Source organism: Leptodesmis sp., assembly GCF_052746595.1.
The window spans coordinates 35886-83344 of the sequence record NZ_JBRAGO010000004.1; the positions used below are offsets into that span (position 1 = coordinate 35886).

Consider the following 47459-nt stretch of genomic DNA (forward strand, 5'->3'; position numbering starts at 1 on the left):
CTCTCAAAATTGCTCAAACACCTCCAATCCAAAAACCTGATGTACGTCCGCCGTTGTTCGATCCGGGGGTAGGGCAACCTCCTTCCAGAGAGCCGCTGCCACAGCCAGAAATTGAGCCATTACCACCTCCAGAACAACTACTTCCTCCGTCTCCGACCACGCCCACGCCTCCAGGTGACGTTCCTCCGATCGAGGCTCCCCAAACCATCCGGGTAAACCGCTTTGTGATCACGGGCAGCACCGTATTTTCAGAGCAGGAATTGATGGCCGCGATCGCAAAGGTGATTGGCCCACTGGGGCCGGAGGGGCGGAATGTATCTCTGGCAGAACTGTTTCAGGCCCGATCCGCCATCACCGACTACTACACCAGTCGGGGATACATCACATCAGGAGCTTTTATTCCACCCCAGAAGCTGCAGAACGGGGTGGTGGAAATTCGCGTGTTAGAAGGCAGCCTGGAAGATATTCGGGTCACAGGACTGAAGCGGTTAAATCCGGGTTATATTGCCAGCCGGATTGCGATCGCCACCAGAGCACCCCTCAACCGCGACCTGTTGCAAGCTCTCCAACTGTTGCAACTAAATCCATTAGTAGCCAGCATTTCCGCAGAATTATCCGCCGGATCCCGTCCTGGCAACAGTTTGCTAGAGGTGAGAGTCACCGAAGCTCGATCTGCCTTTGCCACCTTTACCATAGATAATCAGCGAGTGCCCGGTGTCGGGTCAGTGCGGGGGCAACTTTGGGGAACCGAGGCAAATTTGCTGGGATTTGGCGACGCGATTAGTCTCTCTTTTACCAAAACTCAAGGAAGCAATGCGCTCGACTTTAGTTACACCGTTCCCCTCAGCCCCTATGACACAACCCTGGCTTTCAGTGCCGGATTTTCTAACAGTCAGGTAATTGAAGTACCTTTTGATATCTTAAACATTCAATCCGAATCCTATTATCTGGAATTGACAGGTCGTCAGCCGATTATTTGCACTCCGACTCAGGAATTCGCATTGGGATTGACGCTGAGCACTCGCCGCACCCGCACCACCTTATTTCTTGATAAACGCTTACCATTTCCCAGCCTCGGAACGGATGCCGAGGGACAGACTAAAGCCTCTGTCATCCGCTTTTTCCAGGAATACACCACCCGCAAAAGCCTATCTGTGTTTGCGGTGCGATCGCAATTTAACCTGGGGGTAGAAGCCCTCGGGGCGACCGTCAATGAATCGCCGCCGGATACCCAGTTCTTTCCCTGGAGAGGTCAGGCGCAATGGGTACGGTTATTAGCACCCGATACGATTCTACTGGTGCGGGGTGACCTACAACTGGCCGATCGGCCACTGCTGCCCATTGAACAGTTTGGCATTGGCGGTTTTTTAAGCGTCCGGGGCTACCGGTAAGATCTATTGCTTACCGATAACGGTCTATTTGCCTCTGTTGAAACCCGGATTCCAGTTCTGCCCTTTCCTCAACAGCAAGCCCTGGTGTTTTTCACTCCTTTTGTAGATTTTGGTAAAGGTTGGAATTATTCATCTAGCCCTGATCCGGATCCCGGTACTCTGGTTTCTACCGGATTTGGCTTGCGCCTCCAGATCAGCAATAACTTTAATGCTCAGCTTGTGTTTGGGTTTCCACTGGTCAAGGTAAACTCCCAAAAAGAAACTCTGCAGGAAAAGGGAATTTATTTTTCAGTTATTTACACCCCTTGAGCTGAGCAAAGGTCAAGTTTTCAGGGCATCTGCTCCTTTTGCCCATTGCCTTTTATTCTTTGGGCAACACATTTGAGAATATCGCGACCCCTGATAGGGGAGCAGGCTGGGTTTGCGGAATTACGGAGTCAGATGTGGCGATCGCCGCAGTAACCTGAAACTTCTGTGCTAGCACATCTCGTTGATTAATCAAGTAAATGCTGAGCAGAGTTAGCCCCACACCGCCCCACTGGATAGGACTCAGCATTTCATTCAGGAACAGGTTGCCGAAGATCAGAGCAAAGACAGGAGTTAGAAACGTCAGCGAACTGAGGCTGGTGAGACTGCCACGGGAGGCAAAGTAGAAGAATAGACCATAGGAAACAGCGCTGCCAAATATCGTGGAATAGGCCATCGAGAGCCAGTTAGAGGCATCCAGATGGACGAACTGCGCCGTTTCAAATTGGGCAGACAGGGCAAATAGGGGCAAACCGCCCAGAATCATGTGCCAGCCTGTAGCCGCAACCGGATCAGCATGACGACTAACGTAACGCATCAACACCGTACCTACGGCCATCGACAGGGAAGCCAGTAGCATTAACCATTGCCCATTCTGGAACAGGTCAGCCAGTAAATGGATGCCTAATTGTCCCCCATCCAGGGAAACCTTGCCTTGCAGCAGGTTGAGAATCCACTCGTCAGGTAACCCCAGCAAACTAATTCCTACAATTCCTAACACTAAACCTAGCCAGCCCCACAACCGAATCTGTTCACCAAATAGCCACCGCGCCATCAGAGCCACAGCCAGTGGTTGGGAATCAATCATCACAGATCCCAGGCCTGCTCCGGTCCGCACCAGCCCTTCTGCCAGAAATCCCTGAAACATTGCCCCATCTACCAGGCCAAATAAGGCAATCCAAAACCAGGCTTTCCATCCTTGAGGTTGCGGCTTCCTGGCAATCACTGCCGTGGCTAACACCAACAGTCCTGCAGGCACCAGGCGGACTCCAGCCATAAACAACGGTGTGGTGTTGGGAATTACTGCCTTCATCGCCACCATTGCCGTTCCCCAAAAGAAGAAGGGGGCAATCAGTAGTAGGGGATAGAAGGGCAGTTTCGGTGCGGTGGATGAATGCATGAATGTAGTCAGGGCAGTTAGAGAGGTAGGTGACGATCGCTCAGACTCATCAGTTGTGAGCATCATCAGTAGAATTGTAGCTAATTCTATACTTATGTTAAGTAGTAGATTGTAATTTCTCTATGACAAACCCTGAATAAATCAGGCACGCTAGAAATTAGTTAAGTAACTAAATCTCTATGGTTTGGCCATTTAAGTCTCGTGCTCGGAAACAAATTGCTCGAATTGAAATTAATGGCGCGATCGCGGCAGGCACTCGTAAACGGGTTCTGGAAGCGCTGAAAATTGTTGAGGAGCGGAAATTCCCCGCTCTGCTGCTGCGCATCGATAGTCCAGGTGGAACGGTGGGAGATTCCCAGGAAATTTATGAAGCGTTGAAACGGCTTCAGGAGAAAGTCAAGATTGTCGCCAGCTTTGGCAATATTTCGGCTTCTGGTGGGGTATATATCGGCATGGGAGCGCCTCATATTATGGCCAATCCTGGCACAATCACCGGCAGCATCGGGGTGATTCTGCGGGGCAATAATCTGGAGCGCCTGCTGGAACGGGTGGGCGTGTCCTTCAAAGTCGTGAAATCTGGCCCCTATAAAGATATCCTGGCCTTCGATCGAGAAATGAGCGACTCGGAACGCCACATTTTGCAGGAGTTGATTGATATCAGCTATCAGCAATTTGTCAAGACAGTGGCAGAAAGCCGGAAATTGGCCGAAGATGCCGTTAGAAGCTTTGCCGATGGTCGCATTTTCACCGGACAGCAAGCCCTGGAACTGGGGATTGTCGATCGCTTAGGAACCGAAGAAGATGCCCGTCGCTGGGCTGCGGAACTGGCTGGGCTCGATCCAGACAAGACCCGCTGTTTTACCTTGGAAGAACGCAAACCCTTTTTGAACCGCCTCATTTCCAGGGAAGAAAGCCAGCCGCGATCGGCTTTACTTTCCCTGGCAGGTCTTCCCCCTCAGGCAACCGAGTGGCTGGCATTTGAACTGGAGACCAATGGATTACCGCTCTGGCTGTATAGACCTTAGAGGAGTGCAGGGGTGGGAAATTCTGAACTTAAAACTCAAAACTTAAGACTACTCCCGATTCCCTGCTCCCTATTCCTCTTCGGAGAAACTTTAATAACCTTATAAAAGGATCACTGACGTTTAATGGCATTTCAGCCATGATCGGGTTAAGGTGAGATAGCATTAATTCTTTTGGATTGAAAAATTGTTTGACATACCATTAGCATTAAATTTGGATTGTTTGGAGGATAAAAGCGTGGGTTGGCGAGTTCGAGCAATTCGTGGTGCAACAACGGTATCGGAAAATTCGGTTGCAGCGATTCGGGAAGCGGTACACGAACTCCTGGACGAGCTAGAAGCCCACAATCGCCTGGATATGGATGAAGTGGTGAGTGTCACCTTTTCCGTCACCCGCGACCTGGATGCCATTTTCCCCGCTGCGATCGCCCGCGAACGCCCCAACTGGAGCAATGTTCCTTTACTGGATGTGCAACAGATGCATGTCGAAGGTAGCCTACCCCGTTGCATCCGCCTGCTGATTCACTTCAACACTCCCAATCCAGCGATCGAAATCTACCACCCCTACCTGCGACAAGCCAAAAATCTCCGCCCCGATTGGACATTAGCCCAAGCAGCACTGTCGAAGTAGTTTAACTCCTAAAATAGAGCCATTGTTGTACAAGAAATTCCTCCATGACAGCATCGGCTCCTGCAAAGACGCAATATGAAGCCGTGATTGGGCTGGAAACGCACTGCCAGTTAAACACGGCTACGAAAATCTTTTCTTCTAGCTCGACTCAGTTTGGTGAACCGCCGAATACGTTGATTGATCCGGTTTGTATGGGCTTGCCAGGTACCTTGCCTGTGCTGAATCAAAAAGTCCTGGAATCAGCGGTGAAGACTGGACTGGCCTTGAATTGCCAGATTGCTCCCTATAGTAAGTTCGATCGCAAGCAGTACTTTTATCCCGACCTGCCCAAGAATTATCAGATTTCCCAGTATGACCTGCCGATCGCGGAACATGGTTGGCTGGAAATTGAACTGGTAGATAAGGAAACGAATACGGCTACCCGGAAGCGGATTGGCATTACCCGTCTGCACATGGAAGAAGACGCCGGAAAGCTCGTGCATGGTGGCAGCGATCGCCTCGCGGGTTCTACCTATTCCCTGGTGGACTATAATCGGGCCGGCGTTCCCCTGCTAGAAATCGTCTCGGAACCGGATATTCGCAGCGGTCAGGAAGCCGCAGAGTATGCCCAGGAGTTACGCCGAATTTTGCGCTATCTGGGAGTCAGCGATGGCAACATGCAGGAAGGCTCGCTCCGCTGTGATGTGAATATTTCCGTGCGTCCCGTGGGCCAGAAGGAGTTTGGCACCAAGGTCGAAATTAAAAACATGAACTCCTTCAATGCCATTCAACGGGCGATCGAATACGAAATTGAGCGGCAAATTGCGGCGATTGAAGCTGGAGAACGGTTAGTCCAGGAAACCCGACTTTGGGAAGAAGGTTCACAACGCACTATCAGTATGCGCACCAAAGAAGGTTCCAGTGACTACCGCTACTTCCCGGAGCCTGACCTGGGGCCAATTGAAGTCTCTCCAGAGCAGTTGGAAGAGTGGCGATCGCAATTACCGGAACTGCCTGCCCAGAAGCGCCACCGCTATGAGGAAGAGTTGGGGCTGTCTGCTTATGATGCACGGGTGCTAACCAACGATCGGGCGATCGCCGAATACTTTGAAGCCACTCTGGCAGCAGGTGCTCCAGCTAAACAGGCGGCCAACTGGATCATGGGCGACATCAGCGCCTACCTGAACAGCAACACGGGCCTGAACATCACCGACCTAGCTCTCCAACCTGACAATCTGGCAGAACTGATTGGCCTGATCGAAGACCGCACGATCAGCAATGCTGCCGCTAAAACCATCCTGCCGGAATTGCTAACCAAGGGTGGCTCTCCCAGGGCGATCGTCGAGCGGGAAGGACTGGGCCAGATTTCTGATACGGGCGCACTGGAAACCGCGATCGCTGAGGTGCTGGCTGAAAATCCCAACGAATTGGAGCAATACCGCAACGGAAAGACTAAACTTTTGGGCTTCTTCGTCGGTCAGGTGATGAAAAAAACCGGAGGCCGCGCCGATCCCAAGCTAACCAACCAACTATTGGCCAAGAAGTTGAATGGTTGATTGTCCTGGCAGCAGGCTTGATAAAAGCTTCATACCTCTGCGGTATTAGCCGCCACTTCTTTGTCAAAAATATTGACGAGGGGTAACACCCCTCACCCCCTTAATGGCATACTGTGATAAGTAGATGCACCCTGACGATAAGGGGGAGAACTTAGTGCCTCCCCCTTTTTTGTTGATTCGACACGCTTGTTAAGCGTTACGTATCGTTAAGTCTGACAAATGTAAATTATTCTAATGACCCATAACACTTCATGTGCGAATCACAGCAAATTCCCCTGGAGAAGGGCAAGATAGAAATAGTTGAGAAAGAGGACTGAATCATGTCTGTTTGCCTTCGTAGAGTGTATTCAGAACTTAAGAAAATTGACGAAGTAGATTCTGCAACCAGCGCCCTCTATCGTCAGCATGCTCAGGAAGTTTTGGCAGAGCCTGAAATTAGCCTTGCCCGACGGTTGGTCATTGCCAAACGACTGATGCAGGCCAATCAATTTCTGGGAATGAAAACAGTTGATCAGGGGGATAGTTACTAGCAGACAGAGGGCAACGGGCAGAAGGTCAACCAAGTCGAGCTAGAGAACGGTTATTTTCCGATCAAAGAAACAGTGGTTCTGGAGTTGAAAACAGTTTAGAAGTAGAAGCCTTTTTACATTGGAACTCCTGCCCATTAGGCTTAATCATCAGTTAAGATGGGCAGAGCTTGGCGTGCCCATTCAAATCAGCCAGAATTACAGGATGGATCGTTTCCCTTTACCCATCCGACGTTTTTTCAATTTGCCAGAAGTCTATTGACTGGCTGCGATGCTTGAGAAAGATAATCCGGTTTTCTAATAGGAGTTGTTAAGATATGTAAAAGAAAATTCCTTATTAATTATTGATTGGGACTCCGGGAATGCAGACTCAAGAGCGTACTCAAACTGGCCTGCCGAGGCTGTTACCTGCTGGTGGGGATGATCCCACTCGCTTTGACTGTAAAGAAGCCTGGTATCCCGTGTCCTACTTGGAAGACCTTGATCGCTCAAAACCCAGTCGGTTTACGCTACTAGGTCAAGATCTGGTGCTATGGTGGGATCGGCAGGCTACCTGTTGGCGAGCTTTTGTCGATCAGTGTCCCCATCGGTTGGTGCCGCTTTCGGAAGGACGAATCGCCGAGGATGGACTGTTGGAGTGTCCCTATCACGGATGGGCTTTCAAGGGAGACGGCACCTGCGATCGTATTCCGCAACAGGTGGCAGGAGGAACCGCCCATGAATCTCCCAGAGCCTGTGCCACTGCACTCCCAACCGCAGAACGGCAGGGGCTGTTATTTGTGTATCCTGGCGCTCCTGATCGGGCACCCCAGGTGAAAATCCCCGTGGTTGAACCTTTGGAAGAGTCGCCTGAGGGGTGGATCTGTCTGAATACGTTTCGCGATCTTCCCTACGATGCTCTGACGCTGCTGGAGAATGTCCTGGATTCCAGTCACCTGCCCTTTACCCATCACCGTTCTGTGGGCAATCGCAGTAATGCCAGTCCGGTAGAACTGGAGGTGGTAGAAACTGGGAAGCAGGGTTTTAAAGGAGTCTGGCCAGAAGGGCCACGTAAGGGCACGTTGGGGCGGCAGGATACAACGTTTGTAGCTCCTTCCCTCATGTGGCACGACCTGACCTCCAAGCAGTTTGGTCGTACCCTGACGGTGGTGTATGCCACTCCCATTCGCAAAGGAGAATGCCGGGTGTTTGCCCGATTCCCGTTCAAATTCGCCTCTAAACTCCCAGAATTTTTCATCAAGCTTTTGCCGCGATGGTATTCCCATATTGGGCAAAATGCAATTCTGGAAGATGATCAGATTTTTCTACATTTTCAAGAGCGGTATCTGGAAGCGCAGGGGGGAGGCTCCAAGTTTGCCAGGGCATTTTATCTGCCCACTCGTGCTGATGCCTTTGTAACTGCCCTGCGAAAGTGGGTGACTGACTTTGAGGCTGATCCGTTTCCCGGGGAACCGTTGCCGCCTCGTCTATCTACAGAAGCCTTGCTGGATCGGTATCATTCCCATACAGGGCATTGTGCCAGTTGTCGTCAAGCCCTGACCAGCATACAACAGTTGCGCTGGCTGACGGCTGGCATTGGGGCGATCGCCTGGTTATTTCTGCCTCCGCTCCTGCTATTAACCGGAACCACCGCCCTTCCGACAATCTTGTTCACCGCTCTCATGCCGCTCAGTATGGGGGCCGTGTGGTTGGGATTAGGACAACTGGAACGGCGGTTTTATGAAGGCCGGAAAACGCCTCCCCGCAATCTGCCCGAAAAAGGTAAATAAAGGGCAAAATCCGGCGATCGTTACTGCAGTCGATTGCATGGAAATGGATGAAGTCGCTCCCCAGTTTTTAGTTCAGGAAGAAGAAAGCCAGGGCACGATACCTAATCCTCCGGGCACAGGGGGCAGCGGTTCCAAGTGTGATCGCAGCGATCCTGTTCTATGTTCGCGATCGCACTGGAAAGCTACCCCACGCTTACTTTGGTTGGATTGAAGGCAACCCAATTCAATACCTGTTGCGGTTTATTCTATTTGGGGAAGGCGAGATTGCAGTGGTCACTCGAGAAGTGCTGCGTAAGGCGGAAAAAAAATCCAGACCGCCGTCCCGTGATCCATGTGGGAGGCTAGGTATACTGCCTGGATAATTTATCGGAGAATTCGAGTGACGCGGGCATCAAATTCCGTACCGTGGGGATGCTCATTTCTAGCCTGAGCACGGGCCATGACATCTGCTGAATGTTTGGATTCAGCATCAATTTCGTAGCGACTGGTGGCGTTGTGACAGGCATTGGTGTTGTCTCCGGCATATTCCTTGATATCAACCAATACCTCGTATGTGTGAACCATTGTAGGAACCTCCTCGTTTAATAAGGAAACGATGGGAATGGGATCAGTATAGAAATCCTGGAAGGTTCGTGAGGCGAATGACATACAATTCTTTAGCTGTTGTTATGTAAGTTTAAGAAGAGGTTAGGGATCAGACACCGGGAGGTGATTACCGATCCCTACTCCTGATCCCCAATCTCCTTCAAGTCATTCGACAATACTATTCCCCTTACACCCGTTTTGCGATCGCTTTCTGGTAGGCAGGACGCTCACTTAATCGCTGTACATAAGCTTGCACTGCTGGGTAATCCTGGAAATCCAGCTTGAGCATCAAGGGAATGTAAGCCAGTAAGGCCCCTACTGCAACATCAGCAGCACTAAATTGATCCCCTAACAGAAAGGGATGTTGTTCCAGATGTTGATTCAGTACGGCCATGTGGCGACTGAAAGCACTTTCCCGTGTCGCTTCTGAAAAGATCTCTGGCCCCAGCGTGGCATTCCCATAGAGAATCCACTGGTTGATGTGCGAGCGTGCTTCTAAAGATAAATTGGGATCACCATACTTCTCTGCCAGGTAAAGCAAAATGGCACCCGATTCCCAGAGAATGAAGTCTCCATCAACGATCGCAGGTACCTTGCCCACTGGGTTGATCGCCAGAAACTCAGGTTTCTTATGTTCACCTGCTTTCATATCCAACAGGACGTACTCATAGGGAATGCCCAGTTCTTCTAAATACCACTGGACAATCGAAGCTCGGCTAAACTGGCCACCGTAAAGTTTTAGCATGGTTTTTGGGACAGACTTACAACACTTTGTGAGTGTACTCGTGTTGCTTCACATTGTCTTCTGCTTTGACAATCCGTTGAGAGTTGAGGATTCGCTTTCGCTCCGTAGAAAAATTAAAGTCATGTCTGACGGTTCCTACCGGAATATAGCTCTGAGCCACCGGACGAGCTTTATAGGTACGAGTAGCGGCCAGCAGACGATCGCCAAACTCATCGCATAACTGGGCATCTGAAGGAAATTCAGGCGGAATATGAGCCGTATCGTTGATCCAAACGGCTCCTAATGAGGTCGCGATCGCCATTTCATAAGAGGTGGCAATCCCTTTCACGATCGCTTCCAGGGCCGCCGAGGGGATCGGCTCCACAATCTTAACGGCATGAACTTCTCCATCTTTCTTGATGAAGCAAGTTGCCAAACCTAAAACGACGTAGTCATCAGCCGACACATCCGTAGCGTTGAGAGAACTGTTGGTTATCATAGGAATTTTTAAGAACCTTTTCCAGGGGCTATTCTGCACTTAGATGCCACCCGTTGAATTTTACCAACAAGCAGGGAACCATCCCAGAACGTTGGAAAACGTAACCCTAGAGGTCTGACTCACTTGCTGGAGACATTGAGCAATTTGCTCATTCGTGGCTGCCAGGTCGAAACGTTTAACAGCCTCAGCCTGAGCATTACAGGCTATTTCCTGGCTGTGGTGAGGGTGCTTCTGGCAGTGATTAATACAGGTCGCCAGTTTTACCGGGTCGCCTGGAGGCGTTAACCATCCGGTTTTTCCTGACTCCACCAGTTCAATGGCTCCTCCCGCCGCCGCCGCAATCACTGGAATACCGCCCAGCATCGTTTCTACAATTACCCGTCCAAAGGGTTCAGGAGCCGTGGAGGTATGGGCGACGACATCGCACGCGGCCATCAATTGGGGGATGTCCGATCGAAAGCCTAAAAACCGAACTCTATGTTGCAGTCCTTCCTGCTCAATCTGCTGGTGCAGTTGTTCAACATATTTCTGTTCCCCAAATAGAGCATCTCCCACCAACAGCGCTGTGACATTCTCTGAACAGTGTTTCAGCGCCTCAATCAAGATGTGTTGGCCTTTCCAGGGAGAAAGGCGACTGAAGTGTCCGACGATAAATCGAGATTCCAGGCCAAGTTGTTGTCGTAGGGTGGAGCGATCGTGCTGGATCTGCTGAAAGGCCGCAATATCAAATCCGTTGTACACTACTTCTGTCGGCGATCGTCCGCCAGCTTGCTGAAAGGCCGCTTTGGTAGCCTGAGAGTTGGCAATCACAGCCACGGCAAAGGTATTCGCCAGGGAAACGATCAAACGCTGATTGATAGCACTGAAATGCTCTTGAGAAACAATGTCATGCAGATGGTAAACCAGGGGTCGCTGACTCAGGGCACTGGCGATTGCGCCAACCACTAGGGCTTTCGGAGTGTTGGCATAGATCAGATCAAACTCGCGGCTAAGTTGGGCCACTTTGATAATCAGAGGCATTAATTGCCTGATGCTGCTCAATCCCTTCACCACACTGCTGTCTTTCTGGACTGCAATGGGAGTAGCAAGAACGCAGGTTGGGATCTGAGCTTGCTCTAACAGGGTATGAAAAGGCCCTTCAGCAAATAAACAAACCAAGCAGTGATCACGATAGGGACGCGCTACATCCAACAGAGATAACTCAGCGCCTCCTATCTTGCCACTTTGATCTAGAAACAGGATCTTCATAACAACAGCAAAATATTCCCGTGTGCTTAGATGTGTCTACTCAATAGGGTCTGTAGGAGTGTGTCAATTTTTTGCTCCATCATTGATTGACTGAACAGAGTCCTGGCACGAAGTTGAGCAGTCTGAGCGATCGCCCTGGTTTGCTCTGGATGTATGCGGCAATGGTGAATGATTTCTGCTAACTTGACCGGATCGGAAGACGGCATCAGCCAGCCCGTTTTGCCATGTTCCACCAGTTCCACAGCTCCTCCACTCGCCACTGCTACAACCGGAACACCGCACAGCATGGCCTCTACAATCACCCGCCCAAAAGGCTCTGGAGCAGTTGATGTATGGGTGATCAGATTACAGGCAGCCATTAACTGGGGAATCTGATCCTGGAATCCTAAAAACTTTACTCGGCAATGGAGATTTAAGCGATCAATTTCACGGTAAAGGTACTCGACATACGCTTGTTCACCAAACAGGGCATCTCCCACAAACCAGGCAACTACCTCATTGGGACAGTGAGTCAGAGCTTCGAGTAGAATATGCTGTCCTTTCCAGTTAGAAAAACGACTGAAATGTCCTACCACAAACGATTTTTGATTATTTTCAGAAAACGATTCAGCAATAGCTTCAAACTTATTTAATGAAGATACCAAGAGATTTTGATTATATCTATTATTTATCAAAGAACTAAATGATATTAAATTCGAGGAAGTGAGACTAATAGCTCTTGGGGTTGCCTGATAGAAATCAACATTAAAACCATTATACACAACTTGAACTAAGTCAGGTCGTCCTCCTGCATCAATGAATGCCTGTTGAGTTGCTTGGGAATTGGCAATAACCAACGTAGCAAAACAATTGGCCAGGGTGGTCAAAAGTTGCACATTTGCCCAACTAAAATGATCCTCGGAGAGGATATCGCGCAGATGATAAACCAGAGGATGACGACTAACCGCACTGGCGATCGCACCCACAATGAAGGCTTTGGCAGTGTTGGTATAGATAACATCGTATTCACGGCTTAGGTGAATCACGGTTTTCACTAGGGAAATCAGAGATCGACTAGCCAGGAGGCTCTGCCAGATTGGGCTATCGCGTCGAACTTCTAAGGATTCGCTGGTGAGGATTTGGACAGGGATTTGCGCTCGTTCTAGCAATTGCCGATAGGGGCCATCCTGAAAGAGTCCCACCAAGCAGCGATCGCGGTAAGGACGAGCAACATCTAAAAGGGACAATTCTGCTCCACCAATGTTGCCACTCTGATCTAAAAAAAGAATTTTTGTAGACTGCGTGGAGTTAGGCATCATGATTACACTTTGACCCGATTTTTGGGAATGTATCGGCCAATGCCAGGTAAGCGTTTCTTCCAGGTAATGGACTGACGAAGATGGGGAGGCAAAGGTTCTGCTAGTCGAACAAGTTGCTGATCTGATAGGGGAGAACGCCCACAGAAAAATGGATGTTTAGGGCGCTGGCTGAAATAGCTAAAAAAGATAGCCGAGCGATCGCAGTCTACAGGAGGTTTACCCCGGTGATAGTAGCGAGCCGTGTCTGCAAAAATAACCATGCCCACTTTCCCAGTGCAGGATGTTATCCAATCAGAGGTCTGAAGATTCAGGTGTTCTTCCAGCTTTCGATGGGTGAGTACCCGGTATTTAGGCCGAAGAGTAAAAATGAGATAATCATTCACATCAAGTTTGACACATTCGTAAGGCCCCCCATTCTCATCCACATCATTCAAATACACGCATACCTTGACCATCTTCCAGTCTTCTTTATCCCGGTGCCACTTGCGGGGGCCAGCATCTTGTCCATTGGCCAGACTGTAGTACACCGACAGACCATCATAAGCAACTGGCAGTTGCAAATAAGCTTCTATTATTTTTAATAGCCGTTCAGAGGTTCCCCACCAAAAGAGTTCAGGATATAGCAATAATTGTTTTGCAGTTGCCGTCAGCGTATGGCGATCAGCATAGATGGGAGAGGTCGATCGCCTAGCCAGTTCAGCTGCTACACTGTACCCTGCCTTCAAAAGTTTTTCAGTCCGGGGAATCTCTAGAGCACTTAACGTTGTTACATAAACCCCTTCTTTTTCCAGTCCCTCAACAATCTTCAAAGCTTCTGAGTCAAGGTAAGGCAGCTTTTTTTTATAGCGCTCTAGGAACTGTCGATATCGAGGCAGGAGAAAGTTTTGTTCAATAAAATCAGTATTGGCGATGCCAAACGCAAGATTTGAAGTTATACTTAATACCCGTTGAATAAGTTGGTTTGTAATCGAAGATAAACAAATAACGTAATTAATTATCACAATCAACAGATCGGCTTTTTGACAGTCACTTTAATCATGACATTTTAATAATCAAGAAAGATTAAAGTTGTGGTTTAAATATTATTTATGATAGTTATTTAAAATTTTCTAGAAAAATTTAACAATTATTTTAGTATTGATGTCTATGTAGATAGACAGCTTATTGTATTTCCGTAGCCAAATCTAAAACTCAAGTTTAAGACAGCAGAACGTTACGCACTTTGGGAGCAATAAGTTGCCAGTCAAAGTGCTGCTGGGCATAATTCCGGCAATCCATTCGAGGTGGTAACGGCAGGGTTCCCGTTAACAACTCAATGAGACGGTCTGCGATCGCATCACTCTTCACAGAGTCAGTAATTAAATCCGGATAAAATGGCGCAATAATTTCTGGCATGCCTCCGACAGGAGTACATAAGGCTGGAGTTCCACAGGCCAGAGATTCCACCAAAATCAGCCCAAATCCTTCCAGGCTCTGGCTAGGCACCACCGTTAAATCGGCAGCCTGATAGGTTATTGGCAGTTGCTCATCGGGCACGTACCCCAGGAATTGCACATACTGATTCAGATTTAGTGCCTCAACCTGTTGTTCTAAAGAGGGACGAAGAGGCCCTTTTCCCGCGATCGCGAGCCACGCCTCCGGCACCTTTCGTTGCACCTCAGCCATCGCCAGCAAGAGCTTATCCAACCCCATGCGCTGAACTAAGCGACGCGGTGTAAACAAAATCTGACGATCTAAAGGCCAACCCAATCGGAGTCGCGCTTCCTCACGAGACAAATTAGGCTGGAAGCGATCGGTGTTGACGCCACCAGGAATAATGTGAATCTTCTCCCAGGGAACCCGATATTGCTCATGCAGAATCCTGCCAAAGGCTTTACTGAGCACAATGAAGCGATCGCAGCGCCGATATACTTGTTGTTCAATCCAATATTTCAGCAAAACCTGCCATTGAGAATCGCCTTCCTGCTGGCTTTCCCCTGCCCAGGGGCCATGAAAATGGCAGGTAATCGGGATATTTTTCGGAAGATCTCTAAGTAGTGGAAACCCGTATAGCGCGAAATGAAGATTAATGGCATCCGGCAAAGCAGCTTGACGGCAACTCAACTGTCGGTGAAATGCCCAAAGTCTTTTCGGCAGAGAACTGACAGGTGATGCCAAATTAATCAGTTGTAAGGGTAAATCTAATGCGGAGTCTGGTAATCCAATGCCCCAAAGCTCGATGCAATCCTGCTGAGTAGCTAGTTGACAAAGTAGTTCGTAAACATAACGGTTCAGCCCCCCAGGAGTATGTGGAAACCATCCCATTCCGATACATAGAATAGAAGCAGATTCAGAAACTGGATAGTTCATGTAGAACTTTGGCATCAAAAACAACGTCTGATGCATATTTCTGAATAACGGTCGATCTATCCGGAACTTTAACTAAAAATTTTACTCACCCTCAATTAAATACTTAGGAAATTCAGTATTACGAAAAATCAAGTTCACGCTATTCAGAAATATCCGTTCAAATGAGTTTTCTTGCATATACTTTTCTAACTGTAATCTCTCCTGATCACCATGATATTCCGTACAGACTAACAAGGTTCGCTTTAAAGCCCGACTTGAACCACGCAAAACTTCCAAGTCATTTCCTTCTGTATCAGTAGTCAAAAGATAGATCCACTTGGGATTAATGCATTCAACTATTTCATCTACTGTAATTTGAGGGATGTATTCCTGCTTCAGCAAAGAAGATTCTGGTAGCGGTTGTACAGAATTATGTACCGAAGCTATCGCATAATTGAATTTGCATAATTTTGGTGTAGAACCAACTACTGCTTTAATCGTAATATCTCTACTGCGAAAACGTTGCAAAAGTAAAAAATTTGACTCATCAGGTTCTATAAGAATCCCATTGAATCCTTTTTTGTAAAAGAAATATGTATTTGAAATATAGGATGGTTGATTGGCACCGATATCAATATAGACTCCTGTGCTCAAATCAAGTCCATTTAGCAATTTCCTAAATTCACAATCCTCTTGATGCTGGGCATAGGTAGATCTGGCCGGAAGTAAGTGGTCAAACAAAGCACGGGTATATCTCTTAGTGTAAACTAGCCCTCGAAATTGCTTCGATATCCAGTGAGAGAAACTTTTCATGATTTCTATTTAAATTCCTTTAAGACTGACCTGCTCATAAATAGCGATCGTATCATTGATCATCTTTCCTAAAGTAAATTTCTGATGAGCAGTTTTGTATGCCTGATCAGCTAAATGCTCACGAAGTTGGGGATTATTTGCCAGTAGCTTTAGCTGGGATACTAAGGTTTCAGAATCATCAAAGGGAAAAATAAAGCCATTCATACCATGTTCAATCTGATCCTCTGCTCCCCCTGCTGGAGTGCGAATCGGTACAACTCCACAAGCCATTGCTTCAGCTACTACAAGTGCAAATCCTTCCTTACGGCTGGGTAATACAAAGACATCAGCAGCCCAGTAAATATCGCGAAGATCTTTTGTATAACCCATAAAGTGAAAGTAGAACTGATCTTCTGCACTCTGAAAAGCATACTCTTTAATTTGCTTTTCCTCGTGTCCAGATCCAGAAAACAGGCACCTGATGGTTGTTATTGAATGCTCAGTTCTCAATTGCCTGACAGCATCAATCAAAATATCATGTCCTTTATTCCAACTAAGCCTGCCAACCAGAGCGCAGATCAATTCATCTTCCTGGAAATTCAGTTTCTTACGTGCCAGACAGCGTTCTTCAGCCGTTGGGGGCCGAAACAAATCAGTATCAATTCCCAACAGCATTCTACTTACTTTTGATTCTGGAAATCTTAAATCTTGAGTCAGAAAGTTTGCAATTTCTGAGGAATAGGCAATAAACTTATCAGGTGTAAAAAGTCCTAAATAGAATTGGTATTGAAGATGATTGACCTGCAATGCTTTTTCTTTAAGCAACTTTGGATCATTACCATGAATTGATGGATGAAAGGTTGCGACACAGCGAATCTGAGTAAAAATCTGAACAATTCGAGCAACCAACAACATGGAATATCCATGAGCATGAAGCAAGGAAATCTCATGCTTTCTGATGGTCTGATAGATCTTCAGTAGGCAAGAGAAATTGGGAAGCAGAGGATTTATTTTCTCAAAAATTATCCAATCTTCTACAAGACTTTTAAGGGTTTCAAAACGAGTGATGGAAGTAGAGTCGTAGAAAACAGGGCCTGTGATCATAACAATGCGCCAGCCATGAGCCTTTAAACCTCGAATCAGGGTTTCACAATGGGAGGCAACTCCATCATTGCAGTCAACTCGCTTCAAAATAAATCCTACTGTTTTCTGGTATTTCATGATGACAGTATATCCAGTCAGATCAATACATTGCTCAACTATCTTAAGAGCATACTTTGCTGGCTCTCGTGATATTTAACCGCAGCCATTCCTGCCCCCAAAAAAACCCATAATGCAACTGCAATAAATCCAGATGTGACAACGTTCATAGTGATTTGAGAGAAACTACCTAACGCGATCGCCAGACAAGAGCCAACAAACAGATCGGTACTAATAGATGAGCTTTTAAATAAACGAATGAAGGCAGATAAAATCCCGGCAATATAAGGCACAGTACCAATCCAGCCCAGTGAGAATAATAGAGTTAGTAATCCATTGTCATTTCCTATATCAGCAGCTCCTCCTAGCCCATCTCCCACTACAGAAGTTAAAGCTCTACCTAGCAGGAAATTAAACATTGACACTCGATCTTGGAAGCTATTATCTTCCTGAACATTAGATAGAGTTTCAAGCCGAGGAGAGATCACAGTAGAAAAAGGTTCTATCATGATGAGGGGCATTAGTAATAGAGTGGCAATTAGAAGATTTAGAATTAAACGCAGTTGGAATTTAAGCTTCAATAAACCCGCATAGCTCAGTAAACCGACTAACCAACTGAGCCAGGCTGAACGAGCCGAGGATAATAAAAATGATAAATAGCCCGCCAGCATGGCAAAAAAATTAAATTTACTTTTGTTGGTTAATAGCAAAAGCAATCCTGGCATGAGCATCCCGCCCAGTGCTTGGGGTGAATGCATCGTACTAAATACTCTAATTTCGAGAGGCTCAGGATTGCCAAACGTGACAATCCCAAGTTGATAAATCATGTTATTTAACCAAACTTTATCCCATTCAGGAGCGATAAAATATTGAATGACACCATAGACTCCAACCACCAAAGTTCCCCATAGAAAAGTGGTATAAATATTCTTCTTAAATTCAGGAAACCTTTGCCAGTAAATGTATAAGTGTAGTCCCAATAGAATCGGCGTAAACCAGCCTAGAAAATTAAGAATAACGGCGTTTGCAGGGAGACTGAGTATGCCAATACCAAAGCCATAGATGACACTGGCTCCACTTAACAAAAATGGGACTCCACCTTGTTTGATAGTCTTTGGCAGATTTCTACACAGGCTAAGAATAGCGATAAAAGTAACCAATAATGGGGTTAGTAACACTGGGCTGGGATTAACCCAACCTATCTGAAAATCAACCAAACGGCGCACCCAGGAGCAAAGAAACCACATCCATAAAGCAAAACTAAAATATAAAATGGGATATTTTCGGTACAGGTAGGCGGCGACCAGAAAGGCCCCTGCCGGAAATCCATAATTAACAAGCTGGCCAAAGCGAAGCAACAGACAAGCTGCTGTGAAAAATGCGAACCCTAAAATGACTAACCAGGCATCTGCTGGTTTTAGCCCAAAACTCAAGGCTGGTTTAGATTGATCACTAAGCAGCATTGTTTAATTCATTCCCCGATTTAACTAAAATTCCATGCCGATTCTCGGTTCGGCTTCGCCACCAGGTTTGCCATCCTTGCCATCGTCCTTGCATAGAAGCGATCCACTTCTGGATTGCCAGAGTACGCTCATGGGCTAAAAAGCGGATCAGTTGGACAACCCCAAAAACACTGCGAGTTCCGACCAGCGTTGACCAGATTAGAAAAATTACCCGCTGATAAGGCGCTAAATTCTCCAGAGTGACGAGGGTTTCATTGTGCGCCAGGTTGATCTGGGCAACGGCATTGAACTGATTGCGCTGATCCTCATCAAATCGTTGAGCAGGATAGTGATCAACAGCCACTTGAGGGTCATACACCAGCTTCCATCCAGCTTTTTTGACAGCCAAACTAAACCCCATATCATTACAAACTTGGGCACCCATTCCTTTCAGGCGAGAGTCAAACCGCAGTCCATCCAGAGCAGTTCGCCGAAAGCTCATATTTGCACCTTTCAAAATGTCTACTTCGCGTGCACTGCCCGTGCAGATATGATGATTTCCAATCGATCGCCCAAACCACTGCAGGCGGCCTACGGTATCTGAAGCCCCCGGATGAGCAGACGCATCGATTAATTGACCGTTGATATATACCCAGTCCCTTCCTCCCAAACCGCCTAAGCGATCGTCAGCCAGGAAATGAGCCTCAATTCGCTCTAGCCAGTCGGAGTGGGGAGCCGCATCATCATCCGTGATGGCAATGATATCTCCCCTGGCCGCCTCCAGACCCGCATTCAGGGCGGCAACCTGCCCCGGAACAGCAACGGTAATTAGCCGCAGCCCCAGGGAAGGATAAGGATTGACTGCAAAGAACTGTGAGGTTTCTAGATCCTCTTCTCGAATAACAATCAAAATTTCATCCGCTAATTGGGTTTGTTGTTGTAGGGCCTCTAAACAACGTGCTAGATCTTGGGAGCGACGGTAAGTAGGCACAAGAACTGTCAATTTCATTCGGGATGCCTCCTCTGTTCCAGCAAATTTTCAAATAAAGTTAGCCGCTGTTGCGCAATATCTGCCCAGTTATACCGTTGGGCTGTTTGATAAGCGTTGTATTTTAGGGTTTTAAGATAGACACGATCGCAAATCAACCGTTCCAATGCCTGCTCAATGGCCAAAGCATCACGAACCGGAACTAAAAGCCCATCATGGCCATGTGTGACGATTTCCAGCGGCCCCTGAATGGCAGTGGTCACTGGAGCCAAACCACACGCCATTGCTTCCACAATCACCAACCCGAACCCTTCTGCCAGAGTTGGTAATAGTTTAATGTGATGTCCTTGTAACAGGTCAGGTAACTGTTCATTGGTGTAGGTGGGAATCACCCGAATGCGATCGTGAATGCTCGGATCAAAATCGGCATAAACTTGATCTGCTGAACAAAGCGTACCCAGAAAACTGACCTTAACGTTGGGATAACGGCTGAGAATTGCATTGAGAGCAGGAACACCATATTCAATCCCCTTTTGAGCCGTATATCGACCCATTTGGACAATCCCGATCGGTGCATTTTCAGTGACTGGTGAATCAGGAAAAGGTAGATTGAGCAATGCTTCTGAAATGCCATTGGGACAAATATGAATCCGTGCTGGTGAAATCCCTAATTGTTTTATTGCATAAGTCGCATCTTGCCGATTCAGCATAAAAACCAGATCGGCACATCGCAAAGATTGGGCAACCTCCCATAGACGAAATCCGCCATGCCAGAGTGGATATTTCCAACTCAGTTTTAATCGACCCTGTCGGGCATCCTCCAACACTTGCAGGTGAACAGTATGCTCAAGCCCGTGACTTTGAGTGACTAGCAGGGGACGGTTACGACTGAATTTTTTCCAACCATTGCCCCAAATCCAAGCATCGCCAGTCATAGCTTCTATGATATCAATTGGATGCTGGCTAACTAGCTTGCGAATATGGGATGCTACAAACCAGGGAAATACTGATGATTCCGCCTTTTCAGAGAGCCTGTGGGGAAGATTTTCAAAAGAGAAGAAGCAAACTTTGTGACCTTTCCGTTCATATTGTTCTGCTAACCGCAGAGTAGCCCCTGCAGCCCCTGCATTCCGATCTAAATAGTGGTGAAGAATCAGCAAAATATTCATGGAACACGGTCGAATTTGCGGGGCGAATTGCGAATCAAATTAATTCAGAATAAAAATGGTTAGACTGCAATTTTTTGCTCAACTATTTGGTCGTATAACTGTTGCAATCTATTTTGATGAATCTGAAGACTAAAGAGTTCAATCGTTTGTTTCCTGCCTGTTTCTCCCATTTTTTTGGCTAAATTCCAATCCAAAGCCAGGTGTTCGATCCTGTTCGCTAACGCCTCAATATCATTGGGTTCTACAAGTAGTCCGTTGACTTGATCCAGCACCATTTCTGGAATCCCACCCACTCGGCTGGCAATAACAGGTCTTGCATGGGCCATTGCCTCAAGTGCAACGAAACCAGCGGGTTCATGCCAGATTGAGGGAAAGATCAAGGCCCGTGCTGAATTAAGTAGCCCACGCACTTGATCTGAACTTAACCATCCGTGAAAGGTAACTTGTTCATTCAGTCCCAGCTTTTGGGCTAATTGTTGCATTTCTGACTTTTTGTATCCCTCGCCAGCAATATCCAGGTGTACGGGTACTTTGACCTTTTGCAAGGCTCGTAAGAGCCAATTTAAACCTTTTTGAGGAGTGATTCGTCCTAGAAATACAAAGTGTGGAATGCCTACCTGGGGCGGTGCAGAATAATTTAATACTTCCGGAGCAAAGATGGGCAGGGCATGAATTTGATCCTCAGGATAGCCAGCCTGAATCATCTGTTCTTTAAGAAACTTGCTGACTGTAATGACTGGTAGTCGTGATAGAATCGCCAGTTCTTGTTGAGTCTTTTCAAAGTTAGAGGACAGGTTCTTTGGGCGAACACTGCCACACCGATCAATCAAGTGTCCCCATAAACATCCAGGAAGGCTATAGGCTCGATCGCATGGTCGGTTCCATTGCCCTAAATACTTACTCTCACTGGGACAGTAAGGACTATGGATATGAACGGTACGAATCACAGCTAAATCTGCAGGCGGAGGAGTATAAATTGTTGTATGTAAATGGAGAATATCTAATTTAAGTTTTCTGGCTTGCGCGAATAACAATTTTTCATCAGGCACAATAATCGGCGTTGCGATCGCATCGCGAACAACACAAGATTTTTTAGATAAGAAATACACCTGATGGCCGATTGCTTGTTGAGCTATACTGAGATGACTAATATACGTTGCAATTCCGCCTGGGTTCCAGATTTCTTGTTCGTAGTGCCCGATAATCATGAGAAGTAGCTGCCCTTACTGCGGTTACAGAACATGGATGAAAAATCGCAACTGATGAGAAAACCGAAATCTAGAGAGGAACTTTAAGGGGTGGCCATTGCAGCCCATAGCGATCGATATTGGATTGGGCCAATTCAATTCTTTTGGGATAGGGATATAGCCTGTTAAAACTTAGACGGTTAAGAGCTTTTTTAACCAGATAGAGAGGATAGTTAGAAATTAGTAAAGCGGCATTTTGTTGCAATTCTGCCCCTGTCCTGGATGACAGCAATTGATGATAAATAGCCGCCGCGTGGTGGTTACGGAAATCAGCCAGAAGCTGATCAGGATGAATAGGCTGTTTAAGTTTCTGGGCAGCTTCCATCGCCAGAAAGTAATTTAAATTTTCTTGAGCGATGGTAAGCAATGCGGCTTGATTCTCTAAGCGATCGCTGCTATGGGTGGCTTGCTCGGCATAGACGCGCCAGGTCGCTAATAGTTTGGGAATGTAAAGGATATCTGTGAATAAGCCCAATCGCATCGTCCAGTCATAGTCAGCAATCACACTACAAGTTGTCTTAAAGCCCTTGAGAGAGTTCAGCAAATTGCGGCGAAAAACCAGTGATGTGATGGTGGTGTAAATTGCTCGATAGGCAAAATGCATCATGAATTCGCAGATTCCAGAGCGCAAATGAGGATAATGGTTCACTTCACAATACAAATCACATTCTTGGCGAGTAATTGACTCAGAAGATTGAACTATCTCTCCGAATTGATCAATTAAGCAGAACTGAAAATGGCAGGCATCCACTGTTGGGTAAGCATCTAAAGTACGCACCGTTGTAGAAACTAGATTCGGGAAACAGGTGTCGTCACTGGTCAGGAAATAAAAGTATTCCGTATTTACATGGCGTAAACATTCATTCCAGTCGGCATACATCCCCTGTTTCAGCCCACGGAACAGTAGAAAGCGAGGATCAGACGCAAACTGCTGCATATATTCCCAACTGCCGTCCGTGGAATAGCCATCCACAAACACACATTGCCAGTCTTCACAGTCCTGAGCCAGCATACTGTCAATGCAGGCAGGTAAGTACTGGATCTTATTCAGGTTGGGAATGCAGAAGGTAAATCTGGGATTGCTCATAGCAGTTGATGCAGCCACGTAGGTTACCGGATTTCATACTTCTGCTATCAATCTTCTGCATTCCTCCCTGCTTAACCGGACAGTTTGCCAGAAAGGCGATCGTAATTCCAGGATTTAAGGCAACGAACTAAGAACGGTTGGGCGCAGGGTTGCCGTATCTATCACAGGTTGAACACTATGGCCATTCAGAGGCACCAAGCCCATTCCCTTTAAGTCGGCCTCTACCATTAAATGCACCAACTGTTCAAATGTTACAGATGGCTTCCAGCCTAATTGGGCCCTCGCCTTGGCCGGATCCCCAATCAACAGGTCTACTTCTGCTGGACGCAGGTAGCGTTCATCGAATTCCACGTAGTCCTGCCAGTTCAGATTGACATAGCCAAAGGCGATGTCTAAAAACTCGCGGATAGAGTGAGTTTCACCCGTGGCGACGACATAATCATCCGGGGCTTCCTGTTGCAGCATCAACCACATCGCTTTCACATAATCTTTGGCGTAGCCCCAATCCCGCTTGGCATCCAGGTTGCCCATGTACAATTTCTTCTGTTGTCCAGCGACAATGCGGGCCAGAGCGCGGGTAATTTTGCGGGTGACAAAAGTTTCTCCCCGACGCGGCGATTCATGGTTAAACAGAATGCCATTGCAGGCGAATAAGCCGTAAGATTCCCGATAATTCACCGTTTGCCAGTGAGCGTAGACCTTAGCACAGGCATAGGGACTGCGGGGATAGAACGGAGTTGTCTCTCGCTGGGGCACTTCCTGCACCAGGCCAAACATTTCCGAGGAACCCGCCTGATAGAAGCGCACCTGGATTCCGGTTCGGTGTTGATAATCGCGGATCGCTTCCAGGATGCGGAGGGTACCCATACCAACAGCATCGACAGTGTATTCTGGACAATCGAAGCTAACTCGTACATGGGATTGAGCACCCAGATTGTAGATCTCGATAGGTTGCACTGCTTCTAAAACACGCCGCAAAGTGGTGCCGTCAGTGAGATCTCCATAGTGCAGGAAGAGTCTGGCTCCTTCCTGGTGCGGGTCCTCATAGATGTGATCAATGCGATCGGTGTTGAAGGTGGAAGTACGGCGAATAATGCCGTGGACTTCGTAGCCCTGTTCCAGCAACAACTCACTCAGGTAGGAACCATCCTGGCCGGTAACTCCGGTGATTAATGCGCGTTTGGGTGTTGTCATCCTTACTTCCTGGGGTCAGTGGATTGATTGGTAGAGTAGAAGTGAACGATCGCCATGCTTTCACTTTGTACAGCTGTTACGAGTCTGATCAGGATGATTACTACATCATTACTGTTTCTTCAAAGGCGATTCGCTTCAGTTGGGATGGGTTTGTACTTGCCTCAGCCCCAATTGATTTAGAGTTTGGTGAAGTGCAGCTATATCGATCGTGATATCAGCTTCACCATTAATCATGAGATGATCGCCCTCAAACCTTGGTGATATTAGCTCTCCTTCTCCTAGTAAGTACCAGTAATCCAGATTCATGAGGTTACATAAAGCCCTGTAGCAAGGATTGACGTAATGCGGCGCAAATATTTCAATCACCTTACACCCAGGGCTACAAAAGACCAGATTAGTCAATGCAGCTCCGTGAACTGAAATCACAACCTCAGCGGTAGCCATAACTGCTGCCTGTTCTAACACAGTCAGTTTTTCCATCGTCAGAACTGTGAAGCCAAATTTACTTAACAAATCAATGACTGCATCTTCATTGAGAACTCGTCGGCGAGCAGCGAATGCACGGCTAATATAGAGCCTTTCAGACTGATCACCTTTGTCACTACTTTGATCAGTAGCTGAATTTAAAAAAGTTTCCCTTAAAAAATCACACGCCCAGTGAGTCATGCTGCCTGTAATACCGGGTAAAGAAGGAACAATCAAATGAGTGGCTTGAATATGAAAGTTAGGGTTTGATTCTAAACATTGTTCGACAGGTATCCCTAATTTCTCAAGTGTCTCTTTTTGAAAATCAGATGCCAGTGGATTAACTACAAACTTATCAACTTTAGACAATAAATTACTTTTCTGGAGCAGGTGAATTCTGGGCAAAACATCAAACATCCAATGAAAATAACTGTACCACCCTGCTGCCGCCAGAATAGCGACTCTTGCATCTAACCGGAGCAACTGAGCAAGCTTGATTATTTGAAATATTGAATGATCTTCAGAATTATCCTGAACAACAAGGACGAGGATTAGGTTATTGACTGATAAGCCGCGATCGTTTGAACTGCTGTCTTGTCCCAACTAAATTGTTTGCAGTGCTCGAAACCCTTCTGGATCAAGCGATCGCGCTCGCTAGAATGGTCGGCTAAAAATAATAAACTATCCGCTAAATCACCAACGGCATCAGGGTTTAGCAGGATTCCCGCATCTCCCACCACTTCTGGAATGCTGGACGTATTGGCTGCAATCGTCACTGTACCGCAAGACATGGCTTCTAAAGGAGGAATGCCAAATCCCTCATAGCGGGAAGGGTAGACCAATGCCAGACTACAGCGATACAACTTGGCCAGATGGGAATCAGTAGGATACCCCACACAATCAATCTGCTGCTGTAAATTCAGGTCTGTGATTTGGGCTAACTCTTGCTTGGTTAAGGGAGCACCGACCACCACTAAGCGAAAATCAGGCCGCACAGAGGCTGCTTTCGCAAAGGCGGCCAGTAGCGTATCAAAATTTTTATACCCAACTCGCGCACCCACATACAAAAAATAGGGAGCAGCGGGAACAGATTCACTCCCATAGGCAAGGCTGATATCCAGTTCAGAAGCCAGATAAGTGACTCTTACCCGCTCTTCGGGAATGGGAATGCGCTCCAGCAAGTCTTTTTTCGTATTCTCTGAAATACAGAGGATGACATCCGCCGCCTGAACGGCTTTACGCTTCACGGCTACCCACATATCCTGAGGCTTGAAGATTTCATAGATCATGTCATAAACGGTGAGCGCGATCGGCAACCGGACAGTTGCCATGTCTTCACGACTCAAAAGCCGATAGTAGGTGGGATGAGCAATTTGTTGATTGGTGAATCGGCTCACAGCCCGAAAATAGTATTTTTCTAGCCAATAGGAAACTCGCCCAGGACGAAATCCATACCGCTGAAAGTAGAACGTCCGTAAGTTAGGGTGAACCGGACAGTTAATTGTGCGGCGTTGACAGGTAGCAAACGTGGGCACAAAGTCAGCAGGCAACCGACTGATAATATTGGCAAAATACCGATTGATCCCCCCAGCGGCCTGGTGGGCAAAGATTTCACCATCATAAAGAATTCGCATGACGAATCGTTGAACTCCATCGCTAAACCTGTTTCAATCGGTCTTCAATCATCATCCGGACAATATCTGGCATCAGAAAGGCCGCTTTCCAGCCCAACTTTTGCTGTGCTTTGGCGGGATTGCCTTTACTGATCGAAATATCAGTCGGACGAAACAGGCTCATGTCCACAACGGTATGGTTACGCCAGTCTAAATCAAAGTAGGCAAATGCAGCTTCTACAAAAGCTTCCAAGGCAGAAGAAACTCCCGTTGCAATCACGTAGTCGTCAGGCTGGTCTTGTTGCAACATGCGGTACATGGCTTCTACATACTCAGGTGCCCATCCCCAGTCTCGTTGAATGCTGGTATTTCCCAGAAACAGCTTTTCCTGACTGCCTTTAGCAATTCGGCAAACTGTAGCAATGATTTTTTGAGTCACAAAGCGTTCTGGACGCAAGGGGGATTCATGGTTGAATAAGATGCCGCTACAAGCGAATAAATTGTAAGCTTCCCGATAGTTTGCCACCTGCCAGAAAGCGGCGGCTTTAGCCACTCCATAGGGGCTTCTGGGCCGAAAAGGGGTTTCTTCGCTGGCTGCTTCCCCCTTCGTATCACCAAAACATTCGCTGGAGCCAGCATTATACAGTTTGGTGGGTTGATCCAGAAAACGGATTGCCTCTAATAGATTGAGAGTGCCCAGAGTAATGCTTTCAGCTGTTTCGACAGGTTGCTCGAAAGACAATCCGACAGAGGTTTGCCCAGCCAGGTTATAAATCTCATCGGGTTGGATTTTTCGTAATACCTGCAGGACACTCCGAAAGTCGTTCAATGCTGCCGATTCTAATTTGATCTGATCCCGAATTCCTAATTTTACGAGATTGGTAAATGACGACATCTGAGCATCTCGCGATGTTCCGCAAACGGTGTAGCCTTTTTCAAGAAGCGACTTTGCTAAGAAAGCTCCATCCTGTCCAGATATTCCACAAATAAGGGCAGTTTTCATGATGCTCAACTAACTAGTTGTATACACTCAGTAGATGAACTTAACTTCTCAACAATTTGCGCTAACCTCCTTGGTTCACGAGAGCTTCAAACTCACAATTCCTGCCCGAACTATAACGCTCAGGAGAGCCTTTACGACTCTTAATGATGAGCTACACTTCAATGCCTCTTTGATATGCATGATGGCAATTTCAAATTCTTGTTCACTCACTAATCCATTCGCAATAGAAAGGGCTGTTAATGCACATTGCTCCTTCGCTTTAGCATTTATTGCTTTACTCATGGACTGAGTGATGTAGTTATTAGAAATGTCGATCGCATGACGAATATGAGCAATGTTAGAGGCTGTCCGGGCGAGTCGAGAGGTCTCTGAGGCTTGATGCTTACGAAAGCAAGCAAGAATTTGGGGTTCAAACCAAATGTCTGTATGAGCCGCAATACGCTTCCACATTTCCCAGTCCGAAGCTGAAAAGGCTTGAGGACAAAATCCTCCGACTTGCTCATAAGTGCTACGTTTAACCACGATCGATGCAAATTGAATCCGCTGGGAGGTACCAATCACCTTCAACCAATTTTTTAGAATGCCAGCCGTTTTGCGCTCAACATCTGAGATGATCTGCCAGTGTCCATCTTCGTCAAATGTGACGTGTCGGCAGAAAGCAGCACCCACAGACTCGTTAGTGGTTGCCTTTTCAAGATGATGATAAAAGCCAGGAAGTACCACATCATCCTGGTGCAGGATTTGAACCCAATGTCCTTGAGCACGACGAATACAGTTATTCCAGGTTTTAATTTGACCAAGGTTTTCAGGCTGACGAGTAAATAAAATTCTGCCTTGACCAACTCTATAAACCAGTTCTTCCGGATTATCTGCTGTAGAGCAATCGTCAATCACCTCTATCTGCATTTTGTCAACCCCAGGATCCTGACTCAAAACACTTCTGAGAGTTTCTTCTAGATACAGAGTCCCGTTGTAGGTGGGAATCATTACAGACCATAAAGGACGATGGTCGAGGTTAGCGATCGCCTCAATTTCAGGAAACTCAATTTCTGAAAGAGATAGGCTATTCATGGGCTTTACGCGAGTAACTTAATCAATTTCTTCTCAAGGCGATCGACCGCTGCTTCAACAGTCCAATGCTCATTGACATGTTGATAGCCGTTCTGTCCAAGCTGACTAGCATAGTCCGGGTTATCTACCAGTTTTTGCACCGAGGCGGCGATCGCCCTCGGATTATTTTCAGCAATTAAACCGTTGAAGCCATCAATGACAGTTTCTCGCAAGCCTCCTTCAGCAATAGACACGACAGGTAAGCCACAAGCATTAGCTTCGATCGAGCCATAGCCGAAGGGTTCTAGACGGGGAGTGTAGATTGTGAGTAGGGCGCGGTTGAGTAGATTGATGAGTTCTTGATCGCTGATGCGAATTTTAGGCGTGAAATCAACCTGGAGTCGTTCGGCAAGTTGCTTCAGTTCTTCGAGATGGCCAGAATCAACAAAGTTGCCGACCCAAACCAGCGCAGGACGAGATCGTTTAACTTGAGCTAGTGATTCAATGACGAATTTGATGTTTTTGGCTGGAGTGAAGGAACCTACCCCAATCACAAAATTTTCTCGTGGCTGATGATGGTTTTGAAATCGACTCAGATCGACACCTAAGTAGCAAACCTCCGAGTCCAGATTGTAAGCACGTAATAGACTCTCACGACTGAAGTATGAATTGACTAGAATGAGGTTAAAGGCTTGGGCATTGTGTAACTCTTCTCTGGCTTGCACTCTTAATGCTTGCACTTCTGAAAGATCCCAAAGAAAGCGGCGGCTCTGGTTCAATGACCATGCAGTTTGGTTAGATGGTTCTAAAGCAATCCAGGGCAATCTGGGTAGTGCCTCATATAGACGACGGTGCGGTTCTTGCAAATAGAGAATCTTTGGAATTGATACATAACGGCCAATAAAAGGAGCAGCATAAAACATACATGCATGTGCAAATAGGAGGTCAAATCCTCCTTGATTAATTTCTTCTGCACACTTCTGGCATTGCAACTTTATGACTTCAATTTTATCGATGGCAGTCAGATAATTTTTTAGAAAGCCAGGTAGTCCCGATCGCTTTTTTGATGGCCAATTTAGCGGAATTACATGTTCCTTTATGATTTGATTTAGAGGTAAATAACCCTGATCCGCCGTGGATAGACACCAAGACTCTACTTCATGGCCACGCTCCACTAAACCACGGACGTAATCATAAAGTGCGCGTTTACCACCACCACTGGGCAAGTTATGCCAAACTGCAATTCTCATGAAGCTGCTCCGGTAATTGTCATCAAAATCTTCGTCATTCTTATGTAAACGAAAAAGCTTTTATATACTAGAAGAATTAAATTCTATTTGTCTCTTCTAAATTAAGTACCGCAATTAAACCAACATTGACTCTTTTGTATCGAGCGACTCTGAGATAATACGAAGCTAAAATATTTTCCACATCATCAAAATCTATTATTATACCCATCAACACATCAGTTAATTTTTTAAGAATTCTATCTATCAATAAATTTCTACTCTTTAATCTGTATGTCGGTCTAAAGACAAATGGGGACAATTTATTAGAAATTTTTTCCTTGTCTAGCATTTCCTTAAATAAAAGCTCAAATGGAATAAAGCCTTCAGGAATGATTTCTATATCTTTACAATCTGCAGAACCTGCTAATTGCCTCAAATAATCCTCTGTGTAGTATCTAAGATGAGTTTGATCGCGATAAGGATTAAATGCTAAGCCAAATTTAGCCATTATCGTGTCTTCACGAGGTACAGCAATAATCAAGCGCTTAGATGTAACTCTAGCTAGTTCTTTAATGGCAAGTTCATCATTGACATGTTCTAAAACATCAAAGCAATAGGTGCAATCAAATGTTTTATCTGCAAAAGGTAAGTTAGTGACATCTCCCTGTACATAAGTTCCTAGTCGTCCTTGCTCTCTTGCTACCTGCAAAAATTCTTCGCACCTATCAATACCAGTGACTTCAAAACCCTTTTGGGCTAAAAATTCTACATAGGCACCTCCACCACAACCAGCATCCAAAAGCTTTTTGCCTACTACATAGTTCTCAAGGTGAGAAACGCGCTCAGGATTAAGATTTCCACTAATAGAAGACCAGTTAAACTTTTGAGCATTTTCAAGTGAGTAAAGCTCATCCATCATTAAATTTTCCCTACTAATTGCTTTGTGTCCCATTTCAACTGAGGTCGTAAAATTCCAGGTAGTCTTTCATTTCTAGGGCCATGTCCTTCGACATCTTCTACTTGAAGACTTAAACAGTAGGGTGTTGTAACAAGGAGTTTAGAATAAGGCGGCAAGTCTGAACCGAAATAAAATGAATACTTACCAGCATTCAAAATATGTTTTGGAAATTCACATTGATTAATATATTCACCTGGTGCTATATCTTGTCCATTATTAGTTAATGTATTTGAGCCACAGATTTGAATACCTTCGGTATTCTGCATTAGAAAACCAATTCTTAAACCTCGTAGGGGCTTCATGACTTTGTATTTTACAAAAATTGAAAACCCTTTACGACAATCTATTGAAGAGGCTATTTCACCTTGCTCATTCAAAATGCAGGCTTCAACAAATCGCATCTCTGGGGATTGAGGTGCATTCTTTTCGTTCCAAATAATATGTGCATCAGCAGCCTGATCTTCAAGTAGATAGTGATTAATAGCAGTTTCAATTGATGTATTCATTACCAATTGTCCCTGCCGCATCACTAATCCACGATTGCACAAGGCTCTCATTGCCGCCATGTTATGACTGACAAACAAAACTGTTCTTCCTTCCTGGCTAACGTTCTCCATCTTTCCCAGGCATTTCTTTTGGAAAGAAGCATCTCCTACTGCCAAGACCTCATCGACAATCAGGATCTCTGGTTCTAGATGGGCTGCAACGGCAAACGCCAGCCGCACATACATTCCAGAGGAGTAGCGTTTAACAGGTGTATCTAGAAACTTTTCAATCTCAGCAAAGGCGACAATTTCATCAAACTTGCGCTGGATTTCGGTTTTACTCATGCCCAGAATGGCTCCATTCAGGAAGATATTTTCCCGTCCGGTCAGTTCTGGGTGAAATCCGGTTCCCACTTCCAGTAAACTTGCAACCCGTCCTTTAATCCGGATGCGTCCTGTTGTGGGTTCTACAATGCGGCTGAGGATTTTTAACAGGGTTGATTTTCCGGCTCCATTGCGGCCAATAATTCCCACCCGATCGCCCTGCTTAATTTCAAAACTCGCATCCTTGAGTGCCCAAAACTCTTCTCGACCAGGATTTTGGATTTTGGATTTTGGATTTTGGATTGGTCTAAGCAGGGAGGAAGCACCAGCCGCGATCGCATCTCGCAAAGTCTTGTAGCTATCCTTATCCTGTTGGTGACTGAGGACATACTTCTTACTCAGATTTTCAACGCAAATGACCGTATCACCCATGAGTTTGTAGTCCCTTCAGGTATATCGTTCACAGTGATGGCAATGCCGTCTTGAGTCTTATACAAAGATTTCGCTACATAATCAGGAGAATGTCAGGACGATCGCCCACTTTTTCTTTACATTTTGCAGAGCTTAATTGCTACCTCAGTGAAGTATCAGAAGCAGATTGCGATCGTAGCCCTCTGGCACTTCCACTCTCCTAGATCACATCCGCAAAAACCTTCTCTGTGCGGCGAAAATACCAGATACCGCTCAAAAATAGTAGAATAACCAGTCCCAGAGAAAGAAGGAATCCTGGTAGGTAAATGGCAGACTCTCCTCTTAAGATTGCCCACCGGAAGCCATCAATCACACCCACCATTGGATTAAGGGAGTACAACAATCGCCACTGCTCTGGCACAATTTTGCTACTGAAGCCAACAGGAGAAATATACAACCCCAGTTGAATGATGAACGGAATGATGTATTGAAAATCCCGGTATTCCACATTCAGCGCCGCCAACCACAACCCTGCTCCCAAAGCTGCCATAAACGCGATCGCAATGAACAGGGGAAGCGTGAGAATGCGCCAGTCAGGAATGAAGTTATACCAGGCCATTAACCCAACTAAAATCATACCTGAGATTAAGAAATCAACGAAACTGACGATGACCGCACTAATTGGCACGATCAGGCGAGGGAAATAAATCTTAGAAATGAGATTGCTATTTCTTAGCAGACTATTTCCACATTCGCCTAACGCACTGGAAAAGAACTGCCAGGGTAACAGGGCCGCAAACACCATGATGGCATAGGGAGCATTTCCCTGAGAAGGGAGCTTGGCCAATTGTCCAAACACCACTGTAAATACCACCATTGTCAGAAAGGGTCGAATCAATGCCCAAGCCAGACCGATCGCGGTTTGTTTATAACGCACCAGAATATCTCGCCATGCCAGGAAGTAAAGCAGTTCCTGGTATTTCCAGATATCCTTCCAGTACTGCCGTTCGATTCGACCCGCTTCAATTACCAGTTCATTCGTGCGCATGATCTTTAGTAGGCTCCAAATCCGGCAATCACTTTAGGAATGGTGAGCAGCAAGAACCTAAAGTCCTTCCACAAAGACCAATCGTGTAAGTACCGCAGATCACCCCGGTTGACTGTACTTAAGTCTCGCATTGTGGCTCTCGCTTCGACCTGCCAGGCTCCTGTAATTCCTGGTAAGGCATTCAATCGATGTTGCAAGTCAGGACTGATACGAACAGCATCATACAATGCCCAGGGACGAGGCCCCACTAAACTCATTTCGCCTTTCAGAACATTCAATAACTGGGGTAGCTCGTCCAGGCTATACCGCCGGATCCAGCGGCCTAAAGCCGTAATTCGAGGATCATCCTTGAGCTTGTGCAGTCCTTCCTGGGATCCCATCACCTGATGATGCAACTGTTCTGCACCAATATCCATCGTGCGAAACTTGATAATTTTGAACAGTTTACCCCGTTCTCCCACCCGCCATTGATAGAAGAAAATTGGCCCTGGTGAGAACCAGGTAATGAGCACAGCAATCCAGGCCATAACTGGACTGAGAAGAACCAGCAGTAATGCCGCCATTAACCAATCAAAAATGCGTTTGAGTCGCCAGTTGAAGGGATGCTGCTTTTGGGGCAGTTGAGCTGTAGCTGGCAACCGTATATAGGCTACCTTATTTGCTTTATGACAGGCATCAGCCCAGGTCTTTAAATTCATTTCGCCCAGACTCAGATCCAACTTTACCAATTTAACGGGCGATCGCTGCAAACAATCCACCAACCAATCCGAATGGCTACAGGGAGGAAAGTTCCAAGTACCATGTTGATCGCTGGCAAAACGGACAATTAATTTCCGTTGTCGCCAGAGTAAGTTGTACTTCACAAAGTTACTCACTGAAGTAGGAAGAGATTTTGGTAATACCTTGAGAGAATGAGAGGAGTGGTTCATAGAATACCCCGCTGAACCCGGAATGGGTAACAACAAGAAATAGAAAAATCACAATAAGACTTAACCTGATTTCTGGATTAACAGAGTCTTAACCGAATCAACTTACAACAGATTATCGATCAACTTGGCAATTAGGATTAATTTACTGAGCGATCGCGTTTTAACCGCTGATTTTCTTGGCCGCGAATCTGATAGTTTGCGCCATTGGCAACCACCCCGATGATATTTAACTGGTTGAGCATAGTAGTGGCCTGGGTCAGTTCAGAGCGGGTCACGTGATCGAGTCGTCCCACCATCACCGCACCGCTACAGCAAGAAGCCACCAACATAGCATCTACCATACCCAAAACAGGTGGTACATCCAGCAATACCAGATCATAAATTTGCTCAAATGTGGTGATCACATCTCGCAATCGTTGAGAACTCAATAATTTAGCTGGATCTGCCGGACTTGGCCCAGCAGTGATCACAGAAATATTATTACGCAACTTAGAATCCTGCATGCCAATGTGGGTTGAAATTGGAGCATCGCTGGCCAGTAAAGTAGACAATCCCTGATCGTTGGGTAGATTGAGTAATTCATGCAGGCTGGGACGGCGCAAATCGGCATCAACTAGCAGCACTCGTTGATGCAACCGGGCGGCACTAATTGCCAGACCGAGGACCAGTGTAGATTTCCCTTCTCCTGCTAAAGCAGATGTCACCATGATGGATTTCAACGGATTTGCCGCCGTGCTCAAAAGTTGCAGATTTTGATATAGCAAATCGAGGGATTCGCGGAATGGCTGCCACTGAAGTACCTGAGCGATCGTGGGTTGAGTGGTTGGCGCAGGTTTACTAAAAGGCAGATTGAGTAACGGCTTATCCTCCTCAGATTTCAGAGATAGAGATAACTCTGGCATCATGCCCAATAAAGGCACCTGAGTTTGTTTCTTTAACTCATCAGAACTATGAACCGCATCATCTGCTGCTTCTCTGGCGAAGGCCGCTAAGCTTCCTAAAAATAGCCCTGCTACAGCCGCCAGCAGTAGATTCTTCTTCATGTCAGGCCCGGTTTTAAGACCGTAACCCGGTGCTTCCACAATTTGCCAATCAAATCCACCGCGAGCAATTTCCAATCCAATGTCCTGCTGAGCTTTTAGCAATTGCTTAAGGGTATCCCGTGATAGTTCCACCTCCGGTTGCAATCGTCCATATTCAGCCAGTAACTGGGGAAACCGCTTTAACTCAGTCCGAATTTGTTGTTCCGTCGCCTCTAAGCTATGGGCGCGAGCTTCCGTCGCTCGCAAATTCACCTGAGTATCTACCAGTTGCCCCACTAATGTTAAATCCAGACCCCCTAACTGTCCTTGCGAGAGCAGCCCGCCGCCGTTGACATTAGCTTGAGCAGCGCCGTCTCCTAGCACCCGTTGAACTTCAGTTTGCAACAGATTCATTTGTTTCTGACGCTGATTCAAAACCTGCTGCACAAAGTCGGTATTATCCTTAAATCGAAGACGTTGCCGCACTAATGAAAGTTCCGTCTTTTGAATCTCATTCAACAACGCTTGATAGCGGGGAGACTGGCTCAGACGGGCCGCAATCACCGCTTGTTGGGGAGACAGAGCCAGTTGCCGTTGCAAGTTTACATAGCGGCTCTGTAATTCTTGAAGCTGAGTCTGCGTGGTTTGTCGTTCTTGTTGGATGCGATTCCAGGCTTCAGCCTGGGTTTTCGCTTGAAGTTCTGGGTCAATTAACTCCTGTTCACGGCGAAACTTCTCCAGAGCCGCTTCTGCCTCCTTCACTTTCCGATTCGCCTGGGGCAACTGCTGATTCACAAAAGACAGCCCCCGGATCAATCGGACTTTTTGTTGTTCCAGGTTGTAGTCTAAGTAGACCTTTTGCAATGCCTGCAAAGCATCCTGAGTTCTCAGAGGGTCATTGTCCGTATAAGTGACCTGAAAGATCTTGGTGCCAACTGGATTTTTACCAGTGCTGGAAACCTGTCCAACGCTGACAGCTTTCTTAAATTGAGCCACACTTTGTGGATTGCTGGGGTTAATATCCGGATACTTCACCTGCAGCAGTTTCATAGCTTTACGCAACAAATTGGAACTCTGCATCAGGTTGATTTGAGTGGCATCATCAATTTCAACTTTCGTGTCAGAAAATTCACTCGTTAATCCACTTTGAGTTCCTTGCTTACCCTGATAGTTTGGTTCTACCAGCAATTGCATGATACTAATGTAAGTGGGTTCCTTCCGCAGTGTGTAAAGTGCGCCTATCCCGATCGCGGTAATCAATGCTCCCAATACCCAGAAACGTCGGCGCACTAATACCGCCAGCAACTGGCCGTAGCCTGGTTCAGATTCAGCCACTGGATGTAAATAGGGTTGGGTTGCTTGCATAGTCAGTTCCTTATATTGATTAACATTGATTTCAAGTTAGTGGACAAACCTGGTCTATGGCTTGTTCTACTTTGGTGAAGAAAGCGGCCTCAGAAAATTGACTGATGGCATGATCGTGAATCTTTTGGTGGTTCCAGGAAATGTGACAGGCATTTAAAAGAGCAGCCTGGAGAGCTTCGGGAGACTGTCGAGTGAAGAAGACCCCCGTTTCCCCAGGAATTTGAGTATCCAGCACGCCTCCGGCTCCATAGGCAATCACTGGGGTGCCACTGGCATTGGCTTCTACAGGCACCAGGCCGTAATCTTCTAGAGCCGCCACCACCACCGATCGCGCCCTGGCCAACAATCGCATCCGTTCCCGATCGCTGACATGACCGACAAACTCCACATTAGGTCGAGCTTGCGCTTGCAGACGTTCCCGTTCTGGGCCATCTCCCATAATCTTCAGCGGCCAGCCCAGCCAATTGAAGGCTTCAACAATCACATCTAAGCGCTTGTAGCTGATCAAGCGAGCAGAGGCTAAATAGAATTCATCCTTCTGAGCAGAGAAGGTGAAACGTTGTGTATCAATGGGATAGTTAATCACCAGTGAGGGCTTGCCATACACCCGCCGGATGCGCTCTGCAACCGTGCTGGAGTTAGCAATATAAAAATCAGGTTCCTGAGCATACTTCAGGTCAAACTTGCGCATCACCTGAAAGACCTGTTCAATCAGGGGATAGAAGTGTTGATAGCGGCGGAAGTCACGCAGATAGGTCTGGGTATCCCACAGAAAGCGAGTGACATTGTGACAGAAACAGATGTGAGTTGCACCGGGACGCTTTTTCACTCCTTTGGCAAAACTGGTACTGCTACTGATAATCAGGTCATAAGCCTGCAAATCCAGCGCCCGAAAGGCCGGAAAGTAGAAGGGAGCCATCAGTCGAAAATATCTCGCAGCTCCCGGAATCTTTTGCAGAATGGTGGTATTGACAAGGCGATCGCCCAAGTCGATCGTGTGCTTGGGATCATAGAGAGAGGTATAGATATCAGCCTCTGGAAAACGTTTGCAAAGCAGTTCAAAAACCCGCTCTGCTCCTCCTCGTTGGGTTAAATAGTCGTGAACTAGAGCAATCTTCATTCGCGCAACCAGATGAGTTCAGATCAGGATTAAGACAGTTACAAGTGATCACTTTCTGAGACTCGCCTTGCATCTGCTGTACTAATTACAAATGCAGGACTGGTAGGCAACCCGATCATTCATATCCTGTGTTTTCTAGAAATAGAAATTTAACACTTTTTCATCTGATTAAAGCCAGATTAAACCTTGTCTAAGTCCAGATATAGTTACTCTGATAGGAAGACAACCATTCTCTAGCTGAATCTGATTTAGCCTATTTCCATTCATCTAAAAAACACAAAGACGACATCTAATCATCAAAAATTCTTCGTGAAAATAGGATCAATTGAAGTCAGAATAGTATTAAACTCATAAATTTTTGTAGGTAGTGTTGGTTTATTTTTAACATAGAACTTATCAATTACATCACCTCCAATGTTCAATTAAAAAACTGGATTACTTCTTATCCTAGAAAACCCATTAGATACCCAATCCAAACAATCTGAATACTCCCAAAATGCCATTAAAAGGTCCTAGCACTGAATTCAATCCATCTGAGAATGTTGCCAGACCATTGCGTTTCACAACAATAATGTCATTATTTCGCAGAGCCGGGTTATTTTGTTGGCTAACTCCTTGGGCAAAATCAGTACCAATTTCTCGTTTCTCAGCGGTTCCATTCGGATTTAAACGAATCAGTGTCACGGTCTTGCTAGCTCGGTTGTTTACAAAGCCGCCAGCCGCCAAAATAGCCTGATTTAGAGGTGAATTTGGCAGAATAGAAACTGGCCCTGGTACTTTCACTTCGCCGACAACATTAACCGTAATTTTATCAGGTGAAAAACTAGCGGCTCCTAAAGCAGTTAATTCATTGTCAGTAATACTTGTAGCAGTAGGAATTTCCACGGTATCCCCATCTTGCAGGGGTAAATCTTGTAGTATGTCTCCTGTTTTTAATAATTTCCAAAAGTCTAATTTAATGATTTGAGGAGATCCAGAGCGGGTCAATCGGCGAACTTGCACATTTCGAATATCTGCAGATTGAGTAATTCCCCCAGCAATTTGAATTGCACGGGTGACACTGGGTACTTGCAGTAAGTTTGGGTTAATTAACTGATTCGGTTGCCCTACTGCTCCTTCCAATAAGGTATAGGGGCCAGGACGGTACACTTCCCCTACTACCGCAACCTTTAAAGGTCGATTATTCCGAGCCGCGAAGTTGGCTGCAGATAATTGTCGTGCTTCTTCCAGATTGACCGTTGTTGTAGCTGGAATGAAAATGCTGTCGCCATCTCGGAGTTGCAAATCTTGTTGTAGATCTGCATTCTGCAGCAAACTCCACAAATCAACGGTCATCACCTGACCTGCACGAGAACCGTGGGCTTGCACTCGCCGAATTTGTACCCGCCGCAGATCAGCCGCCTGAGTAATCCCTTCGGCAAGTTGCAACGTTCGGCTGAGGGTGGCTCCTCCCTCTGTCGTTGGTGTTGCAGAGACCGTGTAAGAACCAGGACGATTGACTTCTCCAGAAATGGCAATTCGGATTGGGCGGGCAGTTACCAGCCCTACTGTCACCGTAGGGCGTTGTAGAACAGCAGCATAGCGGGCCGAAATTGTCTTCCCGGCCTGCTGTAAGGTGCGGTTTTGTACCGGAATTGGCCCCACCACTGGCATATTAATCGTGCCATTGGGCAAGACCAGGTATTCCCCGGTGAATTCGGGAACATCAAAAACTTCTACTTTAATGCGATCGCCCGACCCTAGCAGGTAGCCATCATCATTAAATGGCACCAGATTGGGTTGGGCAAAAGGTTGGGCAGCAGGCTGAACAGTAGGCTGAGCAGGTACCTGTTGAGGAGCCTGGGCGATCGCGCCACTGGCATCTAGCAGCAAGGCAGGGGAGAGCAATGCCCCCCACAGCAGCCATTGCACCATTACCTGAGATTTGTAAGCAGCAGTATTCATAAATGAAAGCACCTGGATACACGCTGAAAAGTGACTCCAGGGGGAGTGGAGGGGACGGGTACTATGCATACGATCGTTCCGCAAGAGGATTGAGACAAAACGACTCCAGATCTGGAGATTTGCTCAACGTCGCTGGGAGTATCAACAAGGATGGTCTGGCACAACAGGTTTCCTACCAACATTCCGGTGTTTAATGAAACATCGATAGTGGTTCTTCTATATGTACTGAAGGTGGCACCATCTCTCCGGACGGTTTATGGGCCATCATCCGAATTTCTTAAAACCATTGATAATGTTGCCAGACTGACGTCGCAGGTTTCAGTAGATGATCAGTATTTGTGTCCTAAGACGAAAGGCTTAAATCCAGTAAAGATCCAACCAAAAATCCTGATCGCTTTGAGAAACGGCGGAATAACTGAGGAGGCAGCCATTTCTTGCGCTGTCTCGGTGTTCCTTGGCAAGGCTGATTTTCAGACTGAACCAAACAACACGCAAAATCGCTGCACCGAGCTTCAGGAGTTTTGACGTATGACTCAACCTATCAAGATTCAGGCTAAGCATCATCCTGCTGCCAAAACCGTAACTATAAATCGTCAACGCCAGACTGAAAAATCGATCAACTCAGCGAAAAAAGCTCCTGCTCCCCCTCCCAATCCGGCTCTGGTCAACCCACCTCTAGAAGATCCACAGCCCACCCCAGGTGCGGCAGTCAGGCAACCGCAGATGCCCCAGGATCCCAAAAAGTGCTATGAAAGGCACATCAACGGAGCATTAACCTATTTCAACTATTACTTTGAGGATTTGGCTATCCCTGCCACTCCTGCCGATTATCCAACCTTCCCACCTCGCTCAAAACTTCCTGTAGGAGCAGTAGGGGCAGGAGTACTGGCAGCGACGATCGCCTCCGGAGCCATCATTAGCGATGCCTTCAATCAACCGGAAGCCCCCCAAAGTAACCAACCCCAGGACTTAGAAATTAAACAAAGTGTTGATTCCCTGAGTCCGCGTCCCACGACTACTGCACCTGAAAAGTTAGAAACCGGACGATCGCTGTCTGCTTCCCCGGTTGAGTCTACTCCCACTAAAATTCCAGCAAAGCAACCCACCACCTCAGCCCAACAGCAACCCCAGAACATCTCTAAATCCCTGATCACCAGTGGCCCACTGGTATCTAATGCCCAGCCTTTGAAATTGTCACCCCTGACCCTTAATTCTGCACCTCGCTCTACCCCTGACGTTCCTGCAGCTCCAACTCAACCGAGCAATTCGGGTACTCGTTCCAACTCGATCAAAGACTCCCTGCGATCGGCGATTGCCAGACAGCAATTTGCCAATCCATCTGCTGTAGCCCCCCCGGAAACCCTGCCGCCATCTGGAGCCTTCTCAGGAATAGCTGAATCGGCGACTTCAGCCCCCCACCGTACCCCTGGGGCCACCCCTAGCGGTAATGGAACCACCCAGGTTGCTAACCTATCCTCCGGCCAGTTTCCCTCTCCATCTGCCAATTCAGGCACCACTCCTTTTCCGCCCAGTTCAGGAATGTTTACCCCCGCCTCATCAGGTAGCCCAAACCAGGCTCAGTCACCTTTTGACTCAGCCCAGGGAGGAACACCTGCAGCCGTGAACAATTTAGGGCAACCCTCTGGGATAACGGCTACTGGTTCTTACCCCACCGTCAGCGGAACTGATTCCCAGAATCGGCAGGCAACTTCAGGACGAACTGACAATGCTCCTGCCGATCGCCTGCTGGAAAGTGGCAATACTGCCTTGAATCGGGTTACTTCAGCACCCGCCACTGGCTCCACGTCGCCCGGTACTGCCACCGGATCATCTCCGCTAGCCAGCAACACATCGGAAGGCATTCAGGACTACCTCAACCATCCCCCCAAACCTGGGGCTGAAGCCCTGGCTCTCATGCCTTTATCTTCTAGGGCAGCGGGAGAAGCCGCGGCCAAACCCCAAATTGGCTCATTCACTGTCCGCCAGGTTAACCAACGGGACTACCAAAAGGAATGGCAGACCAGTAATCGCAATCCCCAGGATCCGGCGATCGCCTATGCATTTCCGGCCTATGGCTTTATTGATTATCAACGGCAGGTGATTGTGGTCTTAAAAGAACAGCCCGATCTGAATCCCCTGCGATCTCAACGAACGACTCCACCAAATTCTTAGAAGCATCATTGGTCAAGCGTCATTGGTCATTGGTCGTCATCGGTTGCGAGTTTATTCACAACGGGCAGAGGCCGAAGGGCAACGGACAGAGGGCAGATATCTATTGACAATACCCCCTAAATTACGGAATCTAGGGCAGTGATGTTGTGGAAGAAGCCAATGGAGATTCAAGCGGGTTGGGTAAAAGTGCCCAATGGAGACTTACAGATTGATTCCTACCTGGCAGAACCCCAGGGAGCAGGCCCGTTCCCAGGAATTGTTGTAATTCAGGAAATTTTTGGGGTAAATTCTCACATTCGGGATATTACAGAGCGGCTTGCCAGAGAAGGCTATGTGGCGATCGCCCCGGCCATCTTCCAGCGCACGGCTCCTGGATTTGAAGTTGGCTATACCGAAGAAGATACGGCCCTGGGACGGCAACATAAGGACATGACCAGGGCGGAAGAATTGTTGCTGGATATTCAAGCCGCGATCAATTTTCTGAAAACTAAACCTAATGTAAAACCAGACAAGTTTGGGGCGATCGGCTTTTGCTTTGGGGGGCATGTGGTTTATCTCGCGGCCACCTTACCCGACATCACGGCTACAGCCTCTTTTTATGGTGGCGGCATTGCTACCATGACGCCCGGAGGTGGCCCGCCGACCATTACCCGCACACCTGAAATTAAGGGTACACTGTACGCCTTCTTTGGTACCCAGGATCCCTTAATTCCCAACGAGCAGGCTGACCAGATTGAAGCGGAATTAGCAAAACATAACATTTCCCACAAAGTGTTCCGCTATCCGGTCAGTCATGGCTTTTTCTGTGATCAACGGGTGGACTATAACCCCGACGCAGCTAAAGATGCCTGGGAGCAGGTAAAGGAATTGTTCGGCCAAAATCTCTAAGTCTTTTCCTATTCCCAAGGAGACTTTTGCTCTTATAATCGCCTCATCAGTCGATTTAGTTCCCACCTGTGCTTGCAATTTACCCTGGCAGCTTTGATCCCATTACCCTCGGTCATCTTGATGTGATCGAGCGGGGATGCCGTTTGTTTGAAAAGGTCGTGGTCGCTGTCCTTCGCAATCCAAACAAAGCCCCCCTGTTTACCGTAGCGGAGCGTATGGAGCAGATTCGTCGAGCCACAACCCATTTAACCAATGTTGAAGTAGATAGTTTTGATGGGTTAACAGTGACCTACGCCAAAATGCGCCAAGCTAAGGTGCTGCTGCGAGGGTTGCGGGTACTCTCCGACTTCGAGATGGAACTGCAAATGGCTCATACCAACAAAACTCTCTCGGATGACGTGGAAACAATTTTTTTAGCAACTTCTAACGAACATAGCTTTTTAAGCAGTAGTTTAGTAAAAGAAATTGCTAAGTTTGGCGGTCCTATCGATCACCTTGTTCCCCCTTCTGTCCTCCCCGATATTTACAGATGTTACGCCAAGACCCCTCCGGAACCGGTTCTGACTACGGATTCAACCCAACTGCTGGAGTTGCACAAAACGGTGTCTCCCCGAGAGAAGGTGTGAGGCCCAATATTGATATTCAGCAGGAGCTAAATCGGCTAGAAGAAATGATTCTGGATAGTCCGCGTTTGCCGATCTGGGGCCGCACGCTGATCGATGAAGAGCGGCTAATTGAGCAGCTAGACATCATTCGCCTCAGTCTGCCTGAAGCCTTGCATGAGGCAGAAACGATCGTGCGCCATAAAGAAGAGATCTATCTGCAATCGGAACAATATTCTCAGGAAATTATTGAAGCGGCAGAACGACGAGCGGCCCAGATGATTAATGAGTCGGCTGTCGTGCGGCAGGCAGAAATGCAGGCCCAACAGATCCGGCAACGGGTTCAACAGGAATGTGAAGCGATTCGAGAACAGACGATCGCCGAGATTGATCAAATGCGACGGCAGGCTCAACAGGAACTGGAAGATATGCAACGCACGGCGATCGCCGAGTGTGAAGAGATTCAGGCTGGGGCGGATGAGTACGCCGATCGCAGCCTGCAAGATCTGGAAATGCAACTTACAGAAATGCTGCGCATTGTCCGCAATGGCCGTCAGCAACTGCAACTCGAACCCAGCATGAGACAAAAACCAGGAACAGGATCTTTGCGACCCATTCAAGGACGCATGAAGTGATCTGGCAGGCGAGTGAGCCAGTGAGTGGGTGAGATGAGGGGGTGACGAGGCGTTAAAAATGTTACTCCTCCACTTCTTCACTCCTCCACTCTTTTTCCCTTTTCCATCCTCTAAGCCACCCGCAGCGAAATCTTGTCAAACCCATGCATCTTGGGAGGCGGAGCCGTATTGGAGGTGACTTGCAGCAAGCGGGGAATGTCTGCACTGTTATAAACCCGGAACTCGCTTTCTACTGTTGCAGATGCGTAACGAACAGCCTGATTCAGAACTAGGGAGCCATCCGGATCCGATACGGAGCGGTGAAAGGTGCCAGGAGGAATCCGGAGAATATCTCCTCCAGCTTCCAGGCGTACCATGTGGAAGGGATATTCCCAGTCAAAGTTAACCAGATAAAATGTGCGGCCACCCGATAGAGCTAAGAGATTGTCTTCCTGACGGGGATGCAGATAAAACTGCCAGTGTCCCTCTGGGGTGTCGTTGGGGCTGACTGCAGGCCCATCATGAAACACCAGATCGCGGGCATTGGACTCGTTGATTGTGATGTCAAAAAATCGGACTTTCGGGGTATCACGAAATTTTTGGTAAGAAAGCAACTCAAACATGGCGCAATTGGAAAAGCTCAGCTAGATGTAGAAAAGGTTCAAACAATTTTACAGTTGTTTATCCACCCTAGCCCGTGCCGGAGTGCAGAAACAAAACTCCGGGCGGGTAACATCTATGCAAGAAGCGAATAGATGCCGGATGAATATTTCTCAGTTACAAGTTTTAGTTGCTGTCGTGGAGTATGGCAGTTTTTCTGATGCCGCCCTTCAGTTGCAAACCTCTCAGTCCGCTGTGAGTCGGGCGATCGCGGCCTTAGAAGCAGAACTGGGAGCAACCCTCCTCTCACGGGGCCGTTTTGGTGCCCGCCTCACGCCGCTGGGAGAACGAGTGCTGGTGCATAGCCGCAAAATCTTGCAGGCCAGAGACAGCATTGATTATGAGATTTATTTGGAAAAAAGTTTAAGTGGCGGGCGGGTACGGGTCGCTTCGTTTCGCAGTGCTGCCACTCATTTGTTGCCACCATTAATTGCTCAATTTTGTCAGCGCTGTCCCCACGTCAGTATCACACTGACCGAACTGGCACCGACCGAGGTAGAACTGGCGCTGCGGGAAGGACGGGTAGATATTGGGATCGTGCCACTGCCGCGATCGTCCGAGGAATTGGAAACCTGGGAAATCGCCAGAGATGAATTTGTCGTACTGCTGCCACCAACGGCCACCCCTGTCCCGCAGCAATTAACCTGGGAGGATCTCTCCCCCTACTCCTTTATTCTTTACAACTATGCCGAATGTACGTCTGCCGTCAGGGAACACTGGGCAGCCTGGGGCCAGGAGTTTAAAGTCGCCCACGAAATTAAAGCCGATTCGACGATCGTCAGTATGGTTTCCCAGGGATTAGGAGCTGCAGTATTGCCCCGACTGGCAGCGATTCCGATTCCAGAGAGGGTGCAAGTGCGATCGCTGCCCGTCCCCCTGGAGCGAATCATCGGCGCAGCCGTTTTGTCTAATGTGCTGCACTCCCCAGCGGTGTTCACCTTCCTGGATCTGCTGCGGGGAACTGGGGTGTTTACAAAAACTTGTTTTTCTTCAGAACACGATTAAATAACCCTGAAAAGATTCGCTTTCTGGAATGCAGGCAGGCAGAATAACAAACAGCAGATCAAAGTCGCGAATCAGAGGAGAATGGGATGAATCGGATTAAAGCCCAATGGGAAAAGCTCTGGCAGATTCTCTCTCAGCCCAAAACCTATGCTACCTACAAAGAAGCAGGCCAGGTGACATGGGCAATTTTGAAGGAAACAGGGGTATTGGCCTGGTTAGGGATCTGCCTGCTTCTGGTTGTATTTGAATGGTTTTGGAAGACTGCGATCGGCAGTGGCCGCAACTTCCGCAACTGGTTTAACAATTTAGAAGGCTCCAGCGATCAAATTGCTTCTGAAACAGGTAAAGCTCTGCTCTCTGCTGGCAAAAACAGCCTGGATTTCACCATCAATGCCGCGAAGGCCCAGTTAGGATTGCCTGTAGACAAGGAAAAATAAGGGGATCGGGAGTCGGGGATCAGGGACCGGGGATCGGAAGTAGCAGGCCATCCAATCCCTAATCCCCAATCCCTAATTCCTAATCCCTTCTATTGCACTAGTCCCCAAGAAAGAGTCAGTGAAGGCTGACTTTGACTGTATAGCCACGACTTCAACCACCTAGTTCCTAACTAATGAACAAACAAAAACCATGAAAACCCTGATCATTACCGTAGGAACCCGCCAAGTCGGCTGGCCTTGCCGGGATGGCATCGTGCGATCGCTCGGTGCTGATAGCGATCGCGGTCATCCGCCCCACATCGATGAACTATATGCAGAGTTAGGGTTAGCGCGGGGATATCACAGCGATGAACCCAAACCAGAATTTGGCTACAGCGTGCGTCATTTAGGCGAAGTTCTCTACCAAAAGTGCCAAGCCGCCCAGGATTTTAGCCCGGTCGAACTGCTGCTAGATGGAGTCATCCTAGCTGACCAAGTTCCCAAAGGGCTGAATCGCATTATCCTGTGGGGAACCAATCAACCGGAAGGAACCCCGTGGAACTTTCGTCGGGGCGATACGCTATGGCTAGCTCATCTGATGGCAGGTAAAATTCGCCAGCAGTATCCAACCATAAAGGTGGATGTGTGGCAGCCTGAGATTGCTGTCAACCAAACCGACCAGATTCGGCAGCACCTAGAACAGTTTTTGGTGGAACTGGTGAAAGACTCCTGGACTTCGGAATCCGATGAAGCCCTGACACTTCAAATTCAGACCAAAGGCTCTGTGCCGCAAGTGGCCAATACGCTCGAAATTGCTGCCGCTGCCTTGATGCGCCAGTGTATTGTGCAGCAGGTGATTCCCATCGAACCCAGTCCTCTGTTTGAGGATGGCAATGGCGGAAAGCGTTCAGTACGGTCAGCCACCGAGTTTAACCTAGTGAGCTTGGGCCAATACTTTTGGCCAGTAGAGCGGGAACGAATTTGTTCAGCCTGGGAGCAAGGAGACTTTGGTGAGGCGAAGGTGTGGCTTGCTGGTTACCGCGATCGCCGCAAAGCCCTTTACCAGCTCGCTGAACGTCTGGCTCTTGCAGCGAACTGGCAACTCCAAGACGCACTCAAGCAACTCCAGGGCGCTCAGTGGTTAGATGCTCCGCCAACAAAACGTGAGGTTCCTAAGCGGCTTCGCAGTCAGTGGCGAGCAGCCATCCAAGAACGCTGCAAAACCAATGAAACCCCAAAGAGTAAGTTTTTGAAAATCTGGGAAGAGACCTTTCTAATATGGCTAGAGCTAAAACGGCAGAATGTTTCCCTCGCATTCTTTTACTTTAGCCGGACCCTGGAGCGTCTTTTATATCTTCGCTGCAAAATAGAAGACTGGATCAAGCAAGGATGGCTGACCCCACCTGAAGATAAACGCAATTGGGGAAGCAATTATAAAGCAAGCTTTGGGGAGCTTTGGCGGGCGTTTCAAAAAATGAAGAACTTAAATGATGATGCAAGGTTAGTCGAACAATTTAAGGCGATTAACGAACTCCGCAACAAACAAGTCCATAGTAGCCATCCGTTAACGCTGACAGATATAACAGAAAAATTATTTCCGGAATCCTCCAATTCAGATTGGAAGATAACATACAAAGCCCTGGAGCAGCTATTGCAATCGGTTTGTTCAGATGATTGGACAATTCCTGAAGAGCCGCTACTACAATCGCTCTATCAGTGGGGACTGGATTCACTCAATCAGACCTAACGCATCTTGGTAGGGCGATCGCCTGTAGTCAGCTAGCCCTCTCCAGTTTGATCAATCACCGCAACTTCAGGTGTCAGGCCAAAGGAGGCAGACCTTAGAGGATACTTTAAAGACCTGTCTCTTTGCCATCCTGAAGGCGCGGCTATCCAGAGAAAACCTGCCGACGCAGGTTGAGTCTGTATCGGCGACCTAGTGAGTGTCGTCGCAGTTTTAACCGCCAGAGACTTCTCTCTAGATCTGCAAACCCAGGGTGCATCTGGTCTTTACCTACCTAAATCCGTCGCAGT

At 47.3% G+C, this 47459-nt stretch carries 45 protein-coding genes; 16 read left to right on the top strand and 29 right to left on the bottom strand.

The window, feature by feature from the left end:
• Both ACUVQO_RS01660 and ACUVQO_RS01665 read left to right on the top strand, forming a co-directional pair.
• A partial coding sequence (locus ACUVQO_RS01660; protein WP_445924158.1) for a ShlB/FhaC/HecB family hemolysin secretion/activation protein occupies positions 1–1391 on the top strand: 1391 nt, incomplete at its 5' end.
• A 6-nt stretch (positions 1392–1397) separates the two neighbouring features.
• On the top strand, positions 1398–1700 hold the full coding sequence (locus tag ACUVQO_RS01665) for a BamA/TamA family outer membrane protein (protein WP_445924159.1): 303 nt from the start codon (positions 1398–1400) through the stop codon (positions 1698–1700).
• Between the two features lie 52 nt (positions 1701–1752).
• On the opposite strand, the gene ACUVQO_RS01670 is transcribed toward ACUVQO_RS01665, so the two are convergent.
• Positions 1753–2883 (bottom strand): DMT family transporter, encoded by a 1131-nt coding sequence (locus ACUVQO_RS01670; protein WP_445924160.1) that lies wholly within the window; start codon positions 2881–2883, stop codon positions 1753–1755.
• Positions 2884–2996: 113 nt separating this feature from the next.
• On the opposite strand from ACUVQO_RS01670, the gene sppA reads away from it, so the two are divergent.
• The 6 genes from sppA (at position 2997) to ACUVQO_RS01700 (ending at position 8512) form a co-directional block, all read left to right on the top strand.
• A complete protein-coding gene (sppA, locus tag ACUVQO_RS01675; protein WP_445924161.1) occupies positions 2997–3842 on the top strand; it encodes a signal peptide peptidase SppA in 846 nt (281 codons plus the stop codon).
• Positions 3843–4077: 235 nt separating this feature from the next.
• A complete protein-coding gene (gene aroH, locus ACUVQO_RS01680; protein WP_445924162.1) occupies positions 4078–4470 on the top strand; it encodes a chorismate mutase in 393 nt (130 codons plus the stop codon).
• Between the two features lie 44 nt (positions 4471–4514).
• Positions 4515–6005 carry an Asp-tRNA(Asn)/Glu-tRNA(Gln) amidotransferase subunit GatB gene (gene gatB / locus ACUVQO_RS01685; RefSeq protein WP_445924163.1) on the top strand — a complete coding sequence of 497 codons (1491 nt, stop codon included), beginning with the start codon at positions 4515–4517 and terminating at the stop codon, positions 6003–6005.
• Between the two features lie 320 nt (positions 6006–6325).
• A complete protein-coding gene (locus tag ACUVQO_RS01690) occupies positions 6326–6535 on the top strand; it encodes a hypothetical protein (RefSeq protein ID WP_233746591.1) in 210 nt (69 codons plus the stop codon).
• 359 nt (positions 6536–6894) lie between these two features.
• Entirely contained in the window at positions 6895–8301 is a 1407-nt protein-coding gene (locus ACUVQO_RS01695) for an aromatic ring-hydroxylating dioxygenase subunit alpha (RefSeq protein WP_445924164.1), read from the top strand.
• Entirely contained in the window at positions 8252–8512 is a 261-nt protein-coding gene (locus tag ACUVQO_RS01700) for a hypothetical protein (RefSeq protein WP_445924165.1), read from the top strand. The genes ACUVQO_RS01695 and ACUVQO_RS01700 overlap by 50 nt, the downstream gene beginning before the upstream one ends.
• Positions 8513–8664: 152 nt before the next feature.
• Here ACUVQO_RS01700 and ACUVQO_RS01705 read toward each other — a convergent pair whose 3' ends face one another.
• The 27 genes from ACUVQO_RS01705 to ACUVQO_RS01835 form a co-directional block, all read right to left on the bottom strand.
• Entirely contained in the window at positions 8665–8865 is a 201-nt protein-coding gene (locus ACUVQO_RS01705; RefSeq protein WP_445924166.1) for a hypothetical protein, read from the bottom strand.
• A gap of 208 nt (positions 8866–9073) precedes the next feature.
• The gene (locus ACUVQO_RS01710; RefSeq protein WP_445924167.1) at positions 9074–9631 is read right to left on the bottom strand and encodes a glutathione S-transferase family protein; all 558 of its coding nucleotides are present in this window, start codon (positions 9629–9631) and stop codon (positions 9074–9076) included.
• A gap of 16 nt (positions 9632–9647) precedes the next feature.
• The gene (locus tag ACUVQO_RS01715) at positions 9648–10109 is read right to left on the bottom strand and encodes a hypothetical protein (protein ID WP_445924168.1); all 462 of its coding nucleotides are present in this window, start codon (positions 10107–10109) and stop codon (positions 9648–9650) included.
• 60 nt (positions 10110–10169) lie between these two features.
• Positions 10170–11357: a glycosyltransferase gene (locus ACUVQO_RS01720; RefSeq protein WP_445924169.1), complete on the bottom strand. Its 1188-nt coding sequence runs from the start codon at positions 11355–11357 to the stop codon at positions 10170–10172.
• Between the two features lie 26 nt (positions 11358–11383).
• Positions 11384–12655 carry a glycosyltransferase gene (locus ACUVQO_RS01725; protein WP_445924170.1) on the bottom strand — a complete coding sequence of 424 codons (1272 nt, stop codon included), beginning with the start codon at positions 12653–12655 and terminating at the stop codon, positions 11384–11386.
• 2 nt (positions 12656–12657) lie between these two features.
• Complete coding sequence (locus tag ACUVQO_RS01730) at positions 12658–13464, bottom strand: hypothetical protein (RefSeq protein ID WP_445924171.1); 807 nt, start codon at positions 13462–13464, stop codon at positions 12658–12660.
• A 388-nt stretch (positions 13465–13852) separates the two neighbouring features.
• Positions 13853–14959: a glycosyltransferase family 4 protein gene (locus ACUVQO_RS01735; protein WP_445924172.1), complete on the bottom strand. Its 1107-nt coding sequence runs from the start codon at positions 14957–14959 to the stop codon at positions 13853–13855.
• Between the two features lie 126 nt (positions 14960–15085).
• Positions 15086–15796: an FkbM family methyltransferase gene (locus ACUVQO_RS01740; protein WP_445924173.1), complete on the bottom strand. Its 711-nt coding sequence runs from the start codon at positions 15794–15796 to the stop codon at positions 15086–15088.
• 9 nt (positions 15797–15805) lie between these two features.
• A complete protein-coding gene (locus ACUVQO_RS01745; RefSeq protein ID WP_445924174.1) occupies positions 15806–16996 on the bottom strand; it encodes a glycosyltransferase family 4 protein in 1191 nt (396 codons plus the stop codon).
• A 38-nt stretch (positions 16997–17034) separates the two neighbouring features.
• Positions 17035–18438 carry an O-antigen ligase domain-containing protein gene (locus ACUVQO_RS01750; RefSeq protein WP_445924175.1) on the bottom strand — a complete coding sequence of 468 codons (1404 nt, stop codon included), beginning with the start codon at positions 18436–18438 and terminating at the stop codon, positions 17035–17037.
• Positions 18428–19426: a glycosyltransferase family 2 protein gene (locus ACUVQO_RS01755; protein ID WP_445924176.1), complete on the bottom strand. Its 999-nt coding sequence runs from the start codon at positions 19424–19426 to the stop codon at positions 18428–18430. Before ACUVQO_RS01755 ends, ACUVQO_RS01750 begins: the two co-directional genes overlap by 11 nt.
• Entirely contained in the window at positions 19423–20574 is a 1152-nt protein-coding gene (locus tag ACUVQO_RS01760) for a glycosyltransferase family 4 protein (RefSeq protein ID WP_445924177.1), read from the bottom strand. The genes ACUVQO_RS01755 and ACUVQO_RS01760 overlap by 4 nt, the downstream gene beginning before the upstream one ends.
• 59 nt (positions 20575–20633) lie before the next feature.
• Positions 20634–21782, bottom strand: a complete 1149-nt coding sequence (locus ACUVQO_RS01765) for a glycosyltransferase family 4 protein (RefSeq protein ID WP_445924178.1) — start codon at positions 21780–21782, stop codon at positions 20634–20636.
• Positions 21783–21852: 70 nt separating this feature from the next.
• Positions 21853–22908: a glycosyltransferase family A protein gene (locus ACUVQO_RS01770; RefSeq protein WP_445924179.1), complete on the bottom strand. Its 1056-nt coding sequence runs from the start codon at positions 22906–22908 to the stop codon at positions 21853–21855.
• Positions 22909–23022: 114 nt separating this feature from the next.
• On the bottom strand, positions 23023–24102 hold the full coding sequence (gmd, locus tag ACUVQO_RS01775; RefSeq protein WP_445924180.1) for a GDP-mannose 4,6-dehydratase: 1080 nt from the start codon (positions 24100–24102) through the stop codon (positions 23023–23025).
• A 135-nt stretch (positions 24103–24237) separates the two neighbouring features.
• Entirely contained in the window at positions 24238–25170 is a 933-nt protein-coding gene (locus ACUVQO_RS01780; RefSeq protein ID WP_445924181.1) for a glycosyltransferase family 61 protein, read from the bottom strand.
• Positions 25119–26201 carry a glycosyltransferase family 4 protein gene (locus ACUVQO_RS01785; RefSeq protein ID WP_445924182.1) on the bottom strand — a complete coding sequence of 361 codons (1083 nt, stop codon included), beginning with the start codon at positions 26199–26201 and terminating at the stop codon, positions 25119–25121. Before ACUVQO_RS01785 ends, ACUVQO_RS01780 begins: the two co-directional genes overlap by 52 nt.
• A gap of 22 nt (positions 26202–26223) precedes the next feature.
• A complete protein-coding gene (locus tag ACUVQO_RS01790; RefSeq protein ID WP_445924183.1) occupies positions 26224–27183 on the bottom strand; it encodes a GDP-mannose 4,6-dehydratase in 960 nt (319 codons plus the stop codon).
• Positions 27184–27258: 75 nt separating this feature from the next.
• Positions 27259–28254, bottom strand: coding sequence for a glycosyltransferase family 2 protein (locus tag ACUVQO_RS01795; RefSeq protein WP_445924184.1), 996 nt, complete (start codon positions 28252–28254; stop codon positions 27259–27261).
• A 5-nt stretch (positions 28255–28259) separates the two neighbouring features.
• Complete coding sequence (locus tag ACUVQO_RS01800) at positions 28260–29459, bottom strand: glycosyltransferase family 4 protein (protein ID WP_445924185.1); 1200 nt, start codon at positions 29457–29459, stop codon at positions 28260–28262.
• Positions 29460–29559: 100 nt separating this feature from the next.
• Positions 29560–30414, bottom strand: coding sequence for a class I SAM-dependent methyltransferase (locus tag ACUVQO_RS01805; protein ID WP_445924186.1), 855 nt, complete (start codon positions 30412–30414; stop codon positions 29560–29562).
• The gene (locus ACUVQO_RS01810) at positions 30381–31577 is read right to left on the bottom strand and encodes an ABC transporter ATP-binding protein (protein ID WP_445924187.1); all 1197 of its coding nucleotides are present in this window, start codon (positions 31575–31577) and stop codon (positions 30381–30383) included. Before ACUVQO_RS01810 ends, ACUVQO_RS01805 begins: the two co-directional genes overlap by 34 nt.
• Before the next feature lie 283 nt (positions 31578–31860).
• Entirely contained in the window at positions 31861–32688 is an 828-nt protein-coding gene (locus tag ACUVQO_RS01815; protein ID WP_445924188.1) for an ABC transporter permease, read from the bottom strand.
• Positions 32689–32693: 5 nt separating this feature from the next.
• On the bottom strand, positions 32694–33617 hold the full coding sequence (gene hepC, locus ACUVQO_RS01820) for a heterocyst development glycosyltransferase HepC (RefSeq protein ID WP_445924189.1): 924 nt from the start codon (positions 33615–33617) through the stop codon (positions 32694–32696).
• A 137-nt stretch (positions 33618–33754) separates the two neighbouring features.
• On the bottom strand, positions 33755–36004 hold the full coding sequence (locus tag ACUVQO_RS01825; RefSeq protein ID WP_445924190.1) for a GumC family protein: 2250 nt from the start codon (positions 36002–36004) through the stop codon (positions 33755–33757).
• Between the two features lie 31 nt (positions 36005–36035).
• Positions 36036–37124 (bottom strand): glycosyltransferase, encoded by a 1089-nt coding sequence (locus ACUVQO_RS01830; protein WP_445924191.1) that lies wholly within the window; start codon positions 37122–37124, stop codon positions 36036–36038.
• A gap of 459 nt (positions 37125–37583) precedes the next feature.
• A complete protein-coding gene (locus ACUVQO_RS01835; RefSeq protein ID WP_445924192.1) occupies positions 37584–39068 on the bottom strand; it encodes a polysaccharide biosynthesis/export family protein in 1485 nt (494 codons plus the stop codon).
• Between the two features lie 150 nt (positions 39069–39218).
• On the opposite strand from ACUVQO_RS01835, the gene ACUVQO_RS01840 reads away from it, so the two are divergent.
• The 5 genes from ACUVQO_RS01840 to ACUVQO_RS01860 all read left to right on the top strand — a co-directional run bounded on the left by ACUVQO_RS01840 (position 39219) and on the right by ACUVQO_RS01860 (position 43365).
• Positions 39219–39593: a hypothetical protein gene (locus ACUVQO_RS01840; protein ID WP_445924193.1), complete on the top strand. Its 375-nt coding sequence runs from the start codon at positions 39219–39221 to the stop codon at positions 39591–39593.
• Positions 39594–39596: 3 nt separating this feature from the next.
• Positions 39597–41240: a hypothetical protein gene (locus ACUVQO_RS01845; RefSeq protein ID WP_445924194.1), complete on the top strand. Its 1644-nt coding sequence runs from the start codon at positions 39597–39599 to the stop codon at positions 41238–41240.
• A gap of 141 nt (positions 41241–41381) precedes the next feature.
• Positions 41382–42128, top strand: a complete 747-nt coding sequence (locus ACUVQO_RS01850) for a dienelactone hydrolase family protein (protein ID WP_445924195.1) — start codon at positions 41382–41384, stop codon at positions 42126–42128.
• 68 nt (positions 42129–42196) lie between these two features.
• Positions 42197–42754: a pantetheine-phosphate adenylyltransferase gene (coaD, locus tag ACUVQO_RS01855; protein ID WP_445924196.1), complete on the top strand. Its 558-nt coding sequence runs from the start codon at positions 42197–42199 to the stop codon at positions 42752–42754.
• Positions 42751–43365 (top strand): hypothetical protein, encoded by a 615-nt coding sequence (locus tag ACUVQO_RS01860; RefSeq protein WP_445924197.1) that lies wholly within the window; start codon positions 42751–42753, stop codon positions 43363–43365. Before coaD ends, ACUVQO_RS01860 begins: the two co-directional genes overlap by 4 nt.
• Positions 43366–43475: 110 nt before the next feature.
• On the opposite strand, the gene ACUVQO_RS01865 is transcribed toward ACUVQO_RS01860, so the two are convergent.
• Positions 43476–43967, bottom strand: coding sequence for a cupin domain-containing protein (locus tag ACUVQO_RS01865; RefSeq protein ID WP_445924198.1), 492 nt, complete (start codon positions 43965–43967; stop codon positions 43476–43478).
• Positions 43968–44082: 115 nt separating this feature from the next.
• Between ACUVQO_RS01865 and ACUVQO_RS01870 the strand changes: the two genes are divergently transcribed.
• The 3 genes from ACUVQO_RS01870 to ACUVQO_RS01880 all read left to right on the top strand — a co-directional run bounded on the left by ACUVQO_RS01870 (position 44083) and on the right by ACUVQO_RS01880 (position 47172).
• A complete protein-coding gene (locus ACUVQO_RS01870) occupies positions 44083–45009 on the top strand; it encodes a LysR family transcriptional regulator (protein WP_445924199.1) in 927 nt (308 codons plus the stop codon).
• An 86-nt stretch (positions 45010–45095) separates the two neighbouring features.
• Complete coding sequence (locus ACUVQO_RS01875; protein ID WP_445924200.1) at positions 45096–45446, top strand: hypothetical protein; 351 nt, start codon at positions 45096–45098, stop codon at positions 45444–45446.
• A gap of 190 nt (positions 45447–45636) precedes the next feature.
• Positions 45637–47172 carry a hypothetical protein gene (locus ACUVQO_RS01880; protein ID WP_445924201.1) on the top strand — a complete coding sequence of 512 codons (1536 nt, stop codon included), beginning with the start codon at positions 45637–45639 and terminating at the stop codon, positions 47170–47172.
• The last annotated feature ends 287 nt before the right edge of the window (positions 47173–47459 follow it).

Excerpts from the sequence above, each read along its gene's own strand:
- ACUVQO_RS01830 (WP_445924191.1), bottom strand. The coding sequence starts at position 37,124 with ATGAAGATTGCTCTAGTTCACGACTATTTAACCCAACGAGGAGGAGCA.
- ACUVQO_RS01805 (WP_445924186.1), bottom strand. The coding sequence starts at position 30,414 with ATGGGACACAAAGCAATTAGTAGGGAAAATTTAATGATGGATGAGCTT.
- ACUVQO_RS01710 (WP_445924167.1), bottom strand. The coding sequence starts at position 9,631 with ATGCTAAAACTTTACGGTGGCCAGTTTAGCCGAGCTTCGATTGTCCAG.
- ACUVQO_RS01740 (WP_445924173.1), bottom strand. The coding sequence starts at position 15,796 with ATGAAAAGTTTCTCTCACTGGATATCGAAGCAATTTCGAGGGCTAGTT.
- ACUVQO_RS01765 (WP_445924178.1), bottom strand. The coding sequence starts at position 21,782 with ATGATTATCGGGCACTACGAACAAGAAATCTGGAACCCAGGCGGAATT.
- ACUVQO_RS01850 (WP_445924195.1), top strand. The coding sequence starts at position 41,382 with ATGTTGTGGAAGAAGCCAATGGAGATTCAAGCGGGTTGGGTAAAAGTG.
- ACUVQO_RS01815 (WP_445924188.1), bottom strand. The coding sequence starts at position 32,688 with ATGCGCACGAATGAACTGGTAATTGAAGCGGGTCGAATCGAACGGCAG.
- ACUVQO_RS01750 (WP_445924175.1), bottom strand. The coding sequence starts at position 18,438 with ATGCTGCTTAGTGATCAATCTAAACCAGCCTTGAGTTTTGGGCTAAAA.
- ACUVQO_RS01745 (WP_445924174.1), bottom strand. The coding sequence starts at position 16,996 with ATGAAATACCAGAAAACAGTAGGATTTATTTTGAAGCGAGTTGACTGC.
- ACUVQO_RS01795 (WP_445924184.1), bottom strand. The coding sequence starts at position 28,254 with ATGAATAGCCTATCTCTTTCAGAAATTGAGTTTCCTGAAATTGAGGCG.
- ACUVQO_RS01790 (WP_445924183.1), bottom strand. The coding sequence starts at position 27,183 with ATGAAAACTGCCCTTATTTGTGGAATATCTGGACAGGATGGAGCTTTC.
- ACUVQO_RS01715 (WP_445924168.1), bottom strand. The coding sequence starts at position 10,109 with ATGATAACCAACAGTTCTCTCAACGCTACGGATGTGTCGGCTGATGAC.
- ACUVQO_RS01700 (WP_445924165.1), top strand. The coding sequence starts at position 8,252 with ATGAAGGCCGGAAAACGCCTCCCCGCAATCTGCCCGAAAAAGGTAAAT.
- ACUVQO_RS01760 (WP_445924177.1), bottom strand. The coding sequence starts at position 20,574 with ATGAATATTTTGCTGATTCTTCACCACTATTTAGATCGGAATGCAGGG.
- ACUVQO_RS01670 (WP_445924160.1), bottom strand. The coding sequence starts at position 2,883 with ATGATGCTCACAACTGATGAGTCTGAGCGATCGTCACCTACCTCTCTA.
- ACUVQO_RS01725 (WP_445924170.1), bottom strand. The coding sequence starts at position 12,655 with ATGATGCCTAACTCCACGCAGTCTACAAAAATTCTTTTTTTAGATCAG.
- ACUVQO_RS01695 (WP_445924164.1), top strand. The coding sequence starts at position 6,895 with ATGCAGACTCAAGAGCGTACTCAAACTGGCCTGCCGAGGCTGTTACCT.
- ACUVQO_RS01840 (WP_445924193.1), top strand. The coding sequence starts at position 39,219 with ATGGTCTGGCACAACAGGTTTCCTACCAACATTCCGGTGTTTAATGAA.
- gmd (WP_445924180.1), bottom strand. The coding sequence starts at position 24,102 with ATGACAACACCCAAACGCGCATTAATCACCGGAGTTACCGGCCAGGAT.
- ACUVQO_RS01735 (WP_445924172.1), bottom strand. The coding sequence starts at position 14,959 with ATGGGATGGTTTCCACATACTCCTGGGGGGCTGAACCGTTATGTTTAC.
- ACUVQO_RS01845 (WP_445924194.1), top strand. The coding sequence starts at position 39,597 with ATGACTCAACCTATCAAGATTCAGGCTAAGCATCATCCTGCTGCCAAA.
- ACUVQO_RS01720 (WP_445924169.1), bottom strand. The coding sequence starts at position 11,357 with ATGAAGATCCTGTTTCTAGATCAAAGTGGCAAGATAGGAGGCGCTGAG.
- ACUVQO_RS01755 (WP_445924176.1), bottom strand. The coding sequence starts at position 19,426 with ATGAAATTGACAGTTCTTGTGCCTACTTACCGTCGCTCCCAAGATCTA.
- ACUVQO_RS01880 (WP_445924201.1), top strand. The coding sequence starts at position 45,637 with ATGAAAACCCTGATCATTACCGTAGGAACCCGCCAAGTCGGCTGGCCT.
- ACUVQO_RS01825 (WP_445924190.1), bottom strand. The coding sequence starts at position 36,004 with ATGCAAGCAACCCAACCCTATTTACATCCAGTGGCTGAATCTGAACCA.
- ACUVQO_RS01835 (WP_445924192.1), bottom strand. The coding sequence starts at position 39,068 with ATGAATACTGCTGCTTACAAATCTCAGGTAATGGTGCAATGGCTGCTG.
- ACUVQO_RS01690 (WP_233746591.1), top strand. The coding sequence starts at position 6,326 with ATGTCTGTTTGCCTTCGTAGAGTGTATTCAGAACTTAAGAAAATTGAC.
- ACUVQO_RS01870 (WP_445924199.1), top strand. The coding sequence starts at position 44,083 with ATGCAAGAAGCGAATAGATGCCGGATGAATATTTCTCAGTTACAAGTT.
- ACUVQO_RS01785 (WP_445924182.1), bottom strand. The coding sequence starts at position 26,201 with ATGCGAATTCTTTATGATGGTGAAATCTTTGCCCACCAGGCCGCTGGG.
- ACUVQO_RS01705 (WP_445924166.1), bottom strand. The coding sequence starts at position 8,865 with ATGGTTCACACATACGAGGTATTGGTTGATATCAAGGAATATGCCGGA.
- hepC (WP_445924189.1), bottom strand. The coding sequence starts at position 33,617 with ATGAACCACTCCTCTCATTCTCTCAAGGTATTACCAAAATCTCTTCCT.
- gatB (WP_445924163.1), top strand. The coding sequence starts at position 4,515 with ATGACAGCATCGGCTCCTGCAAAGACGCAATATGAAGCCGTGATTGGG.
- ACUVQO_RS01770 (WP_445924179.1), bottom strand. The coding sequence starts at position 22,908 with ATGAGCAATCCCAGATTTACCTTCTGCATTCCCAACCTGAATAAGATC.
- ACUVQO_RS01875 (WP_445924200.1), top strand. The coding sequence starts at position 45,096 with ATGAATCGGATTAAAGCCCAATGGGAAAAGCTCTGGCAGATTCTCTCT.
- sppA (WP_445924161.1), top strand. The coding sequence starts at position 2,997 with ATGGTTTGGCCATTTAAGTCTCGTGCTCGGAAACAAATTGCTCGAATT.
- ACUVQO_RS01865 (WP_445924198.1), bottom strand. The coding sequence starts at position 43,967 with ATGTTTGAGTTGCTTTCTTACCAAAAATTTCGTGATACCCCGAAAGTC.